Origin of the sequence: Dermacoccus sp. CCH2-D9 (genome assembly GCF_001556795.1) — a bacterium.
GTDB classification, from domain to species: Bacteria; Actinomycetota; Actinomycetes; order Actinomycetales; family Dermatophilaceae; genus Dermacoccus; species Dermacoccus nishinomiyaensis.
The window spans coordinates 1-57671 of record NZ_LSJT01000094.1; the positions used below are offsets into that span (position 1 = coordinate 1).

Consider the following 57671-nt stretch of genomic DNA (forward strand, 5'->3'; position numbering starts at 1 on the left):
GTCATCGAGTGCCAACGGCACGAACGGCGCATCCTCGAGCGCAACGAGCGCCGGCGCCTCGAGCACCACGGCCCCCTCCCCGACCAGCCCGGCGCCGTCGTCGTCCGGCGCGTTCAGAGTCGAGATCACCTCCGTGACGTACGCCAACGGTGCGTACGACGCGGTCGTCACGACGCGCCCCGGCGCCACGTTCTTTCTGGCCCCGACCTCCCCGGGCGCCAACGGCATGTCACCGTCAGCATCGGCGGGGGGCGTCTGCACTGCGGGAACCAAGGGCGTCCAGGGCATGCTGACGACGTACTCGCTGCACTGCCCGGGCGAGCAGAATGCTGCGACGCTCCTCATCGTGCGCGTCGCGGGCGGCGGCTCGGGAGCCAGCGTCGCCACCCCCCTGGCTGTCGGCACGACGCCGTGAAGCGCGCCCGTCGCGCGATCGCGGTCGCGACGCTCCTCGCGCTCACCGGCTGCTCCGCGCAGGCCATCACCCCGGCGTCCCCGTCGTCGAGTCGCATGACGCGGCCCTCCGTCGTCCCCACCATCGATCTGCCCGAGGGCACGGGCCCGACGGATCCGGATGTCCCCGCCGAAGGTTCGACCGATGCGCCCGAATTCGTCCCGACACAGATCTGGGTTCGTTCGGCGACCTACACCCGGGGCTCGTACGCCCTGACGCTCGCGACTGCGCCCGAGGCCGACTTCGTTCTTCAGAACACGCGAGCCGCGGGCGGTGGGCAGCTCATCCCAGGAGGTGACGCTGATCCCCAGTGCAGCAAGACCTCGGAGAAACCCCTGTCTGCACCGATCAAGGGTGCCCTGAAGAACGTCACCCACCTCGTGACCCTGACGTGCCACGTCACCGGCGCGCTGAAGCGTCCTGCCATCTCCGGCCTCTGGGGCGACGCCACGCACACGGGCGCGACCTCGGCGATCTTCGCGCTCGGCGATGCCAAGGCCCAGGGCAGTCCGCAGACAGATCCGGACGCGCCGATCCAGGCCGACCAGCCCGTCGACACGCAGGTCGTGTCCGCCCACTACCAGGGCGAGAACGTGACGGTGACGGCGTGGGCCACCGAATATGCCGCACTCACGCTCGCCGTCGCTGAGGCCCAGGACACGAATGAGTTCCCTGAGTGCACGACGGCCTTGTCGCCCGAACATCGCCCGGGTGTGAAGACGCCGACACAGCAACGGCTGTTCACGATCACCTGCTCGAACGTCAAGCGCCCGACGACGTGGGGGCTCGACGTCGCTCAGGCCACGGGAGAACTGGGTCAAGAGGCGGTCTTCACGAGCACGACCGTGCAGCTGCCGTGGAAGGCAGCGCCATCTGGTGCGCGGTCAGCATCCGCGTCGGTTTCATCGACGTCGGCGACGGCATCGACCTCGGCGAAATAGCTTCGCCGAGCCTCAGACGAGCGCTGCCACCTGCGGCAGGATCGCGCGGAAAGCTCGCCCGCGATGGCTGATGGCAGCCTTCTCGTCCGCGGTGAGTTCGGCCATGGTCCGGCCGTCGGGCAGTTCGAAGATCGGGTCGTAGCCGAACCCGTTCGTACCGCGCTGATGGCGCGTCAGGCGCCCTTCGACATGGCCGAACTCCACCTGCGTCGACTCGTCGGGAACCGCGAGCGCCACGCAGCACATGAAGCGCGCGGTGAGCTCGTCCGCGGGCACGTCGCCGGTCTGGGCGAGCAGCAGGTCGATGTTCGCCTGATCCGCGCCATGCGTGCCCGACCAGCGTGCCGAGAACACGCCCGGACAGCCACCGAGGACGTCGACGGCAAGCCCCGAGTCGTCGGCGAGCGCCGGCAGACCTGTCGCGCGCGCAACGTCATCGGCCTTGAGGCGCGCGTTCTCCTCGAACGTCACACCCGTCTCGACGGTGTCGGCCAGGTCGGCGAACTCGCCGACGCTCACGACGTCGATGGGCAGCTGCGCTGCGTCGAGCAGGTGCTGGAAATCCGCGATCTTGCCGGCGTTGCGGGTCGCGAGCACGACGCGGGTACGTGCCTCGGCGGGGCGAGCGTCGCTCACTGCAGGCGCTCGCGAGCGTCGGCGGCGAGAGCGTCGCGCTGCTTCGTCGTCAGGTCGGCGATGCCGTCGGCGGCGAGGTCGAGCAGGGCGTTGAGCTCGTCACGGCTGAACGGCGCACCCTCGGCGGTGCCCTGCACCTCGACGATGCCGCCCGAACCCGTCATGACGACGTTCATGTCGGTCTCCGCCGTCGAGTCCTCGGGGTAGTCGAGGTCGAGCACCGGCTGACCGGCGACGATGCCGACGCTGATCGCGGCGACCGAATCCGTCAGCGGCTTCGCCTTCTTCGCGATGAGACCGCGCGCCTGAGCGTCGGCGATGGCATCCGCGAGCGCTACGTACGCGCCGGTGATCGACGCGGTGCGCGTGCCGCCGTCGGCCTGCAGGACGTCGCAGTCGATGACGATCGTGTTCTCCCCCAGCGCCTTCGTGTCGATGACGGCGCGCAGGCTACGCCCGATGAGGCGGCTGATCTCGTGGGTGCGGCCACCGACCTTGCCCTTGCGCGCTTCGCGGTCGCTGCGGGTGTTCGTCGAGCGCGGCAGCATCTCGTACTCGCTCGTCACCCAGCCGGTGCCCTGGCCCTTGAGCCAGCGCGGCACGCCCTCGGTGAACGACGCAGCGCACAGCACGCGCGTGCGACCGAACTCGACGAGGCAGCTGCCCTCGGCATGATCGAGCCAGTTGCGGGTGATGCGCACCTCGCGCAACTGATCGGGGGTGCGGCCGTCGTGGCGGGGGGTGGGCGTGGCTGCGTCAGTCATGGCGTCAGCCTATCGAGTGCGGCGAGGCCTGCTGAGCGGCACCGCAGCCTGGAGATGCCGCTCGCGCTCGCCTGACGGCCGTGGACCCGCCATCCTGTGGGGGCTCACACGCTAGGAGCGCCAGGTGAACGCCGGCTAGTGCGTGCCGGCACCGGCTCGCCGGGCATCACACGAAGGTCTGACGAATCTCGTGGCGTGCCCCGTCGACGACGACGTGCGCGAGGGATCCGTTGATGAGGACGTTGCCGGGTGGCACGTGACCGAAGTCGACATCGGCGACGATCGGCACGTTGAGGCTCCCCAGCGCATCGAGGATCGCGTCGTCCTGCGTCAGACCGGCTCGTTCCGGCGCACCGGTCCGGCCGATGAGCACCGCTGATGCCCCCTCGAACCACCCCGCGAGGCGCAGCCCGTGGAGCATGCGCGCAGCATCGAGCGAGGGTGCCTCGCAGTTCTCGAGGTAGACGATGACGCCGTCATCCTCGTGGTCGCGAGCGAAGCGGCGCACGTCGCCGTACGGGGTGCCCGCGAGAAGGCACACGACGTCGAGGCATCCGCCGATGAGCCGTCCGGAGACGTCGACGCGCGGCTCCCCCGCGAGTACACGCCACGACGTCGGCTCGCTCAGATCCATGCGGTCGGCGCAGGGGTGACGCTCCCAGTCGTCGAACCCACCGCGCCGACGCACGCGCGGGTCCTCCTGGATGAAGGACGCCCTGGCCGGCATCGTGGCGGCGTCGAGCCAGTGCACGGTGCCCTGCGGGAGCCCGTACGGCGCGTCCATGAGGTTCTGTCCATGCATCGTTGCGACGCCGGAGCGCAGCGTCAGCGGGAGCAGCAGCGTCGAGATGTCGCTCCACCCGACGACCCAGGTAGGGTCCGCTCGCAGCGCGTCGTGGTCGAGCAGGTCGACGAGGTCGATGGCCAGCTCCCCGCCCCACGGCGGGACGACGGCGCGCACCGCTTGGTCGCGGACGAACGCGTTGAACTCATCGGCCCGTGCACGCGCGGAGCCGCTCGTGATGCCGTCACCGATCAGGCACTCGCCGAGGACCACCTCGAAACCGCGGCCACGCAGCCAGTCAGTGACGAAAGTCAGCCGTGCCTCGTGTTCGGGTCGAACCGGCGCCGACGGGGCGGTCACCGCAACCGTGTCACCGGGACGCAGCGGGCGGGGGTAGCGAATCTCGGTCGACATGCCGTCATCCTGGCATTCGACCGTGAGCAAGCGCACGCGAATTTGCTCCGCCCCCGGTGCGCGCCCCCGTCAGCCGGTGTCGTTCTGACGGCGCGACACTGCGCCACCCGAGGATGGCGCGTAACTCACAGGTAGGCATGCAGCAAACCCCTACCTGTGAGTCATCCGCCATCCTGGCGCGACGGCACGCCGTCCGTCGACGGCGCGCGACGCCCGTCAGAGCTCGTAGGTCTCCCCCGCGACGGCGACCTCGACGTCGCCCTCCCACACGGTGCGAGCATCCCGCAGGCAGTCCTCGACGGGCGTCCACGTCGGGATGTGGGTGAGCATGAGCCGCTTCGCCCCCGCGTCCTTGGCCGTCTGCGCGGCGCGCGAGCCGCTGAGGTGGACGCCGCGCATCTCGTCGTCGCGACCGTCGACGAAGGCCGAGTCGGTGAGGACGAGGTCGGCGTCCCGCTCGAGCTCGACGAGTCCCGGGCAGGCGTCCGTGTCACCCGTGTACGCGAGCACGGCGCCATCGGCCTCGACGCGGAGCCCGTACGCCTCGACGGGGTGGTTGACGAGGTGCGGCGTGATGCGCAGCGGGCCGATCTCGAACGTCTGACGGTCGACGAGGTCGACGAAGTCAAAGGCTGTGCCCAGGTCTTCGGGCTTGCCGACGGCGTAGGCGCGCGTCAGGCGCTCGCGTGCGCCCGCGGGTGCGTGCACCGGCAACTTGGCGTCGAAACGACCGAGCGGGTCGTAGTTGCGCACGACGTAATAGCTGCACAGATCGAGGCAGTGGTCCGGATGCAGGTGGCTGATGACGACGGCGTCGATCTCGTCGACCTCGCGGTAGCGCTGCAGCGCGCCGAGCGAGCCGTTGCCGAAGTCGAGCAGCACCGAGGTGCGCCTGCCGTCGGCCTCCGCCTCGACGAGGTAGCAGGAGGCGGGCGATTCAGGGCCCGGGTAGGAGCCTGAGCAACCGATGATGGTCAGTTTCACAGCGCCGCCTCACGCGTCACCGCGGTCACCTCGGGGCCGAGGAAGCGCCGCGCGAGGGTCTCGAACGCGGCCGGGTCGCCCGTCGTCATCCACTGGTGCTGCGTCGCGCCGAGCTCGGGATCGCGCAGCTGACCGATGTCGGCGAGCACGCGGTAGACGTCCTTCGCCGTCTCCTCCGCCGACGACACGAGCGTCACCGTCGAGCCCACGACGTAGCTGATGACGCCGGTCAGCAGCGGGTAGTGCGTGCAGCCGAGGATGAGCGTGTCGACGCCTTCGTCGACGAGGCCGTCGAGGTACTTGTGCGCGACCGTCAGCAGCTCCGGGCCGGAGGTGATGCCGGCCTCGACGAACTCCACGAACCGCGGGCACGGGACGCTCGAGATCTTGACCTGCGGCGCTGCGGCGAAGCTGTCGGTGTAGGCACCACTCTGGTGCGTCGCCTCCGTCGAGATGACGCCGACGCGGTTGTTGCGCGTCGCCGCGGCGGCGCGGCGCGTCGCCGGGCGGATGACCTCGACGACGGGCACGTCGTAGCGCTCGCGCGCGTCGTGCAGGACGGCTGCGGACGCCGAGTTGCACGCGATGACGAGGGCCTTGACCCCCTGCTCGACGAGCGAATCCAGGCATTCGATGGCGTACTGCCGCACCTCGGCGATGGGTCGCGGGCCGTAGGGCGCGCGGGCGGTGTCGCCGAGGTAGATGATCTTCTCGTGCGGCAGCTGGTCGAGCACGGCGCGCGCCACGGTCAAACCGCCGTAGCCGGAGTCGAAGATGCCGATCGGTGCGTCAGTCACGCTTTTCAGGGTAAGTCGTGACGTGTAGTGCTACTCACCGGTTGCGACCTGACGAGGTGTGAGGCTGCCCATATCGCATCGCTTCGGCCGCCCGGAATGGGCGCCGTCAGGCGTCGTCCTCGTCAGCGACGTAGGTGTTGGCGAGCACGCCGATCTCGGGGATCTCGACCTCGACGCGCTGCCCGGCCCGCACCTGGCCGACGCCCTCGGGGGTGCCGGTGAGGATGACGTCACCCGGCAGCAGCGTGAACGCCTGCGACGCGTGCGAGATGAGCTGCGCGACGTCGTGGATCATGTCGGACGTCGGCCCGTCCTGCTTCACCTCGCCGTCGACGCGTGTCGTCACGCGTGTGGCGGACGGGTCGAGCTCGGTCTCGATCCACGGCCCGAGCGGGCAGAACGTGTCGAAGCCCTTGGCGCGCGACCACTGGCCGTCACTCTTCTGAAGGTCGCGGGCGGTGACGTCGTTCGCGATCGTGTAGCCGAAGACGACCTTCATCGCTTCCTCGACGCTCACCTTCTTGCACATGCGCCCGATGACGACGGCGAGTTCGCCCTCGAAGTCGACGCGTTCGCTGATCGACGGCATGACGACGGGGTCGTTCGGGCCGACGACTGCGGTGTTCGGGATGAGGAACATGAGCGGTTCCTTCGGCGCCTCGCCGCCCATCTCGCGCGCGTGTTCGGCGTAGTTCTTGCCGATGGCGACGATCTTGGAGCGCGGGATGACGGGCGCGAGCAGACGCACGTCGTCGACCTGGTGGACGGCACCCGTCAGCTCGATCTTCGTGTAGAGCGGGTCGCCCGTGATCTCGGCGATCTTCTCGCCCGCCCCGTCGACCAGACCGAACATCGGGTCATCACCCGTCGTGAACCTCGCGATACGCATGTGCCCATCCTATTTCGTCGTCGCCGGCCAGCTGACGGGGTGTGTCGGCAGCAGGCGGTGGATCGCAGCGCCGTGGGTCGAGTTCTAGGATCGACGGGTGATGGAGCAGGTCGCGGTGATGACGCCGGCGCAGTGGCGCGAGGGGGTCGCCGCCCACGAGGCACGCGTGGCCCCGCACGTCGAACCGCATCTCGGTCGTCGCAAGGAGCACCGCAAGCATCCCGTCGAGGATTTCCTCTTCGTCTACTACTCCTACTCCCCCGGCAAGCTGCGGCGCTGGCACCCGGGCGCAGGCGTCGCGTTGCTCGTCGACGAGCGCGGTCGCACGCCCATCACCGACGACCGGTTCACCCGCCGCATCACGACGGCCGAAGGGGATGCCGATGTCCTTGACGTCGACGAGTTCGTCGACGCACGCGACCGCACCATCGCGTTCGTCAGGTCGCTGCTCACCGCGACGCTCGATCGCGCCCCGCACCTGGGGTGCTTCGGGATGCACGAGTGGGCGATGGTCTACAAGCTCGCGCCGGGCGAGCAGCGCCACGAGCAGTTGCCGCTGCGCCTGAGCCAGGCCGCGACGGACGACGTCGTCGAGGCCGCCGACATCCGCTGCACGCATTTCGACGCCTACCGCTTCTTCACGCCCGACGCCGTCGAACTGAATCGCGAGCGCCCGACGCGCGAGCGTCAGGTCGAGTTCGAACAGCCTGCGTGCCTGCACGCAGGGATGGATGTCTACAAGTGGGCGCACAAACTCGCGCCTCTCGTCCCGAGTGACCTCGTGCTCGACGCGTTCGAACTCGCCAAGGAGATCCGCACCCTCGACATGGAGGCCAGCCCCTACGACGTGCGCGGTTTCGGCTACGGCGTCGTCCCCGTCGAGACGCCGCGTGGCCGCGCCGAGTACGTTCGTCGTCAGCGCGAGTTCGCCGAAAGTTCGCAGGAGTTGCGACGACGCCTGCTCGACGTGCTGGAATGTGCCGCCCCCCGCGCCCTGACACATCTGCGACTGACGTCCACTTCTGGAACCGTTCTCAACCTGGTCGATGAATCGCGAATATGGACGAAAGTCGCAGAGGGGGACGAGATGCGCCGACGTGAACAGGATCAGCCGCTGAGGATCAGGGGTGGCAATCGAGGGTGAGGTGTCGTTCGAGGTAGCGGGCGACGCCGTCGGCATCGTGGGGGCCACAGGTGTCGTCGGCGATCGCGAGCACCTCGTCGTGAGCGTTCTCGACGGCGACGCCGCGCCCGGCCCATGTCAGCATCGGGATGTCGTTGGGCATGTCGCCGAAGGCCCACACGTCGTTCGCGTCGATGCCCCGCTCCGCGCACCAGGCCTCGAGGCGGGCCGCTTTCGTCACGCCCGGGGCGCTGATCTCCGCAAGCCCTGCCGCTCCTGAGTAGGCCAGCACTCCACGCCCACCGAGGCACTCCGTCAACGCCTCGACGAACGCATCGCCGCGCCATGCCTCGTCGCGTAGCAGAATCTTGCCGACGACGACGTCGGGCGGCAGCGCGGTCAGCTCACAGTCACGGACGGCGGCGTCGTGCGCCGGCATGCCGGCGTGGGCGTCCGGGTAGGCGGCGCTTCGGAACATGCCACGCTCGGTCTCGACGGCCGCTCCCGCATCCGGGAAGCGTCGCCGCAGGTGCTCGACGACGGCGAGTGCCTCATCCGCGGTGAATCCATCGGCCTCGATGACGCGCCGTGTCGCGAAGTCGTAGACGAACGCCCCGTTCGCGCAGATCGCCAGGGTGTGGACGCCGACATCGTCGGCTGTCGACTCCGGCGATCCGGCAGCACCCACGAGTTCCGCGAGGTGATCGAGCCAGCGCGGTGGACGCGCGGTGACGACGATCGTCTCGATGCCGCGCGCACCGAGCCCCGACCACACCGCGCGCGTGTGATCGCTGACGCGCCCGTCGGTGTCGAGCAGGGTGCCGTCGAGATCACTCGCGACGAGACGCGGGATCGGCCCGGCACCCGTCGCGCGGGATGCCGGGCCGTCACGCCGAGCAGTCGTCATGGGCGCGGCCCGCCGTCAGATGAGGCGCGTCATCCAGCCGCGCGTGTCCTCCGCGGTGCCCTTCTGGATCGCGAGGAGTGCCTCGCGGATCTTCGTCGCGTACGGGCCGGCCTCGCCCTCGGGTCCGGACGTCACCTCACCGTCCGTCCACACGAGACGCCCCACGGGCGTGACGACGGCGGCCGTGCCACACGCGAAGATCTCGCTGATCGTGCCGTCGTTGCAGCCCTCGATCCACTCCTCGATCGTCACGCGACGTTCGACGGGCGTGAGGCCAAGGTCCTTCGCGAGTTCGAGGATCGAGTCGCGCGTGACGCCCTCGAGGATCGTGCCGGTGAGCTGCGGCGTGACGAGCTCGCCGTCCTTGGTCACGAAGAAGACGTTCATGCCGCCGAGCTCCTCGACGTACTTGCCCTCGACCGAGTCGAGGAAGACGCTCTGGTCGCAGCCGCGCTCGTTCGCCTCGATCTGTGCGGCGAGCGAGCTCGCGTAGTTGCCGCCGCACTTCGCGGCGCCCGTGCCACCGACGCCGGCACGCGAGTAGTCGCGCGACAACCACAGCGACACCGGCTTCACGCCGCCCTTGAAGTACGCACCCGCGGGCGAGGCGATGACGCAGTAGGTCACCTCGCGGCTCGGACGCACCCCGAGGAACGCCTCGGACGCGAACATGAACGGGCGCAGGTAGAGGCTCGCCTCGCCGGCGTCGAACGCGGGCACCCACGACTCGTCAGCCTTGACGAGCGCCTTCAGCGACTCGACGAAGTCGTTCTCGTCCATCTCGGGCAGCGCGAGACGCTTCGCCGAACGGTTGAAGCGCGCCGCGTTCTTCTCGGGGCGGAACGTCCAGACCGAACCGTCCTCGTGACGGTAGGCCTTCATGCCCTCGAAGATCTCCTGCGCGTAGTGCAGGACGGCCGCCGCCGGGTCGAGCTGGAACGGGCCGTACGCCTTGACCTCGCCGTCACCCCACCCGGAGCCCTCGCGCCAGATCGAGACGACCATGTGGTCGCTGAACTTCTGTCCGAAACCGGGGTTGCTCAGGATCTCGGCGCGCTCCGCGTTAGCGCGCGGGGCGGGGTTCGGCGTCATCGGGAACGTCAGGGCCATGGTCTTCTCCAAGTTGGCAAAAAGTGGGATGCGTCACTGTGTGGCCCCAGGTTAACGCCGAAGCAGCACGGCGGGCGTCATCGGGTCCGGGGCGAGCGCGGAGCGTCGACGATGTTGCCCGGGTTTCGCGGCAACCTCGCCGCGAAACCCGGGCAGCATCGGGAAGATGTCAGAGGCGGGCGGCGATCGCGTCACCGATCTGCGACGTCGAGCGGGTGGCGTCACCGCGTGACGCGACATCCTCGGCGACGGCCTTTTCGACACGGCGTGCCTCGTCGCCGCGCCCGAGGTGTTCGAGCAGCAGCGCGGTCGACAGGATCGTCGCGGTCGGGTCGGCCTTGCCCTGGCCGGCGATGTCGGGGGCCGAGCCGTGCACGGGCTCGAACATGCTCGGCGCATTTCCTTCGGGGTTGATGTTGCCCGATGCGGCGAGCCCGATGCCGCCGGTCACGGCCGCGGCAAGGTCGGTGACGACGTCGCCGAACAGGTTGTCGGTGACGATGACGTCGAAGCGCGAGGGATCGGTGACGAGGTAGATCATCGCCGCGTCGATGTGCGCGTAGTCGTGCGTGACGTCGGGGTATTCGGCACCGACCTCCTCGACGGTGCGGCGCCACAGGTGGCCCGCATACGAGAGCACGTTGTGCTTGTGCAGCAGCGTCAGCTTCTTGCGATCACGCCTGTTCGCGCGCTCGAACGCGTCGCGGACGGTGCGCTCGATGCCGAAGCGGCTGTTGACGCTCACCTCGGTCGCCATCTCGTGCGGCGTGCCGACACGCAGCGCACCACCGTTGCCGGTGTACGGGCCCTCGGTGCCTTCACGGACGACGACGAAGTCGATGCCGCCGCGCGCAATGTCCTCACGAAGCGGCGTCGAGACACCCGGCATCAGCTTGCTGGGGCGCAGGTTGATGTAGTGGTCGAGCTCGAACCGGATGCGCAGCAGCAGCTCGCGCTCCAGCAGGCCGCTCGGCGCGCTGGGGTCACCGATCGCCCCGAGCAGGATCGCCTCGTGGCCGCGGATCTCCTCGAGCGCCGAGTCGGGCAGCGTCTCCCCCGTCGCGTGCCAACGCTTGGCGCCGAGGTCGTACTGCGTCGTACTCACCCCGCCGTCGGTCACGGCGTCGAGAACCTTGAGGCCTTCGGTGACGACCTCGGGGCCGATTCCGTCGCCTGCGATGACTGCGAGATCGATGTTGCTCATGCCCCGCAGATTAGCTGCTCGTCTTGCCATGCGAAACGCAGGTCTCGCGATGCGAACCGCGCAGGGCGCAGCCGTCAGGCGCTCGCCACCAAGGCGATCCCTGCGAGCACGACAAGCGCGCCGACGAGCTTGCGCGCCACCCCGCGCTCCTTGAACATCCACGCCCCGAGCAGCGCACCGACGACGATGCTGCTCTCCCGTGCCGGTGCGACGAGGGCCACGGGCGTCGACTGCATCGCGACGAGGACGAGGACGTACGCGAGCGGCGACAGCACGGCGATGACGGCGGCCTCCCGCCACCAGCGCCGACAGATGGCGGCGACCTCGGCGCCCGCCCGGCGCGAGCGTTCGAGCCCCGGCGTCAGCAGGACCGTCTGCCACGCGGTGCCGAGGGCGAAATAGACGACCGGGTCGAGGCTCAGGTGCGTGACGCTCACGTCGTCCCACAGCGTGTACCCCGCGATCGCCGCGCCCGTCAGCGCGCCCCACTTTAATCCGTCCGCGGCGCTGTGATGACGCTCGCCACCCCGCGCGCTCGCTACGACGACGATGCCCGCGATGATGACGAGCCCGCCGAGCAGCGCGGCCGGCCCGGGCTGTTCGCCCCCGAACGCGACAGCGACAAGCATCGTCAGCAACGGTCCGACGCCGCGCGCGAGGGGGTAGACGACGCCGAGGTCGGCCCGGTCGTAGGCGGTCTGCAACCACAGTTGGTAGACGATGTGGATGACGCCGGAGACGATCGGCGCCCACAGCAGCGATCACGTCAGCGGCCACCCCTGGGAGGCGAGGACGGCCAACCCGATCGGCAGCCACACGATCGCCGACAGCACGTCGTAGAACCAGACGAAGACGTATCCGTCCCCAACGACGCGTTTCGCGGCGATGTTCCACACGGCGTGCAGGAGTGCTGCGGTCAGCACGAGAGCGAGGCTCGTAGCGCTCATGAAGTCCTTGCCATCACGCAGGTCCGCGCCGGAGCGGACATGCGAGGAGCCGACGAAGGCGCCCGCCGGGGCGAACCGATCGGTTCGGCGCGGCGGGCGTCGCCGGGGAGGGAAGTGGTCAGTCCACCTTGCGCGCGGCGCCCTTGTCGGCGCTCTGCGCGAAGCGCGCGAAGATCTTGAGTGCCGCCGAGACGGGGCGGTGACGGTCGACGGGCTCCCAGCCGCGCTCGTCCTGCTCGGCGCGACGGCGCACGAGTTCGGCGTCGTCGACGAGCAGGTTGACGCGACGGTTGGGGATGTCGAACTCGATGACGTCACCGTTCTTCACGAGACCGATGGCGCCACCGGCCGCAGCCTCCGGCGACACGTGCCCGACGGACAGACCCGAGGAGCCCCCGGAGAAACGACCGTCGGTGATGAGGGCGCACTTCGGGCCGAGCCCGACGCCCTTGAGGTAGCTCGTCGGGTACAGCATCTCCTGCATGCCGGGGCCGCCCTTGGGGCCCTCGTAGCGCACGACGACGACGTCGCCGGCGTCGATCTCGCCCTTGAGGATCATCTCGACGGCCTGCTCCTGGCTCTCGGCCACCTTGGCCGGGCCGGAGAAGTTCCACTGGTGCTCGGGCACGCCGGCCGTCTTGACGATGCACCCGTCGGGGGCGAGGTTGCCGCTGAGCACCGCCAGCCCACCCTCGCTCGTGTAGGCGTGCTCGACGGAGTGGATGCAGCCGTTCTCCGGGTCGGTGTCAAGGCTCTTCCAGCGGTTCGTCGAGCTGAACGCCTCCGTCGTGCGCACCCCGCCCGGCGCGGCGTGGAACAGTTCGGTGGCCTTCTCGGTGGCTGAACCCGAGCGGATGTCCCAGTCCGCGAGCCACTGCTCGAGCGATGGGCTGTGCACCGAACGGACGTCGCGGTTGAGCATGCCACCGCGATCCAGCTCACCGAGGATGGCGGGGATGCCACCGGCGCGATGCACGTCCTCCATGTAGAACTGGTTGCTGTTCGGCGCGACCTTGACGAGGCACGGCGTGACGCGCGAGAGCTCGTCGATGTCCTCCTGGTCGAAGTCGACACCCGCCTCCTGCGCCGCGGCCAGCAGGTGCAGGATCGTGTTCGTCGAACCACCCATCGCGATGTCGAGACGCATGGCGTTCTCGAACGCCGGCTTCGCGGCGATCGCGCGCGGAAGCACCGAGTCGTCGTCGCCGTCGTAGTAGGTGCGGCACAGGTCGACGACGAGTCGGCCCGCGTCGAGGAAGAGTTCCTTGCGCGCGGCGGCCGTCGCCAGCGTCGAACCGTTGCCCGGCAGCGACAGACCGAGCGCCTCCGTCAGGCAGTTCATCGAGTTCGCCGTGAACATGCCCGAGCACGAGCCGCACGTCGGGCATGCGCTCTGCTCGATCTTCGTGATCTCCTCGTCTGAGACCGTGTCGTCGACCGACTTGATCATCGCGTCGATGAGGTCGAGACGCGTCTCAGCCGTGCCGTCCTCCCCGATGACGGCCTTGCCGGCCTCCATCGGCCCGCCGGAGACGAACACCGTCGGGATGTTGAGACGCAGCGCGGCGAGCAGCATGCCCGGCGTGATCTTGTCGCAGTTGCTGATGCAGACGAGCGCGTCGGCCTGATGCGCGTTGACCATGTACTCGACGGAGTCGGCGATCACCTCGCGGCTCGGCAGCGAGTACAGCATGCCCGAGTGACCCATCGCGATGCCGTCGTCGACGGCGATCGTGTTGAACTCACGCCCGACGCCGCCGGCCTCCTCGATGGCGCCAGCGACGAGCTGACCCATGTCCTTGAGGTGGACGTGACCCGGCACGAACTGCGTGAAGCTGTTCGCGATCGCGACGATCGGTTTACCGAAGTCGCCCTCCCCCATGCCGGTCGCGCGCCACAGGGCACGCGCACCCGCCATGTTGCGTCCGTGAGTCGTCGTGCGTGAGCGAAGTTCAGGCATGCGTTCAGTCTCCCAATTTCGAGCAAGCGGTGCGAGAGGCGTTCAGAGAATGACCGAACCCGGCCACCTCGAAGGGTGTCCGGGCCCGGCTCAGCAGCGGCTAAGGCTTCAGGATCAACGGCCATCTTCTTTCGGCCGCTTCGTCAACGCTCGCTCCGGCAGGATCCTCACTACGTTCCGGTCCTACCGCCGCTCGCGCGATCCTCAGCGGCCAGCCGAACCCTCGACATAGTCCGAATCCGTGTCCGAGTCCTTCAGCCACGACATGAGGCCACGCAGTTCCTTGCCCGTCTTCTCGATCGGGTGCGAGGCGCCCTTCTCGCGCAGCTTCTTGAACTCCGGCGCGCCAGCGTCCTGGTCGTCGATGAAGCGCTTGGCGAAGTTGCCGTTCTGGATGTCGGTGAGAACGGCCTTCATGTTCTCCTTGACGCGCTCGTCGATGACCCGCGGGCCCGAGACGTAGTCGCCGAACTCGGCCGTGTCGGAGATCGACCAACGCTGCTTCGCGAGGCCACCTTCGACCATGAGGTCGACGATGAGCTTCAGTTCGTGCAGGCACTCGAAGTACGCGACCTCCGGCTGGTAGCCGGCCTCCGTCAGCGTCTCGAAGCCGTACATGACGAGCTGGCTCGCGCCACCGCACAGGACGGCCTGCTCACCGAACAGGTCCGTCTCGGTCTCCTCGGTGAACGTCGTCTTGATGCCGCCGGCACGCAGGCCGCCGATGGCCTTCGCGTACGCCTTCGCGAGATCCCAGGCCGAACCCGAGGCGTCCTGCTCGACGGCGACGATGACGGGCACGCCGCGACCGTCGACGTACTCACGACGCACGAGATGGCCGGGGCCCTTCGGCGCGACCATGACGACGTCGGCGTCCGACTCGGGCGTGATGTAGCCGAAGCGGATGTTGAAGCCGTGGCCGAACAGCAGCGTCGTGCCGGGCTTGAGGTTGGGCTTGATGTCGTTCGCGTAGACCGTGCGCTGCACCTGGTCGGGCGTGAGGATGACGACCACGTCGGCTTCCTTCACCGCGTCGGCGACCGAGAGAACCGTGAGGCCCTCGTTCTCGGCCTTCTGCTTCGACTTGCTGCCCTCGGCGAGGCCGATGCGCACGTCGACGCCCGAGTCGCGCAGGTTGAGCGCGTGGGCGTGGCCCTGCGAGCCATAGCCGATGACGGCAACCTTCTTGCCCTGGATGATCGACAGGTCGGCGTCGTCGTCGTAGAACATGTCAGCCACGGGAGAAACTCCTCTTCATCACGTCCGCCGCATCGAAGCGGCGGCCTGTTCGGTTCGATTCTGCCCGAGCACTCACTCGGGCGGAAAGTTCAGTTCTTCTTCTTGTCGCGCGCCGAGATGGCCTTGGAGCCGCGACCCAGACCGACGACGCCGGACTGCACGAGCTCGCGGATCCCGAACGGCTCGAGCGTCGTGAGCAGCGCCTCGAGCTTCGTGAGCGTGCCCGTCGCCTCGATGACGACCGACTCGTTGGTCACGTCGATGATGTTGGCGCGGAACATCGTCACGAGATCGATGATCTGCGAGCGCGTCGCGGCGTCAGCCTTCACCTTGAACAGCACGAGCTGACGTTCGATGGCGCTCGCGTGGTCGAGTTCGACGACCTTGAGCACCTCGACGAGCTTGTTGAGCTGCTTGACGACCTGCTCGAGCGCGACGTCGTCGGCGTCGACCGTGACCGTCATGCGCGAGACGTGCGGATCCTCCGTCTCCCCCACGGCGAGGGAGTGGATGTTGAACCCGCGTCGCGAGATCAGCCCGGAGATGCGCGCGAGCACACCCGACTTGTTCTCGACGAGCACGGACAGGATGTGGCGGTTCGTCGTCATCGCTGCTGCTCCTTCGTCTGCGCGGCGTCGGCTGTGGCAGCGCCATCCTCGCGGGCCGCTTCGACCGCCTCGTCCTCGTCCGGGATGTTGACGTCGTCGGCGTCGTCCTCGTCGCGATCCCAGACGGGCGTGATGTCGCGCGCCATCGTGATGAGGTCGTTGCTCACGCCGGCGGGCACCATCGGCCACACCATCGCGTCGCGCTCCACGACGAAGTCGATGACGACGGGACGGTCGTTGATCTCGAGCGCCTGCTTGATCGTCGCGTCGACGTCCTCGGGCCGCTCGCAGCGCAGGCCCACGCAGCCGTAGGCGTCGGCGAGCTTGACGAAGTCGGGGATGCGGCTGCCGCCGTGCGAGGTGTGCAGGTCGGTGTTCGAGTAGCGCTCGTTGTAGAACAGCGTCTGCCACTGGCGCACCATGCCGAGGCTCGAGTTGTTGATGACGGCGACCTTGATCGGGATGTCGTTGATGACGCAGGTCGCGAGTTCCTGGTTCGTCATCTGGAAGCAGCCGTCGCCGTCGATCGCCCAGACGGTGCGCTCCGGCTCGGCGGCCTTCGCACCCATCGCGGCGGGCACCGAGTAGCCCATCGTGCCGAGGCCGCCGGAGTTGATCCACGCGTTCGGACGGTCGTACGTCACGAACTGGGCCGCCCACATCTGGTGCTGGCCGACGCCGGCGACGTACGTGCCCTCGGCCCCGGTGAGCGCCGAGATGCGTTCGATGACGTACTGCGGCGCGAGCTTGTCGTCCTCCGGCGTCGCGTAGCCGAGCGGGAACTGCTCCTTCCACGACGCCGTCGTCTCACGCCACGTCGCGTAGCGCGAGGTGTCGACGTCGTCGAGCGCACGCGCCAGCTCGAGCAGCACCTCGCGCGCGTCGCCCACGATCGGGACGTCGGCGTATCGGTTCTTGCTGATCTCGGCCGGGTCGATGTCGGCGTGGATGACCTTGGCCTCGGGCGCGAAGCTGTCGAGCGCACCGGTGACGCGGTCGTCGAAGCGGGCGCCGATCGTGATGAGCAGGTCGGCGCGCTGCAGCGCCGTCACGGCGGGGACGCTGCCGTGCATGCCCGGCATGCCGAGATGCAGCTCGTGGCTGTCGGGGAAGGCGCCGCGCGCCATGAGCGTCGTCACGACGGGGATCTGCGTCTGCTCGGCGAGCGCCTTCAGCTCCTTGCTCGCCTCGGCGCGGATGACGCCGCCGCCGATGTAGAGCACCGGGCGCTCCGCTGCGCGGATCATCTCGGCGGCCGCCTTGATCTGCTTGGCGTGCGGCGTCATGACGGGGCGGTAACCGGGCAGTTCGAAGCGCGGCGGCCACGAGAATGTCGTCTTCGACACGAGCGCGTCCTTCGTGATGTCGACGAGGACCGGGCCCGGGCGGCCGCTGCGCGCCACGTGGAACGCCTCGGCGATGGCGCGCGGGATGTCGGCCGGGTCCGTCACGAGGTAGTTGTGCTTCGTGATCGGCATCGTGATGCCGCGGATGTCCGCTTCCTGGAACGCGTCCGTACCGATGGTCTTGGAGCTGACCTGGCCGGTGATGGCGACGATCGGCACGGAGTCCATGTACGCGTCGGCCAGGGGCGTGACGAGGTTCGTCGCGCCGGGGCCGGAGGTCGCCATGCAGACGCCGACCTTGCCGGTGGCGGCGGCATAACCCTGCGCCGCGTGACCGGCGCCCTGCTCGTGGCGGACGAGGATGTGGCGGACGGAGACCGAGTCGAGCAGCGGGTCGTAGGCCGGCAGGATCGCACCGCCGGGCAGGCCGAAGACGGTCTCGACGCCCTGCGCCTCGAGCGCGAGGACGAGGCTCTGCGCGCCGGTGACGCTCACCTGCTCGCCTGCGCGCTTCGCCGCGACGTCACCCGGGGTGGGTGCGCGATCGGTCGTCGCCGTATCGCTCATCAGTACTCACCACTTTCACCTGGAGGTCGTGCACGAGGGTCTGGCATCAAAAAATCCCCCAGCCTGTGCGGCGATGAGGGATCAGCGTGCGTCGTGTCGGTCGAACCGATCAGAACGCACGCTGCGTGAGTACGAGAACCTGTGCCATGTCACATAGTTTTGTCGCGGGGTTACTCATGGGTCAACATCGTGAGACGCGCATCTCACGATGCGGTCAGCGAAGGGCGGCGTTCGGTGTCCGCGTCAGCCCGCCGTCCCGGGGCGAGCGGTGGTGAGGCTCGCGCCGCCGGGCAGGAACGAGGTCCACGCTCCGGTGGTCTCGAGCACGGCAGCCGAGGCCGGCACGAATCCGCGCGTGACGACATCGATGTCCGCGCCCTCGCCGGCACACAGGTCATGGGCAAGCTGCGGCAAACCCGGCGCGTGGCCGACGACGATCGCGCTCGTCGCCTCGGGCGCCGTCGCGTCGAGTTCGTGGACGACGGCCAGCAGCGTCTGCGTGTCGGCTTCGCAGACGGCGGGCTCCATCGTGATGATGACGCCATGGCCCGTCTCGTCCTGGATGGCGGCCCACGTCTCGCGGGTGCGCAGCGCCGGCGAGCACACGACGACATCGCCGAGCAGCCCCTCGTTCTTGAGCCACCGGCCGACGGCGCGGGCCTCGCTCACGCCACCGTCACTGAGGTGGCGCGCTTCGTCACCGTCAGGGCCGGCCGGTTCGGCGGTGGCGTGACGAAGGAGTACGAGACGTCGGGTGGTTTCACTCACCTGCTCATCTTCGTCGCCGCGTACGCCTCACGCCAAACGCGGCCACGCGGCCCGCATGAGGCCGCGACGCTCTGGCCGCCATCGTCGCTCGGCGTGGCCATCGACGATCGCATCGGCGTCGGCCGTTCGGCCTTCAGTCGGAGGTCCGTGCCGGACCGATCTCAGGCGGGGCTCGCCCAGACGACGAAGTTGTTGGTGTGGTGCTGCGCGTTGGCCCAGCCGCTCGAGGAGTCGCAAGTGACGAGTGCGAGGACCGGGGCGGCGCTCGCGCCCCACACGCGCGAGTCGTTCTGCAGCGCGTTCTTGTCGACGCTGGCCTTCGAGGTGATGACGAAGTCCTTGTGCGTGCCGTCGGCGTAGGAGATCGTGACCCGGCCACCGACCGGGGCGCTCGACAGCTTGTAGAACACGTCGGGCCCGTTGTAGGTGACGTGGCCCGCGAGCACACTGATGCCCGGCTTGCCCGGGGTCACACGCCCGTATCCGGTGAACTGCTGGATGACGCCGCTCGGCGGGTTCAGCACGCCCCCGTTGAGCCCGCCGGGCACGATGCTGTGATCGAGCCCGATGCTCGGGATCGAGATGTTGACCGCGGCGGACCTCGGAACCGCGACGCTCGCGCCACCGCTTCCTCCGCCGGGTTTGGAGACGCCGCTCGATGCGCTCGCACGCGGCGTGGCCGAGCCGCTGGGACGACCGGCTGACGATGGGCCGCTGGTCTGAGGGGCCGGGGCAGCCGACGACGACGCGGCCGACGTGCTCGACGCTGCCGTGCCCGACGGCGAGGGCGCGGAGCTGGACGACGTGACCGAGACGGACGACGGCGATGTCGACGATGCTGAGACGGAGACGGACTTGTCCGAGCTTCCCCCACCGCTACCACACGCACTCAGACAGAGCGCGACCGAGACCGCGCCGACACACTTCCCCAAGGTGTTCTTCATGGCGTCAGTCTAGGTCGCCCTGGACGCGGTGACGCCGGGATCCGTCGAGGACCCCGGCGTCACCGTGCATCGCGAGACGCTCGTCAGCGGCGCGCGCGACGCGCCACGACGAGCCCGCCACCCGCGAGGGCGAGGGCGCCCAGGCCGGCCGCGGCAGCGGTGGTGTCGTTCTGGTTCGTGACGACGCGGTCCGTCTCGACCTTCGGGCCCTGACCCGTGGTGGTCGGGGCCGACGTGGTGGGAGCCGGCTTCGTCGGCGCGGGCTTGGTCGGAGCCGGCTTGGTCGGCGCGGGCTTGGTCGGGGCCGGCTTCGTCGGGGCCGGCTTCGTCGGCACCGGCTGCGCGGTGGGCTTGCCTGCGGCGGACCAGTCTGTGAACGGAAGGACAGTGGGCAGGCCGGCACAGCTCGACGGAACGCGACCCGAGACGCTGAAGGAGGAACCGGTCGAGGCAGCGTGTGCCGTCACCGTGATCGGCTTGCCTGCGTAACCCCCGACGGCGTAGACGGTACGGCTCGCCGTGTAGGGCGAGACGTTCTTCGTCACGAGCGGCTTGAAGCCCGAAGCCGTGAACGTGACCTGCGACTCCGTCTTGTTCAGCGTGCGGTAGCCGAATGCGAAGTTCGGCTTGCCCTTGTCGCACCAGTAGGTCATCGACGTGTACTGCAGGTTACCGCTGATGTGCGTCTCAGCCGCCTGCGATGCGCCTGCACCTGTGAAGGCGAGCGCGCCGACGCCGACCGCTGCGAGACCAGCAAACTTCTTCATGATGGCACCTTTCGAGATTTCCTTTGGACTCGGCGGTGCGTCATGCTCTGCGCGGCCCCCGCAGGGATCGCGGTGAACGCTGACCCCTCCCCGCCTGTGATTCAGCTAAGCACAGGCTGGGAGGATTGTCAGTGGTACTGCGCAGTAATGCAGGTGAATCATCCGGAAACGGGTTTCGTCCACACGACGAAGTTGTTGAGGTGGTGCTGGCCGACGAGCTTGGATTCGGCGTCGCACGTGATGAGCACGAGGCTGGGTGTGCTCGAGGAGCCCCACACGCTCCGGTCGGTGCGTAGGGCCTGCTTGTCGACCGACTTCTCCCGCACCACGACGAACTTCTTCGACGAACCATCGGCGAACCCGACGCTGAGCTGATCGCCGACCTTGACCTTCTCGAGGTTGGCGAACACGTCGGGGCCGTCATAGGTGACGTGCCCGGCGATGACCGAGATGCCGTTCTGGCCCGGGCTGACGGTGGCGTTGTACCACTGCGTCACGCCGGGGGGCGGCGAGATCTCGCCGTCGTCCGTGAGACCCATGCCCGTGAGCTTGCGGTCGAAATCAATCGACGGGATCGTCAGCTTCACCGGCACGCTGCCGCCGCCCTTCGACGCCTTCGCGGTCGGCGCGACGGACGTCGTGGGCACTGACGCCGTGTGGTCCGACGACGAGCCGCCCGAGCCACCCGATGAGCACGCCGTGGCGCCGAACAGCGCGGCGCCGGCTACCGTCAGAAATCCTCGACGATCCATGGGCGTCCCTTCGTCCGTCACATGCCCGCTCGCGCTCAGGCCTGTCCGAGCTGGGTCAGGATGATCGTACGGGCCTTGGCCGCGTCTGCCTGGCCCTTCATCTCCTTCATCACCTGGCCGATGAGTGCGCCCGCGGCCTGCACCTTGCCGTCACGCACCTTCTGCGCGACGTCCGGGTTGGCGTCGATGACCTTGGCGACTGCGGCCTCGAGCGCGCCGTCGTCCTGCACGAGTTCGAGGCCGCGGGCATCGGCCACCTGGGTCGGCTGGCCCTCGCCGGCGAGCACGCCCTCGAGCGTCTGACGGGCCATCGAGTCGTTGAGGCGCCCCGACGTCACGAGTCCGTCGAGCTCGGCGATCGTCGCCGGCGTCACGTTGCGCTCAGTGGCGAACTCGACGAACGGCTGGCCGGCCTTGTTGGCCAGGCGGGCGATCTCGCCCGTCCACCACTTGCGGGCACCGGCCGGCGTCGCGCCGGCAGCGATCGTCTCCTCGATCGTCTCGACGGCGCCGGCGTTGTAGACGTCGCGCATCTCGAGGTCCGAGAAACCCCACTCGCCCTGCAGACGCTTGCGGCGCTCCGCGGGCGGTTCGGGCAGCGTCGCGCGCAGCTCATCGACCCATTCGCGGCTCGGCGCGACGGGGACGAGGTCGGGCTCGGGGAAGTAGCGGTAGTCGTCGGCGTCCGATTTCGGGCGCCCGGACGTCGTGACGCCCGTGTCCTCATGCCAGTGGCGCGTCTCCTGCAGGATGGAGCCACCGTCGTCGAGGATGGCAGCCTGGCGGGTGATCTCGTAGCGCACCGCGCGCTCGACGGAACGCAGCGAGTTGACGTTCTTCGTCTCCGTCCGGGTGCCGAACGCGTCGGCGCCCTTGCGCATGAGCGAGACGTTGGCGTCGCAGCGCATCGATCCCTGCTCCATGCGGGCGTCGGAGACGTCGAGGGCGCGCATCAGCTCACGGATCGCGGCGACGTACGCCTTTGCGATCTCGGGCGCGCGCTCCCCCGCTCCGACGAGCGGCTTCGTCACGATCTCGATGAGCGGGATGCCCGCGCGGTTGTAGTCGAGCAGCGAGTGGTCGGCGCCCTGGATGCGACCGGTCGCACCACCGACGTGCAGCGACTTGCCCGTGTCCTCCTCCATGTGCGCGCGCTCGATCTCGACGCGCCACGGGGTGCCGTCCTCGAGCTCCACGTCGAGGTAGCCGTCGAACGCGATCGGCTCGTCGTACTGCGACGTCTGGAAGTTCTTCGGCATGTCCGGGTAGAAGTAGTTCTTCCGGGCGAAGCGGCACCACTCGGCGATCTCGCAGTTGAGCGCGAGACCGATGCGGATGGCCGACTCGACGCCCTTGGCGTTCACGACAGGCAGCGCGCCCGGCAGACCGAGGCAGACGGGGCACGTCTGCGTGTTGGGCTCGGCGCCGAACTCGGTGGCGCAGCCGCAGAACATCTTCGTGTTCGTGTTCAGCTCGACGTGCACCTCGAACCCCATGACGGGGTCGTACGTCGCGAGGGCCTCGTCGTAGTCGAGGACGGCGTCCATCAGTTGTTCTCCTTCAGTGCCGGAGCCTTCGCGAGCAGCGGCCCGCGCCAGGTCTTCTCGAGTGCCTTCTCCAGCGCGGCCCCGACCTCGTACATGCGCTCGTCCTTCGTCGCGGGTGCGAGGATCTGGAAGCCGACGGGAAGCCCGTCGTCCGACAGACCGGCGGGCAGCGACATGCCGGGCAGACCGGCGAGGTTGGCGGGGATCGTCGCGACGTCGTTGAGGTACATCGCCATCGGGTCCTCGAGCTTCTCGCCGAGCTTGAACGCCGTCGTCGGGCACGTCGGGCTGACGAGGACGTCGGCCGTCTCGAACGCCTTGGCGAAGTCGCGTGCGATGAGCGTGCGCACCTTCTGCGCCTGGCCGTAGTAGGCGTCGTAGTAACCGCTCGAGAGGGCATACGTACCGAGGATGATGCGTCGCTTCACCTCGCTGCCGAAGCCCGCGTCACGGCTGGCGGCCATGACCTGCTCGGCCGACGGAGCCTCGACGCCCTCGGGCGAGACGCGCAGGCCGTAGCGCATGGCGTCGAACTTCGCGAGGTTGGAGCTGACCTCCGACGGCATGACGAGGTAGTAGGCGGCGAGCGCCTGTTCGAAGCTCGGGCACGAGACGGTCACGACCTCGGCGCCGGCGTCGACGAGGGCCGTAACGGCCTCGTCGAAGCGCGCCTTGACACCGCTCTGGTAGCCCTCACCGTCGAGCTGCTCGATGATGCCGATCTTCATGCCGGAGACGTCGCCGCGCTTCGCCGCCTCGACGACGGGCGGGACGGGGGCGTCGATCGACGTCGAGTCCATCCCGTCGTGCCCGCCCATGACGTCGTGCAGCAGCGCGGCGTCGAGGACGGAACGGGTGCACGGGCCGGCCTGGTCGAGCGAGCTCGCCATGGCGATGAGGCCGTAACGGCTGATGCCGCCGTACGTCGGCTTCGTGCCGACGGTGCCGGTGACGGACGCGGGCTGACGGATCGAGCCGCCCGTGTCGGTGCCGACCGCAAGGGGCGCCTCGAAAGCCGCGACGGCGGCGGCCGAACCGCCACCGGAGCCGCCCGGGATGCGCTCGAGATCCCACGGGTTGTGCGTCGGACCGTAGGCGCTGTGCTCGGTCGAGGAACCCATCGCGAACTCGTCCATGTTCGTCTTGCCGAGGATCGGCATGCCGGCAGCGCGCAGCTTCGTGACGATCGTCGCGTCGTACGGCGGGATCCAGCCCTCGAGCATCTTCGAACCGGCCGTCGTCGGCTGGCCCTTCGTCGTCACGACGTCCTTTACGGCGACGGGGACACCGGCGAGGGGGTGCAGCGTCTTGCCGGCGGCGCGGTCGGCGTCGACCTGCGCGGCCGTGGCGAGCGCCTCCTCGGCGTTGACGTGGAGGAAGGCGTGGACGTCACCGTCGACCGCCGCGATGCGGTCGAGGTGGGCCTGCGTCAGCTCGACGGAGGTGAGGCTGCCGTCGGCGAGCTTGCTCGCCATCTCGGCGGCGCTGAGGCGGATGATGTCGGTCACGGTCGAACCCTTGCTCGTCTCGTCGGTCGTGTCAGCACTCATGGATCAGTCCTCGCTGAGGATGCGCGGCACCGCGAAGCGCTGCTGCTCGCTCGCCGGGGCCATCGCGAGCGCCTCCTCGGCGCTCAACGACGCTCGCACCTCGTCAGCACGCGTCACGTTCGTCAGGGGCAGCGGGTGCGACATCGGCGGGATGTCATCGGCCGCGACCTCGCTGACGCTGGCCACGAAGCCGACGATCGAGTCGAGCTGGCCGGCGAACGTCTCCAGTTCGTCGTCCGAGAGCTGGATGCGGGCCAGGCCGGCGACGTGCGCCACCTCATCGCGGGAGAGAGAAGACATGGGCGTCATCCTATGTGGTGTGTGGATCGGCGTGCTCGGGTGGGCACTCAGCCCACGAGCGCCTTCTTGACCAGGGCCGGGTCGGGGTTGGTGTGGGGACGGCCGTCGATGACGACGGTGGGCACGACCTCGTTGCCGTCATTGACCATCGCGACGAACTCGCGAGCCTCCTCGTCCTCCCAGATGTTGCGCCACGTCGCGCGCGTGCCGTCGGCGCCCAGCGCGCGCTCGAGGCGGGTGCAGAACGGGCAACCCGGCCGCCAGTAGATCGTCACGTCACTCATCGTCAGGTTCCTTCGTCGTGGTGTCGGCCGGTGCGGTTCCACCGTCCGTGGTTTCATCGTCCGTGGCGGCGGGCTCCGGATCGACCGGAGCGTGAGCTTCTTCGAGCGCGTCGTCGACGGCAAGCTCGGACACTTCGTCACCCGCTGCGCCTTCGTCGTCGCCCACTCCGTCACCGAGAGCGGCCGCGCCGCCCTCGAGCAGGCGCGTGAACTGGGCCTCGTCGAGGATGCGCAGACCCAGATCCTCGGCCTTCGTCGCCTTCGACCCCGCGTTCTCGCCGAGCACGACGTAGTCGGTCTTCTTGCTCACGCTGCCGGATGCCTTGCCGCCGCGCGCGATGATCGCCTCCTTGACGCCGTCACGCGTGAAGTTCTCGAGCGAACCGGTCGCGACGATCGTCAGACCGGCAAGGGTCTGCTCGATCGACTCGTCGCGTTCATCCTCCATGCGCACGCCGCTCGCGGCCCACCCGGCGACGATGTTCTCGTGCCAGTCGACGGCGAACCACTCCTTGATCGAATGGGCGATGACGGCGCCGACGCCGTCGGTCGCGGCGAGCGTCGCCTCGTCGGCGTCACGGATTGCGTCGATCGAACCGAACTGGGTCGCGAGCGCGCGCGCCGCCGTCGGGCCGACGTGTCGGATCGACAGGGCGACGATGACGCGCCACAACGGTTGCGTCTTGGCGACCTCGAGGTTGGCGAGCAGTTTCTCCCCCGTCGCCGAGACGATGCGACCGTCGCGCACCTTGGCCTCCGGGTCGCTCTTCTTCGCGACGCGCGTGTAGAGGGGCACCCGGGCGAGGTCGTCGTAGGTGAGGTCGAACAGGGTGGATTCGTCCGTCAGCACCCCCGATTCGAGCAGCGAGATGGCGCCCTCCCAGCCGAGGGCCTCGATGTCGAAGGCGCCACGGCTCGCGAGCGAGAACAGGCGTTCACGCAACTGGGAGGGACAGGTGCGGCCGTTCGGGCAGCGGATGTCCTTGTTGCCCTCACGTTCGTAGGCGAGCTCAGTGCCGCAGGCCGGGCAGTGCGTCGGCATGACGAACTCCCGCTCGTCGCCCGTGCGCGCCTCGACGACGGGCCCGACGATCTCTGGGATGACGTCGCCCGCCTTGCGCAGCACGACGGTGTCGCCGATCAGCACGCCCTTGCGCTTGACCTCGAACGCGTTGTGCAGCGTCGCCATCGACACCGTCGAACCGGCGACCTTGACGGGCTGCATCATGCCGAACGGGGTGACGCGGCCGGTGCGTCCGACGTTGACCTCGATGTCGAGCAGCTTCGTGTTGACCTCTTCGGGCGGGTACTTGTAGGCGATGGCCCAGCGGGGCGCGCGTGACGTCGCGCCGAGGGCGCGCTGCACCGCGATCTCGTCGACCTTGACGACGACGCCGTCGATCTCGTGCGTGACGGAGTGCCGGTGCTCCCCGTAGTGGGCGACGAACTTCTGCACCTCGTCCATCGTGTCGAGGACCTTGGCGTAGGGCGACGTCGGCAGCCCCCAGTCGGCGAGCAGTTCATAGGCCTCGCTCTGGCGGGTGATGTCGAACCCGGTGCGCGCACCGATGCCGTGGACCAGCATCCGCAGCGGCCGCTTGGCCGTCTTCGCCGGGTCCTTCTGTCGCAGCGAGCCCGCCGCCGCGTTGCGCGGGTTGGCGAACGGCGACTTGCCTTCTTCGACGAGTGAGGCGTTGAGCGCCTCGAACTCCTTGACCGGGAAGAACACCTCACCGCGGATCTCGGCGAGCTGAGGTAGGTCGTCGCCGTGCAGTTCGAGCGGGATGCCCTGGATCGTGCGGACGTTGAGCGTGACGTCCTCGCCCGTGCGCCCGTCGCCGCGCGTCACGCCGCGCACGAGCTTGCCGTTCTCGTAGAGCAGGTTGATGGCGAGCCCGTCGATCTTCAGCTCGCACAGGTAGTGGAAGCTCGTGTTGGCCTCGCGCACGACGCGGTCGCCCCATTCCGCGAGTTCCTCCGGGCTGAACGCGTTGTCGAGGCTCAGCATGCGCTCGACGTGGTCGACGGCCGTGAACTCCGTCGAGTACGTGCCCCCCACTCGCTGCGTCGGCGACTCCGGCGAACGCAGCTCGGGGTAGCTCTCCTCGACGCCCTGCAGTTCGCGCAACAACTCGTCGTACTCGCCATCGCTGATCGTGGGCGCATCCTTCACGTAGTACGCGAACTGGTGGCCGTCGATCTGCTCGGTCAGTTCCGCAGCGCGGTGGCGCACCGCGTCGGGTACGTCGGTGCGCAGCGTGTCCGCCTTCGCCTGGCGGCCCTTCCTGGGCGTCGTCTCGCTCACGTGCTCCATCCTGCACCACCGGCACGACAACCCCGGAATTCCGCGGCTGAGGCCACGCGAGGCCGGTGTGCTGCTTGCGTCAGGTTCGACGCTCTCGTCGGCAGGACGAGCTATGGCACCAGATGCGTCGACGACGTCAGCCGACGCTTTCTCGCAGCATCCTGGCCGCTTCGATCGCGAGGCGCTGAATGCGAAGGGCGTCCTTGGGCGGCAGCGTCGCCAGACCACACGCGGGGGTGACGACGAGGCGGTCGAACTCCGCAGCCCCGAATCCGATGCGGTTCCACATCGCGAGGAACCGTTCGACGTGGGCGCGCGGGTGACGCTCGGTCGACGTGGTTGGCACGAGCCCGGCCCACAGCGTCATCCCGCCGTCGATCGCCTCACCCAGGGCGTCGAACTGGGGCTCGGCGACGAGCGACGTGTCGAGCGCGACACCGTCGAGGCCCGCGCGACGCAGGAGCGCGATCGGCGCGTCGGGCGCGCAGCAGTGCGCCGTCACGCTCGCCCCGCTCGCCCGCACAGCGTCAACGACGTCGCGCAGAACGTCACCGGCGCGTCCCTCGTCGACGGGGTGCAGCCGGCGCATGCCGGAGAGCGAGCGAATCGAGCCGGCGAGCACGGCGGGCAGGCTCGGTTCGTCGAGCTGGACGACGACGTCGGCGCCGGGCACGAGACGTCGCAGGTGCTCGACGTGGCCGACGACGCCCGCGGCCAGCGACTGTGCCAGATCTCGCGACGCCCCGGCGTCGCTGACGACGCGTTCCCCGCGGGGCAACCACAGCGACGCGGCCAGCGTCCACGGGCCGCACACCTGCGTCTTGAGCGGTCCGACATAGCCGTCGTAGGCCTCGGCGACCTCGTCGAGATCCTGTTGCAAGAGCCCTTGAGCGCGGCGCAGGTCGCGCCCGCGAGCCGAGCCCGGGGGCGTGAGGCGCCAGCCACTGGGCTGCAGGTCGACCGGCATCTCGACGAGCAGGTCGCCAGCTCGGCCGATCATGTCGGCGCCCGGCCCACGCGTGGGTTGCTCCGGCACGTACGGGATGCCGAAGCCGTCGGGAACATCCCCGACGAGCAGGTCGCGCACCTGCCGCACGGCATCGCGCGACCCGACGTCGGGCAGCGAACCGACGCCGCTCGTGCGAGGCCCGAGAAGATCCGCCACGGCCTACTCACTCGCCCCGACGCTCGGGGAACCGTCAGACCTTGTCGTCGAATCGCCCACCGTAACAACAGAACTCGACTGACGCGGCGCACGTGACGTCGCGGTGATCGTCGCCGACCCGACGACGCGCGTACCCTCGTACAGCACGACCGACTGCCCCGGCGCCACGCCGCGTGTGCGCGCGTCGAGCCGCACGACGACGCGGTCACCGTCAGCGGTCACGGTCGCAGGAAACTCCTCGCCGTGCGCCCGAAGTTGCGCGCCGAGCCGCACCTCACCGACGGGCGGCGGGCCGGGCCAGCGGGCGTGCGAGCCCTCGATGACGTCGACGCCGAGCAGATCGGCCGTTCCGACGACGACGGTGTTCGTTTTCGGCTGGACGTCGACGACGTACCGCTTCGCGTGGTCGTCGCGCGGCACCTTGAGTCCGAGCCCGCGACGCTGACCGACGGTGTACGCGTACGCGCCCTCGTGCCGGCCGACGACCTCACCGTCGGTGTCGACGATGTCGCCGGGCTTCTCACCGAGCCGCTTCGTCAGCCACGCCTTGGTGTCGCCGTCGGCGATGAAGCAGATGTCGTGGCTGTCGGGCTTGTTCGCCACGTAGAAGCCCTTGTGCGCGGCCTCCTCACGAATCTGCGGCTTCGTCGTGTCGCCGAGCGGGAAGAACGAGTGCGCGAGCTGCTCGGCGTCGAGGACCCCGAGGACGTACGACTGGTCCTTCGCCATGTCGACGGCCCGATGCAGCTCCTTGCCGTTCGGGCCCTCGACGATCTGCGCGTAGTGACCGGTCGCGACAGCGTCGAAACCGAGCGTGAGCGCCTTGTCGAGCAGCGCCGCGAACTTGATCTTCTCGTTGCAGCGCAGACAAGGGTTGGGGGTACGTCCGGCTTCGTACTCGGCGACGAAATCCTCGACGACATCGGCCTTGAACCGCTCGGCCATGTCCCACACGTAGAACGGGATGCCGAGGCGATCAGCGACGCGGCGGGCGTCACCGGCGTCCTCGATCGTGCAGCAGCCGCGAGCGCTCTCGCGCAGCGTGGCAGCGGACAGGGACAACGCGAGGTGGACCCCGACGACGTCGTGGCCCGCCTCGAGCATGCGCGAGGCGGCCACGGCGGAATCGACTCCACCGCTCATCGCGGCGACGACGCGCATCACGACACCTTCCTGGTAGCTTCCTGGGCTCTGCGGGCGCGTTCGGCGACGGCCGGCAGCGCCTCCAGGAAGGCGTCAACGTCGGCCTGCGTCGAGGTATGCCCGAGGGTGAGGCGCAATGCGCCGCGCGCTCGTTCCTCGGGGATGCCCATGGCGAGCAGGACGTGGCTGGGACGCGGCACGCCGGCCTGGCACGCCGAGCCCGTCGAGCACTCGACGCCCGCGGCGTCGAGCAGGTAGAGCATCGAGTCGCCGTCACAACCGGGAACACGCAGGTGGGCGTTGCCGGGGAGCCGTGACGTGCCGTCGCCGCGCGTCCAGGCGCCGCTGATCTCGATACCGAGGTCGAGCGCGAGGGCGCCGTCGATGAGGGCGTCACGCAGGCCGACGAGACGCGCGGCCTCATCTTCGCGTGCGGCACAGGCGAGTTCGACGGCGACGGCCAAGCCCCGGATGCCGGCGACGTCGAGCGTTCCGCTGCGCACCTGACGCTCCTGGCCGCCGCCGTGGGTCAGCGGGTCGAGCTTCGCGTCGCGGGCGAGCAGCAGCGCTCCGACGCCTTGCGGCCCGCCGAGCTTGTGGCCGGTGAGCGCGAGCATCGTCGTGTTCGATGCGGCGAAGTCGACGTCGACGTGGCCGATCGCCTGCACCGCGTCGGTGTGGAACGGGATCGCGAACTCCGCGCAGATGGCACCGATCTCGGCGATGGGCTGCACGGTGCCGACCTCGTTGTTCGCCCACATGACGCTGACGAGCGCGACGGTCCGCGGCCCACCGTCAGCCTCGATCGCGGCACGGACGGCTGCTGCCGTGATGACACCGTCGCTCGTGGGTTCGACCCAGGTGACGGCCGCACCCTCGTGCGCGACGAGCGCCTCGACGGCGTCGAGGACGGCGTGGTGCTCGATGCCACTGACGACGAGCCGGCGCCGCGCGTCATCGATGCGGCGCGTCGCGCGGTAGGTGCCCTTGATGGCCATGTTGTCGCTCTCGGTGCCGCCGGAGGTGAAGATGACCTCCGACGGACGCGCCCCCAGAGCCGCTGCGATCCGCTCGCGCGACTCCTCGACGACGCCGCGCGCATTGCGGCCACTCGTATGCAGGCTGGACGCATTGCCCACGATTGCCATCTGTTTCGCCATCGCGTCGATCACCTCGGGGTGGATCGGCGAGGTGGCAGCATGGTCGAGATACACGCGATTCGGCACCCGCCAAGCTTAGTCCCGCCCGCCGACAGCGCCATGTCGCGCCCGATGAGCCTGGTGAACGCCTGGCGCGCAGGCCCGGTGTGGTCCCTGGAAATTCGGATGCATGCGGCGGACCTCACGGGTCACACTGACGGCGATGACCACCTCACCTGAATCCTCAGTCGGCCTCCACGACGCCATCACGACCGCTGCCCTGCGCGACGTCCACCCCCGATTGCGCGACTGGTACGACGAACCGACGCTGGCCACGAACATGCGGGCCCACCTCGCCGAAGGTGCCGAGTGGGTCGGAGACGAGGAGTTCGGCGCCGCCTACCGCGACGGCGTCGCCGTCATCGACGTGCCCGATGCCGTCGACTGGGCCAATCGCCTCCTCACCCTGCCCTGCGGTGGCTGGGCCGTCACCGGGATCCGGTTTCGAGGTCGCGACCTCACCAAGCCGTTCGTGGAGATCGCGGCGCACGACGTCGGCGACGCGTCGTCGGGCGATCACTGGCACGCCATGGCCGACGAGATCGCGCGGGCCTACGCCCCGTTCGCGCCCGGGAGGCTCCAGGTCTTCACGTCGTCGCCGGACTCGGCGCGCGTTTCCCTTGAAGCCTTCGGGTTTCAGACAGAGGTGGACACCTACCTCGTGGCCGGTCTCATTCGCGAGTTGCGAGAGCGTCCTCGGAGCACGAGGTTCGACGACGTGACCCTCGCGCCCATCTCGGCATCGGGCGCGTGGCGGCTCGCGGAGCGGGTCCACGACGATCTGGCGGAACAGAACCCCGAGACGCGTCTGTGGTCCACGCCCCAGACCCCGGAGGAATTCGACGAACACGCCGCGGCGGGAACGCTCTTCGGCATCCACCTCGCCGGCCGACTCGTCGGGATCATCGCCGCCTTTCGCTGGAACGCCCATGGCATGACGGGATTCACCGTCGCCGAGAACGTCATCGACGCGCCGCACCGCGGCCAAAAGCTCGCCCCCGCTGCGATGCAGCACCTCTTCGAGATGCTGCCGGCCGCCGACGGCGACGTCTTGTGGGGCACGATCCACCCCGACAACCAACCCTCGCTGCGCAATGCCCTCGGCGTCGGTCGGGAGATCGTCGGCGCTCACCTGTGGGTCACGCCCGCAGGCTGGCCCGGGTGGTGACGCCGCGCCGTCATCACTCCGCGCTCTCGGCACCGGGTCCCGGGATGGCGCGCACCTCCGCCGAGAACGCCCCCACGGCGGCCGCGAGCAGTAGCAGGACGGCCACGCCCCAGGCGAGCGCCGCGAAACCGGCCGAGCCGAGCACGAGACCGGCCAAGGCCTGTGCGCCCGCGCTGAACACGAGGGAGGCGAGGCCTGCCGCCGTCAGCACGCGTCCACGCAGTTCGTCGGGGATGAGACCGAGCAGGTAGGGCTGCCCCGCCACCGCGACGGTGGGTACGGGCACGAAGAGCAGGAGGGTGAGGCCCACCATCCACGCAAAGCTGTGCGCGACGGCGAGGACGGCGACGAGCACCGCCATCGTGAGCATCGCGGCCGTGATGAGCGCACGAGCCGACCACCGGCCGATGACCCGCTGGGCGAGCATTCCGCCGAGCACGAGGCCAATTCCTGCGACGCCGTCCACCACACCCACACGCCAGGCGCCCTGCCCCGTTGCCTGCAGGTGCAGGTTGAGCCCGATGGCGAGTGAGATGACCGCGCAGTTCCCGATGAGCCCGAGTAGCAGGAGCGTCTGGGCCGCGCGCGAACGACGCAGCCACCCGAACCCTGCGAACAGCGCGGCATGCAGAGGCTCGGTGGGCCGCTCGCGGTCGAGTGTGCCGAGGCGGCGCGGCAAGCGCGTCGTGAATGCCCACTCCATTGCCGAGAGCACCACGTTGGACATGAACGGCACTACCGGCGCGATGCCGTAGAGCACACCACCGAGGGGCGGGCCGAGGGTGGCGATCACCGCGTCCCTCGTCTGCATGCGCGCGACGGCCTCTCCTAATTCATCCTCCTCGACGAGGTCAGGCAGAACGGTGTGGCGCACCGAGCCCAGTGCCCCACTGCACGCGCCTTGGATGACGGCCAGCGCTGCGAGCAGCCCGAGACTCAGCACGTCGGTGACGATGAAGGCAGCGAGCACGCCGTAGAGGAGCACCTCTACCCCGGCGTCGAGGAGGAGCAGGCTGCGACGGTCAAGGCGATCCGAGATCAGCCCGCCCGGTAGCACGGTGACGATCTGAGTGGCGGTGCGCAATGCACCCACCAGCGCCGCGGCCCTGACGTCGTGCGTCACGGAGTAGGCGAGGAGCGTCCAGCCAAGCATCGCCAAAGACGTGCCCAGCTGCGACACGGTCTCGCCCGCGAACCACAGGGAAAAAGCAGACCGACCTTTGGTAATCGTCATAGAACAGCTTCCCCGAGGACACTTTTGCAGACATCGATCGACAGTCTTCTCAGCGACAGGTCGAGGGCGCCAAGCCCATGCTCAGCCCCCCATACTCCGCGAGCCGTTTGCGCAGGGGAGGACGTTTCCAAATCCAAGCGGCGGCCCAGCTGCGCGCGGTTGGCGGCGAGCCACGCCTGCGCGCTCGACGCATCGAGAGTTCTCAGCAAACCCGCCAAGCCGGCGTGCCACCCGAGACTGTGACTGTAAACGGGTCGAGAAAGACGATTTCGGAACATATCCAGACCGTGACTTACGCGGCGCCCGCGCGAGGCAGACCCCGGCAAGGCGAGTCAACGCTCGACGCCCCCGGTGGTCGCACGTGTCGACGATCAGGCGCCTCGCGTTCTGGAAGGTGCAGCGACGACCAGCGAGTACTCCTTCCGCGACGAAGGTGGATCATGTCCCAACAGCGATCAGCAACCCACCGGATGATGCCGCACCGGCGGCCCAGGACGGACCAAGCGGCTCGCGGGCAACGGTTGGCATGACGAAGGCGCCCGGCCTCCCTGTTGGGAAGCCGGGCGCCTTCGACGCGCGAGAGGTGCGTCAGGTCAGTTCTTGGCCTTCGCGACGGCCTCGGTGGCCTGCGGCAGCACGTTGAACAGGTCGCCGACGACGCCGAAGTCGACGAGCTCGAAGATCGGCGCCTCCTCGTCCTTGTTGACGGCGACGATCGTCTTGGACGTCTGCATACCGGCGCGGTGCTGGATGGCACCGGAGATGCCGGCGGCGACGTACAGCTGCGGCGAGACCTGCTTGCCCGTCTGGCCGACCTGGTTGGTGTGCGGGTACCAGCCGGCGTCGACGGCGGCGCGCGAGGCACCGACAGCCGCACCGAGCGAGTCGGCGAACGCCTCGACGGGCGAGAAGTCACCGTTCGTGCCGCGACCACCGGAGACGACGATGCGCGCCTCGCTGAGCTCGGGACGACCCGACTTCTGCTTCTCCTTGCGGTCGGTGATCTGGGCGCTCTTCGCCGCGTCCGAGACGGACACGGTGACGGCGACCGGAGCAGCCTGCGACTGCGACGCCTGCGGCGTCGCCGAGTTCGGCTTCACCGTGATGATCGACATCGGCGTCGTGGCCTGTGCCTTGAGCGTCCAGGAACCGGCGAACACGGACTGCGTCGTCACCGGCGCACCACCGTCGCCGGCCTCGACGTTGACGGCGTCCGTCGTCAGACCCGAGTTGGTCTTGACGGCGAGGCGCGCCGCGGCCTCGTTGTTCGTGCCCGACGAGGGCAACAGGACGGCAGCCGGCGAGGCCTGCTCGACGACGGCGGCGAGCGCCTCGGCGAGCGGGGCCGGGTGACCGTCGACCTCGGCGGAGTCGATGACGTAGACCTTCTCGGCGCCGAACTGCGCGAGACGCGGGCGGGCGGCGTCGACGTTCGAACCGACGAAGACGGCGGACGGCGTGCCGAGGCGGCGCGCAAGCGTCAGCAGCTCAGCGGTGACCTTGCGGACCTGGCCATCGACGTGGTCGACCAGGACGAGAACTTCAGCCATGGTGTGTTTCTCCTCAGTCAGAAAATGTCGGTGGCGATCAGATGAGCTTGGCGCCGGAGAGGAACTCGACGAGCTTCGTGCCGCCGTCGCCCTCGTCGGTGACGATCTCGCCCTGCTCGCGCGGGGGGCGCTTCGTCGTGTCGAGCACCTTGGTGGCCGCGGCGTCGAGACCGACCTGGCCGGCGTCGACACCGAGGTCGGCGAGGCTCATCTCCTCGACCGGCTTCTTCTTGGCCGCCATGATGCCCTTGAAGGACGGGTAGCGCGGCTCGTTGATCTGGTCGGTCACCGACACGACGGCCGGCAGCGACGCGACGACCGTCTCGGAGGCGACGTCGGAGTCACGACGACCCGTCGCCTGGGCGCCGGAGACTTCGAGGGTCGAGACCTGCGTGAGCTGCGGCAGGCCGAGGCGCTCGGCGACCATAGCCGGAATGACACTCATGCCGCCGTCGGTCGAGGCGAGACCGAACATCACGATGTCGGGCTGGCCGACCTTCTTGACGGCCTCGGCGATGACGAGCGACGTCGCGAGGGCGTCGGAACCGGCGATGGCGTCGTCGCTGATGTGGATGCCCTTGTCGGCCCCCATCTGCAGCGCCTTCTTGACCGCTTCGGCTGCGTCGGCGGGGCCGACGGTCAGCGCCGTCACCTCGCCGCCTTCGGACTCGACGATCTTGAGTGCTTCTTCGACCGCATACTCGTCGAGCTCCGACAGGAGGCCGTCGACGTTCTCGCGGTCGGTGGTGTTGTCCTCGGAGAAGCCGCGCTCGCCCTGGGCGTCGGGCACGTGCTTGACACAGACGACGATGTTCATGCGTCTACCGTCCTTTTTCGTAGGAGCTTGTCCGTCCGAGACTACGTTACCCGTCGGTAACGTCGGCGTCGAGCCCTCGCACGGATCGTGAATGTGAGGAAGTGGATCAGCCGTGCGTCAGCTTGACGACGAGCAGACCGATCAACGTCAGCGCGACGATGATCCAGGGCAGCAGACGGTTGACGAGAGTCGAGGCGGCACCCGTCTCCCCCTGCGTGAAGTCGGCCTTGCGGCCGAGGAGCGTGTCGACGATCGCGGCCGCGATCGCGATGACGAGGCCGACGACGAACCAGATCGTGGGGTTCGCGCCCCACACCTTGTCGACGTCGCGCACCATGCCGGTCCAGCCCAGCAGGGCGAAGAACATGCCGACGAGCCCGGCCAGGGCCAGCACGATGGCGCGCGTGCGCGCCTGGCCCGCCTCGCGGGCGGTCAAGGGCGATGACACGGGGTAGTCCTTTCCGTAGGCGACGGGATCTCCGAAGATCTCGCGCGCCGTCTTGTTCTGGCGGATGCAGGCGTCGTCGACGTCGCCGAGGGCGTCGTCACGCTGCGCGGGGGTCGCGCCCCGATCGGCGAGAGCCGCGAGGAACGCCTCCTGCCAATCGGGTTCGACCTTCCACTGCTTGATCATGCTCAGCGGCCCTCGAACTGCGCCTTGCCCGGCCCCTGCTCGACGAACGAACGCATGCCGATCTCGCGGTCCTTCGTGGCGAACAGGCCGGTGAACAGCTGCGACTCGATGGCGAGCCCCGTCGCGAGGTCGCCGTCGAGGCCACGGTTGATGGCCTCCTTCGCGGCGCGCAGGGCGACACGCGGGCCGTTGACGAACGGCTTGACCTTCGCGAGCGCCGCCTCGTACGTCGTGCCGGGCTCGACGAGTTCGTCGACGAGACCGATCTCCAGCGCCTCGTCAGCCTTGACGAAGCGACCGGAGAAGACGATGTCCTTCGCCTTCGACGGCCCGACGAGACGAGCGAGCCGCTGCGTGCCGCCCGCACCCGGGATGACGCCGAGCAGAATCTCGGGCTGGCCGAGCGTCGCGTCGTTCGCGGCGATGCGGAAGTCCGCCGTCATGGCGAGTTCGCAGCCGCCGCCGAGGGCGTACCCCTCGATGGCGGCGACCGTCGGGAACGGCAGCTCGGCGAGCGCGCGGAACGCGTTCTGCAGCTTCGTGCCACGTTCGACCATGTCGACGTAGTCGAGCTGCTGCATCTCCTTGATGTCGGCGCCAGCCGCGAACACCTTGTCTCCACCGGTGATGATGGCGGCGCGCACGTCGGCGTCGTCGAGCAGGTCGGCCGCGACACGCGCGAGCGAATCCTGGATCTCCGCGTCGAGCGGGTTCATCTTGGGTCGATCGATGCGGATGGTGGCGACACCGTCCGTCACATCCAGCTTGACCCACTGGCCGTAGGCGACCTGCTCAGCCATGGCTCAGGCCTGCCCGCCGGCGGGCGCGTCACCCTCGCCGGGCTGCGCGAACGCGGGGACGCCGCCCTCGGCCGCGTGCGGGCCGTCGGAGCTGGCGCTCTGGTGCCACAACTGCGTCGCCTGCAGGATCATCTGCGTCGTCGACGGCAGCACCATCTCGAGGTCGAGATCCGGCGTCACGAGGTGCTCACCGGAGACGACGACCATGTCGCGCGCGATGCCGACCTTGACGATGTTGAGGCTGAGGGTGACGTCGTTGGCCGCGTTGAGGCGCTTGGTCAGGTCGGACGTGATGTCGTCCGTGATCTGCCACTGACCGAACAGGCGAATCAGAGCGATCTCACCCTCCATGACGCGCACGAAGAGGTTCTGGTCCTCGACGGAGTACATGATGTCGCCGTCGGAGTCGATCTGCGGGTTGAAACCGAAACCGCCGAGGATGCCGACGATCTTGTCCGTGAGGGAGGCCGCGCCGGAGGTGTCGCCGGCGCCCGTGCCGGGCGCCGGAGCGGGCTGGCCGAAGTTGGGCAGAGCTGTGGGATCAGTCATGTGGCCAACCTACCGACTCTTATCCTGGTTCGCATGGCCGACCCGCAACGAGTCTTCGTCCGCACCCCTCGTCCGGGCGTCACGCTCGAGCGGGACGGCGCGATCTTCTGCGTCGTCGCGGCCCACGCGAGCGCAGTCGAACTGTGCCTGTTCGGCACGCAGGATGCCCCGGCGGGCGAGTCGCGCGTTTCGATGATGCGCCTCGACGGCGGCCATTGGGCGGCGTTCGTTCCGGCGGCCGGCCCCGGGACGACGTACGGGTACCGCGCGCACGGAGCGTGGGCGCCCGCGGCGGGCCTGCGTCACAACCCCGCGAAGCTGCTGCTCGACCCGTATGCGGGCGCCGTCAGCGCCGAGATGACGTGGCGGCCCGAAGTGTTTGGGCACGTCGTCGACGACGCGTTCGCGGGCGACGCCCGGGTGCGGGATGACCGCGATTCCGCGCCGTTCGTGCCGCGCGGCGTCGTCGTGAGCCACGATTTCGACTGGGGCGGCGACGCCCGCCCCCAGGTGCGTGACGCCGACCGCGTCATCTACGAGGCGCACGTCAAGGGTCTGACGGTGCAGCATCCCGACGTCCCCGAAGAACTGCGCGGCACCTACGCGGGGCTCGCGCACGCGTCGATGACGACGTACCTGCGCGATCTCGGCGTGACGAGCGTCGAACTGCTGCCGGTGCATGCGTTCGTCGACGAACCGCACCTGGTGAAGCTCGGGCTCAGCAACTACTGGGGTTACAACACGCTCGGTTTCTTCGCGCCGCACGCGGCGTATGCCCATGCCAGTGATGCGCAGGGGGTCGTCGACGAGGTCAAGTCGATGGTGAGGTCGCTGCACGCGGCGGGGCTCGAGGTCATCCTCGACGTCGTCTACAACCACACGTGCGAGCAGGGCGGCCACGAGGGCGCGATGTTGTCACTGCGCGGGCTCGACAATGCGACCGCCTACCGTCTCGGCGAGCACGGCGAGGACATCGACGTGACCGGCTGCGGCAACACCCTCGACGTGCGCGAACCCGCCGTCATGCGGCTCGTGCTCGATTCCCTGCGGCACTGGGTGAGCGAGTATCACGTCGACGGTTTTCGCTTCGACCTCGCCGTCGCACTCGGGCGGGCCCCCGGTGATGACTTCGACCCCCGGGCGGCGCTGCTCATGGCGATGCAGGCAGACCCGGTGCTGTCGCAGGTGACGCTGATCGCCGAGCCGTGGGACATCGGCCTCCACGGGTGGCGAACAGGGCAGTTTCCCGCCGGCTTCGCCGAGTGGAACGACCGGTTCCGCAACACGGTGCGTGACTTCTGGCTCGCCGACCTTGCGGCGGCATCACGAGGCGACGGTGGCGGCGGGCAGCACCCCGGCGGCGGGGTGGCGGATCTCGCGACGCGTTTGACCGGGTCGCAGGACCTGGTCGGCGGCCCGCTGCGCCGGCCGCAGGCGTCGATCAACTACGTCACGGCGCACGACGGTTTCACGCTCGCCGACCTGACGGCCTATGAGACGAAGCACAACGAGGCCAACGGGGAAGACAACCGCGACGGCACGAGTGACAACCGGTCGTGGAATCACGGTGTCGAGGGTTGGCCGGGTGACGCGGTCGACGAGTCGGGTGGTGAGCCGACGTCAGACGCCGCCGGGAGCGGCTCGGGTGGTGCGGGCGATGTGGCAGCGGATCTCGCAGCCCGACGACTGCGCTCGATGCGCAACATGCTCGGCACGTTGCTGCTGTCGGCCGGCGTGCCGATGCTGACCGCAGGCGACGAGTTCGCTCGAACGCAGCATGGCAACAACAACGCCTATTGCCAGGATTCGCCGATCGGCTGGGTCGACTGGAATCACTCCCCCGCCCAGCGTGATCTGCTCGCGACGACGCGGCACCTGCTCGCTCTGCGGCGCCGCTTCGGCGTGCTGCGCCATCCCGATTTCTATCCCGGTTCCCGCGCCGTGGCGGGTGAGCCTGACGTGCGCTGGTTCTCCGCGGCCGGGGTCGGGCTGAGTGACGCCGAGTGGACGTCCCCCTCGACGCGGACGCTGCAGGCCTTGTTCGACGCCAGCAGCACTGACGACGAGTCGGTGCTGCTCGTCCTGCACGGGGCGCTCGACGCTGCATCGGTGACGTTGCCGCCGTCACCGCACGGGGGCGGCTGGAGCGTCGTGTGGGATTCGGCGCAGCCGGCGCCGCTGTCAGGGGGCCGGTTCGTCGCGAGCGGTGACACGTGCGCCGTCGACGGCCCGTCGATGCTCGTGCTCACGCCGTCGCGCGGCTGAGCTCCCGGAAAGGGTCGAGGAGAAACGCGCTCCAAGAAGCGCGAATCTCCACAACCCCTACCTGTCGTCACGACGACGCCAGCCACAGCCGCTGCACGACGCAACGAGCAACAAGTGATTCGGCTGCGGGCGCTCGTCCGTCACGGAACGCGACCGCGGACGCAGCGTGACCGGGATGGCGCAGGTTCAGCGGGTGGCGTTGCGGCGCAGCCACCACAGGCCGACGATCGGCAGGATGAGCGGGACGAAGCCGTAGCCCTGGCCGAAGTGCGACCACACCGTCTTGTCGTGGAAGGCGCTGGGCTGCAGGACACTCCACAATCCGACGATGAGAACTCCGGCGAGTTCGAAGGTGATCGTCGTCCGTGCGAGGCGCACGGACGCGTGGTTGCCGCGCGCGAGCGCCACCGTCGCGACGATGTAGATGATGGCGGCAAGCGCCGACAGCAGGTACGGCACGGGCGCCTTGTCGAACGACTGCGCGATCTGCATGATCGAGCGCCCCGTCGCGGCGAGCGCGAACAACCCGTAGACGGCGACGAGCATGCGCCCCGGCCCGGTGTTGACGCGCCCGCGCGAACCCGACTCGTCGTACGTCGGCGGCGTCGACTCCGCCGCGCCGGGGGTGACGGGCGACGCGCCGTCAGGAAGTGCGTTCGTGGTCTTGCGAGGGGCTTCAGGCATCAGGCGTGTCCGTTCCACAGTTGCACGAGGCGGCCGATCATGACGGCGAGGCCGACGGCGCCGACGAGGAGCACCGCTGTACCCCAGCGCGATTCGCGTTCGGCGATGGCCCAGAACCCGGCGACGGGCAGCACGAAGATCAGACCGACGAGATAGGCGATGAAGACGCCGACGTTCATGTGCGGATCCGCCGAACCCGACGTCGCGATGCCGACGATCAACTGGATGACGAGAAGCACCTCGATGGCGATCGTCAGGTAGAACATCGGGTTGTCGATCGGGCGTGCGCGGACGGTGGCGACGAGGGCCAGCAGGGCGAGGACGCACGTCGTCACGAGCAGTGCGACGGTCAGCGGCAGAAACACCCGAACATCGTAGTCCCGCCGATGAGTACCAGCCCTACGACGCAGTCGCCGTCACCTCGCCGCGCGTGTCACTGTCCACGAAATCGCCGCCGGGAGGCGGTTGTCGGTGGCATTGGGTAGCGTGACGGACGTGACAGTTTCTCAGCCAGGTGAGATGCCCCCGTTCCCCGACTCAGAGCCCCTGACGTCAGATCTCACTGCCACGTCGGCCAGTGACGACGACCTGGGCGCACCCGCCGCGTCCACCCCGGCGAGTTCCTCGCCCGAGACCGGCCGCTACACGCCCGACACCGAGGAGAAGCGTCCCGAACCGGACGCGCACGCACCCACCGTCGCGCGCGCGGATGACGCACCGCGCGGCATCGGCCGCATCCCCGTCACCGACGTCATGCCGATCGTCGACTGCGGCAACCTGCCGACGAAGTCGGTCGTCGACGAGCCGTTCACGGTGCGCGCGACCGTGTTCCGCGAGGGCCACGACGCCGTCAACGCCTCCCTCGTCATGACGTCGCCGCACGGCGTCGAGCGCATCGTCACGATGGCGTGCGTGAACCCGGGGCTCGACCTGTGGACGGGCGAGGCCGAAGCCGACCACGAGGGCGTCTGGCACTTCCGTGTCGAGGGCTGGAGCGACCCGTACGGGACGTGGGATCACGACGCGACGATCAAGGTCGCCGCGGGGGTCGACGTCGAGGTCATGTTCGAAGAGGGCGCCCGTGTGCTCGAGCGCGCGTGTGCGACCAACACCTACGACGATGCTGACGAGCGTGTCCTGCGCGACGCCGTCACGACCCTGCGCGACACCTCGCGCAGCGACGACGAGCGTCTCGCGGCCGGCACGTCCGCCGAGGTCAAGGACGTGCTCGAGCGGCTGCCGCTGCGCGACTTCGTCTCCCCCAGCCGCGACTACCCCTGGCTCGTCGAGCGCAAGCTGGCGCTGACGGGCGCGTGGTACGAGTTCTTCCCCCGCTCCGAGGGCGCTCACTTCGACGAGGAGACGCAGAAGTGGGTCTCGGGCACGCTGCGCACCGCCGCCGAGCGTCTGCCCGCCGTCGCCGACATGGGTTTCGACGTCGTCTACCTCACCCCGATCCACCCGATCGGCGAGGTCAACCGCAAGGGCCCGAACAACACGTTGACGGCTGGCCCGGAGGATCCTGGTTCGCCGTACGCCATCGGGTCGAAGGACGGCGGTCACGACGCCATCGAGCCGTCGCTCGGTGACTTCGACGACCTCGACGCGTTCGTCGCCCGCGCGAACGAACTGGGCCTCGAGGTGGCGCTCGACATCGCGCTGCAGTGCGCGCCCGACCACCCCTGGGTCACCTCGCACCCGGAGTGGTTCACCACGCGCAGCGACGGCACGATCGCCTACGCGGAGAACCCCCCGAAGAAGTACCAGGACATCTATCCGCTCAACTTCGACAACGACCCGGCCGGCATCTACGCCGAGGTGCGTCGCGTCATCCAGGTGTGGATCGACCACGGCATCACGATCTTCCGCGTCGACAACCCGCACACGAAGCCCGTCGAGTTCTGGCAGTGGCTGATCGCCGACGTCGCGAAGGACCACCCCGAGGTGATCTGGCTCGCGGAGGCCTTCACGAAGCCCGCGATGATGCACAACCTCGGCCGCATCGGCTTCCAGCAGAGCTACACGTACTACGCCTGGCGCCACCAGCCGTGGGAGATCCGCGAGTACCTCGACGAACTCATCGGCGACACGGCGAGTTACATGCGTCCGAGCTTCTGGCCGACGACGCACGACATCCTCACGCCGTACATGCAGTACGGCGGCCCGGCGGCCTGGAAGCTGCGCGCGGCGCTGGCTGCCACGCTCGTGCCGACCTACGGCATCTACGCCGGGTACGAGCTCATGGAGTCGGTGGCGCGCCCCGGCGCCCAGGAGCAGAACGACAACGAGAAGTACCAGTTCAAGGACCGTCGCTGGGCCGACTACGCCCCCGGCGGGCCCAAGGAGGGCCAGTCGATCGACTGGTACCTGCGCCGGCTCAACGAGATCCGTCGCGCCCACCCGGCGCTCGAGCACCTGCGCAACCTGCGCTGGCACGGCGTCGACGACGAGAACTTCATCGTCTTCTCCAAGAGCCGCGACATCGGTGACGGCGCCAACGGCGGCCAGGACACGGTCATCGTCATTGCCAACACAGACCCGCACGCGACGCGCGAGACCTGGGTGCACCTCGACATGGGCGCGCTCGGACTACGCGGGGACGAAGGGTTCGTCGCGCACGACCTGCTGAGCGACGCCACCTGGCACTGGGGCGAGCACAACTTCGTCCGGCTCGGGCCGGACGCCGAAAACGTCCACATCATCCACGTGAGGAAGTTCTGAGCATGCAAGGTCTTGGTCTGCACCAGCCGGGTCTGAAGCACGACCCGCAGTGGTTCCGTAAGGCCGTGTTCTACGAAGTCCTCGTGCGCGGTTTCAGCGACTCGACGGGCAACGGATCCGGCGACTTCTCGGGCCTCATGGCCCGACTCGACTACCTGCAGTGGCTTGGCGTCGACTGCCTGTGGCTGCCGCCGTTCTACGCCTCGCCGCTGCGCGACGGTGGATACGACATCGCCGACTACAAGCAGGTGCTGCCCGATTTCGGCACGCTGCCCGAGTTCCAGGAGCTCGTCGCGCAGGCGCATGCGCGCGGCATCCGCGTCATCACCGACTTCGTCATGAACCACACGAGCGACCAGCACGCGTGGTTCCAGGCGAGCCGAGAGGACCCGGAAGGCCCGTACGGCGACTACTACGTCTGGTCCGACACGGACGAGAAGTACGAGGACGCGCGCATCATCTTCGTCGACACCGAGGAGTCGAACTGGACCTTCGACCCGGTGCGTCGTCAGTTCTTCTGGCACCGCTTCTTCTCCCACCAGCCGGACCTCAACTTCGAGAACCCGGCCGTGCAGGAGGAGATGTTCGACATCGTTCGGTACTGGATGGACATGGGCATCGACGGCTTCCGCCTCGACGCCGTGCCGTACCTGTTCGAGGAGGAGGGGCACAACGGCGAGAACCACCCGAAGACGCACGAGTTCCTCGTCGAACTGCGCCGGATGGTCGACGAGGAGTACCCCGGCCGCGTCCTGCTCGCCGAGGCCAACCAGATGCCGCACGAGGTCGTCGACTACTTCGGCACCGAGGAAGAACCGGAATGCCACATGTGCTTCCACTTCCCCGTCATGCCGCGCATCTACTACTCGCTGCGCGAGGAGAAGGCGACGCCCATCATCGACGTCCTCGCCGAAACGCCCCCGATCCCCAAGGGCACCCAGTGGGGCACCTTCCTGCGCAACCACGACGAGCTGACGCTCGAGATGGTGACGCCGGAGGAGCGCGCCGCGATGTACGGCTGGTACTCCCCCGATCCGCGCATGCGCGCCAACGTCGGTATCCGTCGTCGCCTCGCGCCGCTGCTCGACAACAGTCGCGCCGAGATCGAGCTGATCAACGCCCTGCTGCTGTCGCTGCCCGGCTCGCCGTGCCTGTACTACGGCGACGAGATCGGCATGGGCGACAACATCTGGCTCGACGACCGTGACGCTGTGCGCACGCCGATGCAGTGGACGCCGGATCGCAACGCCGGTTTTTCGACGGCCGACCCGGGCAAGTTGTACCTGCCGGTCATCCAGAGCCTCGTGTACCACCACAACAACGTCAACGTCGAGGCGCAGATGGCCTCGAGCGCGTCGTTGCTGCACTGGACGCGCGGCATGCTCTCGGTGCGTTCGCGCTACCCCGCGTTCGGCATGGGCGACTTCGTCGTCGCCCCGGCCGACAACGACGCCGTCCTCGCGTTCACGCGCTCGATGTCGGACGAGGACGCGAAGGCCGAGAACACGACGACGAAGCACCTGCTGTGCATCAACAACCTGAGCTCGCGCCCGCAGGGCGCCCGGGTGCAGGTCGCTGCCAAGTTCGCCGGCGCGAAGCTCACCGACATCTTCGGCGGTCAGGGCTTCGGTCAGATCGGTGAGGACGGCACGGTCACCGTCATGCTCGGTTCGCGCGGCTTCTACTGGCTGGCGATCGAGTCCGACGTCAGCGCCGACGACGCGCTGCCCGCCGCGACCGGTACCCCGGAGGCCAACGCCTCCGAGGTGCTCGACGAGTTCAAGGACGACACCACCTCGGACGCTGAGGGAAAGGACCTCTGATGGTCGCCGAGATCCACTCCGGCGCCACGTTGTCACCCGGCAAGCTCGAACTGCTCACGCCGTGGGTGGCGACGCAGCGCTGGTTCCAGGCCAAGGGCCGTGAGCCGCACCTGCGCAAGGTGAGTGCCTTCCGCTTCGAGGACCCGGCAGGTGAGGTCGGCCTCGAGGTGTTGTTCCTGCGCGATCTCGACGCCGAGCACGAGACCACCTACCAGGTGCCCGTCACCTACCGTGGTGAGCGCGCGCCGGAGCTGGAGCACGCCTTCATCGGCACGATCGAGCACTCCGCGCTCGGCACGCGCTACGTCTACGACGGCCCGCACGACCCGGTGTTCGCCGCCGTCCTGCTCGCGACGATGGCGTCGGGCGGAACGCAGGCCGAGCGCAGCGACGGTGTCGTCGAGATGAGCGTCGCAGGCCGGCCCGGTCCGCAGAGCGCCGATCTCGCCGCGATGCGCAGCGCCACGGTGCTGCGTGGCGAGCAGTCGAACACGTCGATCATCTACACCCTCGACGACGGCGAGCAGCTCATCGCCAAGCTGTTCCGTGTGCTCAACGTCGGCGCCAACCCCGACATCGAGGTGACGGGGGCCCTGACGAGCGCGGGCAACACGCACGTGCCGGCGCTGCTGGCATCTCTCAGTGGTTCGTACACGGAGGGGCGTCACTCTCGCGAGCAGCTCGTCGCGGACCTCGCGTTCGCGCAGGAGTTCCTGCCCGACGTGCGGGACGCCTGGCGTGAGGCCCTCGACGCGGCTCGCGAGAACCGTGACTTCACCGACGGCGCCCGCGAACTCGGTCGTACGACGGCGCAGGTGCACCGCACCCTCGCCGAGGTGCTGCCGAGCGTCGAGGCCGACACCGACCGTGTCGATGCCCTCGTCGACGAGATGCACGAGCGAGCGGCAGCGGCCCTCAACGACGCGCCGCAGCTCGCGGAGCGCGCCACGCAGATCGCCCACCGCATCGACGCCGGGCGCAGCGCGCAGTGGCCGCGCTTCCAGCGCATCCACGGCGACTACCACCTCGGCCAGGTGCTCGACGTACGCGGGCGTGGGTGGGTCCTGCTCGACTTCGAGGGCGAGCCACTGCGTCCGCTCGAGGAGCGCTCGGCACCGGACGTCGCCGTGCGCGACGTCGCGGGCATGCTGCGTTCGTTCGACTACGCCGGTGGCACGATCGAGAACGAGATCGCCGGCGCCGACGGCGACCGCCGCGCGTGGGTCAGCGCCGCTCAGGACGCCTTCCTCGCGGGTTACGAGAGCGAACTCGGCGCCGTCGACCGCGACCTGCTCGACCTGTTCGTGCTCGACAAGGCGCTCTACGAGTGCTCGTACGAGGCCCGCAACCGCCCCGACTGGCTGAGCATCCCCGCCGACGCCGTCGGCCGCATCCTCACCACCTCCACCGACTCGTCCGCGACCCACGGCGAGGCGCCCACGATGACGCCCGCCGACGAGGACGACGCCGCGCCCACCGGCGCCGCGGGAAGGAGCACCATGACCTCCGATGACAGCACGACGCCCACTCCTGCCTCGATGCGCCCGTCCGACACGAACGGCGCTCCCCTCGTCTCGACGCAGGATGCCGACGCTTCCGGCGCCGCTCCGCTCGTAGCGCCGCAGGGCGCACCCGCGACGGGTGACACGACCGTCGCGGCTGCGGGAGACAAGCCCGAGGCGGCCGCGAGCGACGCGGGTTCTGGCGGTGGCCTGAGCGCCGCCGGTGAGACGAGCAACGCTTCGACCACCGACGCGAGCGCCCTCGGCGCCGCCTCGCCCGCCGTCACGCCGTCGCGCGTCGAGGTGAGCGAACTCGACGCCGTCGTCGCCGGTGAGCACCGTGACCCGCACCGTGTGCTCGGCGCGCATGTCGAGAACGGCGTCATCACGTTCCGCGTCGTGCGCCCGATGGCGCGTGGCGTCGTCATCGACATGGGCGAGACTGTGCTCGAGCTCACGCACGAGCACGACGGCATCTGGGCCGGCGCGATTGCGGGTGAGTACATGCCCGACTACCGCGTCATCACGACGTATGACGACCGCAGCGAGCACCGCGGCGACGACCCGTACCGCTTCATGCCGACCCTCGGCGAGATCGACCTCCACCTCATCGGCGAGGGGCGCCACGAAGAGCTGTGGAACGTCCTCGGCGCCCACGTGCGCACCTACCCGAGCATCAAGGGTGACGTCACGGGCACCGCGTTCGCCGTCTGGGCGCCCAATGCCAAGGCCGTGCGCGTCGTCGGCGACTTCAACCACTGGGACGGTGTCGGCCACGGCATGCGCACGCTCGGGGAGTCGGGCGTGTGGGAGCTGTTCGTCCCCGACGTGCGCGAGGGCACCGCGTACAAGTTCGAGATCCTGTGCAGCGACGGCGTGCGTCGCGCGAAGGCCGACCCGATGGCGCGCCTCGCGGAGACGGCGCCCGCGACGGCGTCGAAGGTGACGAGCTCGCACTACGAGTGGAACGACGACGCGTGGATGACGAAGCGCGCCGAGACGAACGCGCACCACGGCCCGATGTCGACGTACGAGGTGCACCTCGGTTCGTGGCGTCAGGGGCTCAGCTACCGCGAGATGGCCGAGCACCTCGTCAACTACGTCAAGGATCTGGGCTTCACGCACGTCGAGTTCATGCCCGTGATGGAGCACCCGTACCCGCCGAGCTGGGGCTATCACGTCACGAGCTACTACGCGCCGAACAGCCGCTTCGGCGACCCGGACGACTTCAAGTTCCTCGTCGACCGCCTCCATCAGGAGGGCATCGGCGTCATCCTCGACTGGGTTCCCGGCCACTTCGCCACCGACGAGTGGGCGCTCGCCCGTTTCGACGGCCAGGCGCTCTACGAGCACCCGGACCCGCGCAAGGGCTGGCACCCCGAGTGGGGTTCGAACATCTTCGACTACGGCCGCCCGCAGGTGCGCAACTTCCTCGTCGCCAACGCGCTGTACTGGCTCGAGGAGTTCCACGCCGACGGTCTGCGCGTCGACGGTGTCGCCTCGATGCTGTACCTCAACTACGCCCGCAAGGACGGCGAATGGGTGCCGAACAAGTTCGGCGGCCAGGAGAACCTCGAAGCCGTGCAGCTGCTGCAGGAGACGAACGCGACGGCGTACAAGCGCACGCCGGGTGCCGTCATCATCGCCGAGGAGTCGACGTCGTGGCCGGGCATCACCCGCTCGACGGACACCGGCGGCCTGGGCTTCGGGCTCAAGTGGAACATGGGCTGGATGCACGACTCGCTCGACTACGTCGCACGTGAGCCGATCTACCGTCAGCATCATCACCACGACCTGACGTTCGCGCTCGTCTACGCGTTCAGCGAGCAGTTCGTGCTGCCCGTCAGCCACGACGAGGTCGTTCACGGCAAGGGCAGCCTGCTGCGCAAGATGCCCGGTGATCGCTGGCAGCAGCTCGCCAACGTGCGCGCCTACCTCGCGTACATGTGGGCCCACCCCGGCAAGCAGCTGCTCTTCATGGGTTCGGAGTTCGCGCAGGAGGCCGAGTGGGCCGACGGTCGCAGCCTCGATTGGTGGTTGCTCGACCAGCCCGCGCACTACGGCGTGCACGCGATGATGAAGGACCTCAACCGCGCCTACCGCGAGCGCCCGGCCCTGTGGGCTCTCGACCACTCGGAGGAGGGCTTCTCGTGGATCAACGCCGACGACGCGGGCCGCAACGCCTACACGTGGCTGCGATTCGCGCCCGCCGAAGCTGACGGGTACCGCCCCGTCGTCGCGATCGCCGCGAACTTCGCCGGCAACCCGCACCACGGCGTCCGCGTGGGCCTTCCCCACCTTGGTACGTGGAACGAGATCGTCAACACCGACGCCGAGGCGTACGGCGGCTCGGGCGTCGGTAACCTGGGTTCGGTCGAGGCCGAGGAGATCCCCTGGGACGGTCAGCCGTACTCGGCCGAGATCACGATGCCGCCGCTCGGTGTCGTGTGGTTCGAGCCGGCGACGCGCCCCGACATGACGCAGGTGGCTGCGCACACCGCTACCGAGCAGGCCGGTGGCGCCGATTCATCGTCCACCGCAACGGCACGACAGGAGAACACGATGAGCGACCAGAACGCAGCGACGAGTTCGTCCGACAAGCAGCCGTCCGAGGCCCTCATCGCGGGCGCGCCGCTCGAGGACGCCGCAGGCAACCCGGGCGCACTCGATCAGCCGCTCGACGGTTCGCGAGGCGGCGCGCAGGCCGAGGACGCTCAGGGAGCGGCCGGCGACCAGCAGGCGCGCTCGCGCACCGGCATCCCGGCGACGCACCCCGTCGACCACGCGGACGAGGGTGGTTTCGACGTCGAGCAGACCGAGTCGAAGGCGCACGAGCGTGCCTTCACGCCGGCCGGCGAGGACGAGACGGGTGACGAGCCCGTCGAGCACCTCAAGGGCATCACCGGCACGCCCGGTGGCGGCCTCGACGAGGACGTCGAGGGTGGCCGCTGGGGCGCCGACGACGAGGCTCGCGACGCCGCCGACCAGACGCGTCAGCGCGACTGACGACCCGCTCGATCGAGCGCATGAGGCCGGCCGTACCCGCCAGGGGTGCCGCCGGCCTCGTCACGTCTGCCCCGCCTCGCTCGAGGCATCGGTTCGGGCGTTTACGTCGCCGCTCAAAGAGGGCAGGATGAAGGTATGAGCAACCGCGCGGGCCAGTTGGCCGAACCTCGTGACCTGATCGACGTCCCCCACCTCGTCACGGCGTACTACACGCTGACGCCCGACCCTGAGAACGTCGACCAGCAGGTGGCGTTCGGCACGTCGGGGCACCGCGGTTCGAGCCTCAAGACCGCGTTCAACGAGGCGCACATCCTCGCCACGACGCAGGCGATCGTCGACTACCGCCGCTCGCAGGGCTTCGACGGGCCGTTGTTCCTCGGCCGCGACACCCACGCCTTGTCCGAGCCCGCATGGGCGAGCGCCATCGAGGTGCTAGTCGCCAATGACGTCACCGTCCTTATCGACGAGCGTGACGGTTACACGCCGACGCCCGCCGTCAGCCACGCCATACTGCGCGCGAACAAGGGCAAGGATCTGACGAACGGCTCGGGTCTCGCGGACGGCATCGTCGTCACGCCCTCGCACAACCCGCCCGCCGACGGCGGGTTCAAGTACAACCCGCCGCACGGTGGCCCGGCCGACTCGGACGCGACGAAGGTCATCGCCGCCGCGGCGAACGAGCACATCCGTGACGGGCTCAAGCGCGTCAAGCGCGTGCCGCTGACGCAGGCGATGGGCAAGGTCCAGCGCTACGACTTCCTCGGTACGTACGTCGACGACCTTACGAACGTCGTCGATCTCGACGCGATCAAGCGCGCCGGCGTGCGCATCGGCGCCGACCCGCTCGGCGGCGCGGCCGTCGCGTACTGGGGTGAGATCGCGGAGCGTCACGCGCTCGACCTCACCGTCGTCAACCCGCTCGTCGACCCGACGTGGCGCTTCATGACGCTCGACTGGGACGAGAAGATCCGCATGGACTGCTCCTCCCCCAACGCGATGGCGTCGCTCATCGGCGAGCGCGACAAGTACGACATCGCGACGGGCAACGACGCCGATTCGGACCGTCACGGCATCGTCACGCCCGACGCGGGGCTCATGAACCCCAACCACTTCCTGTCGGTCGCGATCCAGTACCTCTACGGTGGCGCGCGCCCTCAGTGGCGCCAGGACGGGTTCATCGGCAAGACGCTCGTCAGCAGTTCGATGATCGACCGCGTCGCCGACGACCTCGGCCGCACGCTCGTCGAGGTGCCCGTCGGGTTCAAGTGGTTCGTGCCGGGCCTGCTCGACGGTTCGGGCCCGTTCGGCGGTGAGGAGTCGGCGGGCGCGTCGTTCTGCCGCTTCGACGGCTCCGTCTGGACGACGGACAAGGACGGCATCCTGCTCGCGCTGCTCGCCTCGGAGATCAAGGCGACGAAGGGCAAGTCGCCGTCGCAGCTCTATGGCGAGCTGACGGCGAAGCACGGCGAACCCGCCTACGCGCGCGTCGACGCCCCCGCCACGCGCGAGGAGAAGGCCAAGCTCGGTGCACTGACGCCCGAGGCCGTCACGGCGGACACGCTGGCCGGCGAGCCCATCATCGCCAAGCTCACGGAAGCGCCCGGGAACGGCGCGAAAATCGGCGGCCTCAAGGTCGTCACTGATTCGGCCTGGTTCGCCGCGCGCCCGTCGGGGACCGAGGACGTCTACAAGATCTACGCCGAGTCGTTCCAGGGCCCCGAGCACCTTGCACAGGTGCAGGCTGAGGCGAAGGACGTCGTCGCGGCAGCCCTGGGCAACTGAGGCTCCGTTCCGTCACAACACGAACGAAGGGCTCGCTCTAGGTGGAGCGAGCCCTTCGCGTCCGTCACCCACCGCCGACAGCAGGGCGGCTACGTGCCTGCGTGCAAGTGCACCCGGGGCACTTGCACGCAAGGGGTCAGTGCGTCGTTGCCAGACGTCGCCCGGCCCGCCGGGGCTGTCAGTACAGCGCCGACATCAGCGCCGTGCGTGCCTTCTTGACGCGCGGGTCGGTGGCGCCGACGACGTCGAACAGCCCGATGAGGTGCTCGCGCGCGGCGTTGCGCTCGTCGCCGGAGGTCGCCTTGACGACGTCGACGAGACGCGCGAACGCGTCTTCGACGTGGCCACCGAGGACATCGAGGTCGGCGACCTGCGTCTGCGCGGTGACGTCGGCCGGGTTCTTCGCGGCGGCGTCACGTGCAGCCTGGAGGTCGACGCCTTGCGTGCGCTGCATGAGCTTGACCTGGCCGAGGGCGAGACGCGCCTCCTCGTCCTTCGGGTTCTCCGTCAGTGCCTGCTCGAACGCGGCGATGGCGCCGTCGTAGTCGCCCTTGTCGATCGACTCGTACGCGAGCTGGTGCAGCGGCGGCAGCTCGGGCTCGGCCTGCTCGCCGCCCTCAGCGCCGGCCTGGCCCGTTGCGTTCGGGTCGTAGTTCGCCACGCGGCCCGCAAGACCGTTCTGCACAGCGATCTGGACGATCTGGTCGACGAGCTCGCGCGTCTGCGCGTCTTCGACGACAGGCGGAATCGGGATCGGCTGGCCCTGGACGAAGGCCGCCGCGAGAATCTGCCCCGGCTGGCCCTGCTGCGCGGCCTGCTGCGAAAGCTGAGCGAAGACCTGACCGATCTCGGGCGCGGTGTCGAGGTCGGCGACGCCCATGAGGACGCGCCCTTCTTGCGCGCGCACCGCGCGCGCGAGCGAAGCGACGGGCGCCAGGGACGCCGGCTGCGAACCCGCCCAGATCGCGATGATGACGGGGTGCTGCACCGACTGCTGCACGAGGCCCTGGAAGTTCTCGGCTGTCACGTCGACGACAAGACCGTCGTGACGGAACGTCTCGGCGATGACGGCGTCGTCGGCGCCCTGCGGCATGGGGGGCTGCCCGGGATTCGCAGCGCTCGGCGCGTTTGCCGGCGCCGCAGCGCCGGCGCTGCCGGTCGGTGCGCCAGCGGCCGATGCGGGGCGCCCGGCAGGAGCGCCGCCCTGCGGCTTCTTGAGCGAGGACAGGTCAACGGCACCGCGCAGCGACGCGGCGTTCAACGGCTGATTCGACATGCCCTCATTGTTGCAGGGCGCACCGGGGCGGGCGACGCATGATCGCGCACAGCGAACACCTGGCCACACGTGGCGAGGCGCGTCCCTCGGGTCGGACCGTCACTCCGCGGCGGGTCCTCGCGCCCGGGCCGTCAGCCCCGCGGGCGCACCATCCGCAGGTCGTACGAACCCGAGGTGTCGTCCTTGCCGACGCCGTCGAGTTGGAACCCGTGCTTGCGGTAGAAAGCCTGCGCACGCTCGTTGCCGTCGACGACCCAGAGGTAGGCCTCTTGGTCGCCGAGTTCGCGTGTCATGAGTTCGTGCGCGAGGCCCGTGCCGTGGTGCGCCGTGTCGAGATTGAGCACCTGCAGTTCGACGTCCGCGGGCGCGTCGTCGTCGCGGGCCTTGCCGATGCAGATCCACCCGACGAGCGCACCGCTCGAGCGGTCGAATGCCCCGACGACCCGAGGCGCCTCGGCGGAGGTCAACCACGCGCGCCAGCGCTTCGCACCGTCGACGGGATCGAGCCCGTCGAGCTTCTCCTGCGGGATGAGCCCGGTGTAGGTGTCGCGCCAGATCGTGACGTGGAGCTGGGCGAGCTCGTCGGCGTCATCGCTTGTCAGGCCACGGATCTCGTAGCGCTCGTCGATGGTCATGTCGACGTCCTCTCTCGTGGTCATTATCCGCGCCCGGCGAGGCCCGGGCGTCAGTTCGACTCGGCGAGCCGGGCTTCGACGCGCTCGACCTTCGCGTCGAGCTGGCCGGTGTAGCCCGGGCGGATGTCGGCCTTCAGCACGAGCGAGACGCGCGGGGACGCGACTTGGACGGCCTCGCAGGCGCGCTTGATGACGTCCATGCACTCGTCCCACTCCCCCTCGAGGGTCGTGAACATCGAGTCGGTTCGGTTCGAGATGCCCGACTGACGCACGACGCGGATGGCTGCGGCCACCGCCTCGCTGACGGAACCGTCCGGGTCGTCGGTCGTCGACGGTGCGACGGAGAAAGCGACGAGCATGATGATCTCCTCGAAGGTGATGGGAACGATGCAGTCAGGTTCGCACGTCGGCCACCCCGCGCGGCGTGCGACGAGCGTCGCGTCTTGGGCCCGGCAGGATCAGCTCGCGCAGGCGTCCGGGTCGCAGGTCCCCGTCACGACGGCCTCGAGCCAGTGGTGAACGAGCGTCACGGCCCCCGCGCCCTCACCCGACGCCGCGGCGACGCGCTTCATCGACCCGGCGCGGATGTCGCCTGCGGCGAACACGCCAGGCACGCTCGTCGCGAGCGCTTCCGGGGGCAGCCCGTCACGCCAGAACTCCTGCGGCACGTCACGACCGGTGAGCACGAAACCCTTGGCGTCACGCGCCACGGTGCCGTCGAGCCAGTCGACGCACGGGTGCGCGCCGAGCAGGAGGAACAGCCCGCAGGCGGGAACCGTCAGCTCCTGGTCCTTCTCGTTGAAGCGGATCGTCACGTGCTGCAGCCGATCGGTGCCGCTCGCCCCGACGATCTCCGCATTCGTCTTGACGACGATTCGCGGGTTCGCCTCGATCTCGCGGATGAGGTAATCCGACATCGTCTCCGCGAGCCCGTCGCGACGCACGACGATGCTGACGGAGCGCGCGAAGCGTGAGAGGTGGATGGCGGCCTGGCCCGCCGAGTTGCCGCCGCCGACGACGAGGACGTGCCCGCCTTCGCACTCGCGGGCAGCCGACGACGCCGCGCCGTAGTACACGCCGCGTCCGACGAAGCCTTCGACCTCCTCGACGCCCAGGCGACGGTAGGCCACGCCCGTCGAGATGAGAACGGCGCGGGCGCAGACCGGCCCATCGTCGGTCTCGAGCACGTGCGGTTCGCCGCGATAGCCGGGCGTGAAACCGGTGACCTCGGTGGCCGAGTAGATGCCCGCGCCGAACCGAGTGGCCTGGAACCGTGCGCGCTGCGCGAGGCGCATGCCCGAGATGCCGCGGGGAAAGCCCAGATAGTTGCGGATCATCGCGCTCGTGCCGGCCTGCCCGCCCACGGCGTCGGCCTCGATGACGGCTGTGCTCAGCCCCTCGCTCGCGCCGTACACCGCGGCAGCGAGACCGGCTGGGCCCGCACCGACGATCGCAAGGTCGACGACGTGGCCCTCACCCAACTCGTCGACGGTGGCGCCGAAGGCGCGCCCGAGCACACGGACGTCCGGGTTGGCGTGTACCTCGCGCTCGGCGATGCGCACGAGCGGATAGGCGATCTCGATGCCCTGCGAACGCGCCATCTCGAGCGTCTTGGCTGCGTGCGGAGCCTCCGGCGGCCAGACCCCCGTCGGGATGCCCTGGCGATCGAGGAAGTCGCGCAGCACCCCGACGTTGGGGTCGCCTGGGGGCGCCACGATGTTGACGAGCTCGATCTCGGGGCCACCCGCCGACCACCCCCAGTCCGAGAGCAGCTCGGTGACGGCGGTGTGAAACTCCTCGTCGCGCGGGCCGCTCGGCAGCAGGAGCGCGGCCTCGATCTGGCCGCTGATCTGCGCAACGCGCTGCTCCTCGACCGCCCACGGTTCGCTGCGCAGGCGCACCATGACCCGCTTGGCCGCCGGCATGACGGCATGCAGGCACTGCAGCGTGACGAGGCCCGTCGCGTCGCCCACCTGCGTCGTCGCGGCGAACATCGCGACCGGGAGGCCGCGCGCGTTGAGGCCCTGCGCCATCGTCATCGATTCGCTGAGCGTCGTGGCGAGTTGCAGGTCGTAGTCGGCAGCGTAGCGGTGGTCGAATTCTTCCCGCATCTCTTCGGCGTGCTCAGCGGCCGCGATGAGCATGATGACGGGCGTAGGAGGCTTCATGCTCCGAGTGTAGGCACCGGCGCCGACAACCCCGATATTCCGCGGAATCAGAGCTGATACCGGCCGTCGCCGCACGTCAGAACTCGCTCTGGCGACGCCTCGCCGCCATGGGCTCTCGCGCGGTTTCGGGACGCGCATCGAGCCCCTCACCCTCAACCCGCGACGGCCTGCGCCGCGGCGTAGGGGTCCAGAACCCCTCGAGCGACAGCCTCAGCGAGATCCTCGAGCTTCACCTCGGCGTTGGGGCGTTCCCAGCGCTCACGCAGTCGCCGCACCGCGAGCTCTTCGATCTCGCCCGCGGCCCGACGTCGGCGGCGCAGGCTCAGCTCGTCGTGCTCGCTCAGCCACGCTCGGTGGGTCGCGATGGCGTCGATGACGTCCGTCGCCCCTTCGCCGCGTTCTGCGACCGTCGTGACGATCGGTGGGCGCCACTGCCCCGGCTCCCCCGTCTGGCCGAGCGAGATCATGGCGCGCAGGTCGCGCACGGTCGCCGCCGCGCCGTCGTGATCGGCCTTGTTGACGACGAAGACGTCAGCGATCTCGAGGACCCCGGCCTTCGCGGCCTGGATGGAATCTCCGGCCCCGGGCGCGAGCAGGACGATCGTCGTGTCGGCGAGCGAGGCGATGTGCACCTCCGACTGGCCGACGCCCACCGTCTCGACGAGCACGATGTCGAAGCCGGCAGCGTCGAGCAGCCGCAGTGCAGCGGGCGCCGCCGCCGACAGCCCGCCGAGGTGGCCGCGGGTCGCCATCGAGCGGACGAACACCCCGGAATCACCCGAGTGACCGACCATGCGGATGCGGTCGCCGAGCAGCGCGCCACCGGAGAACGGCGACGAGGGGTCGACCGCGAGCACCGCGACGCTGAGGCCCTGCGCGCGATAGGCCGCGACGAGTGCGTCCGTCGACGTCGACTTGCCGACGCCGGGCGGCCCCGTCAGACCGATGATCTGGGCGTGGCCCGTGAACTGGGCGATGGCTACACCCAGTTCCGGCAGCGCCGGGTGGTCGTTCTCGATGGCCGTGAGCAACCGCGCGAGGGCGCGCCGGTCACCGCCACGCATCCGCGTGACGAGTGGGTCGACGACGATCTCACGCGGCATGCTCGGGCCGTGTCCTGGTCAGCGCTCAGGCGTCGACGCGCACGATGAGCGCGTCACCCTGGCCGCCACCGCCGCACAGTGCGGCAGCACCGACGCCACCACCGCGGCGTTTGAGTTCGTGGGCGAGGGTCAGCACGAGACGCGCGCCCGACATGCCGATCGGGTGGCCAATCGCGATGGCGCCGCCGTTGGGGTTGACCTTCTCCGCGTCGAGGCCGAGTTCCTTCGTCGAGGCCAGGCCGACGGCGGCGAACGCCTCGTTGATCTCGACGACGTCGAGGTCGGCCGGCGTGAGGCCCTCCTTCTCGCAGGCCTTCGCGATTGCGCGCGCCGGCTGGCTCTGCAGCGTCGAGTCGGGGCCGGCGACGACGCCGTGCGCGCCGACCTCGGCGATCCAGGTCAGGCCCAGCTCCTGGGCCTTCGTCTTGCTCATGACGACGAGCGCCGCGGCACCGTCGCTGATCTGGGAGGCGGAGCCTGCCGTGATCGTGCCGTCCTTGCTGAAGGCGGGGCGCAGCTTGCCGAGCGACTCGGTCGTCGTGTCGGCGCGGATACCCTCGTCGTTCTTGAACACGACTGGCTCGCCCTTGCGCTGCGGGATCTCGACGGGGATGACCTCGTCGTCGAAGAGGCCCTTCTCCCAGGCCGCGGCGGCCTTCTGGTGAGAGGCGGCCGAGAACGAGTCCTGCTCTTCGCGGCTGAACTCGACGTCGCCGGCGTTGGCCTGCTCGGTGAGGTTGCCCATCGCCTGGTCGGTGAACGCGTCCCACAGTCCGTCGAAGGCCATGTGGTCGCGCATCGTCACGTCGCCGTACTTGTAGCCCTCGCGCGACTTCTCGAGCAGGTGCGGCGCGTTCGTCATCGACTCCTGGCCGCCCGCGACGACGACGTCGAACTCGCCCGCGCGGATCAGCTGGGCCGCGAGCGCCACGGCGTCGAGCCCGGACAGGCAGACCTTGTTGATCGTCAGCGCCGGCACGTCCATCGGGATGCCGCCCTTGACGGCGGCCTGGCGCGCGGGGATCTGGCCGGCGCCGGCCGTCAGCACCTGGCCCATGATGACGTAGTCGACCTGGTCGCCCTTGACGCCGGCCTTCTCGAGCGCACCCTTGATGGCGAGGCCACCGAGGTCGGCACCTGAGAAGCCCTTGAGCGAGCCGAGCAGGCGACCCATCGGGGTGCGCGCTCCGGCGACGATGACGGCGGTGGTGTCGGTCATGGTTCCTCCAGTGAGCGGGCGGGCGTGGGTCACGGTGCCGCACGGCCGCCGGTTCGTGTCGATCGCCCGAGTTAATCGTCGTTAACCCGGCTTCCTCGTCCAAGCAAACCATAGAGTGAGGTCATGACCGGCGAAATCACGCACTTGTTCGAGGCCATCGACCACGTCGGCATCGCCGTGCCCGACCTCGATACCGCCATCCGTTTCTACGAGTCGACGTACGGCATGACGTGCGCGCACACCGAGACGAACGACGAGCAGGGCGTGCGTGAGGCGATGATGACGGTCGGCCCGGCCGATGCCCCGCACAGCCACATCCAGCTGCTCGCGCCGCTGT

At 69.2% G+C, this 57671-nt stretch carries 52 protein-coding genes (1 of these 52 running past the window's edge); 11 read left to right on the forward strand and 41 right to left on the reverse strand.

The annotated features are described in order from the left end of the window. Positions 1–133: 133 nt before the first annotated feature. Positions 134–415, forward strand: coding sequence for a hypothetical protein (locus tag AX669_RS07905; RefSeq protein ID WP_006945861.1), 282 nt, complete (start codon positions 134–136; stop codon positions 413–415). Next, positions 412–1395 (forward strand): hypothetical protein, encoded by a 984-nt coding sequence (locus AX669_RS07910; RefSeq protein ID WP_062257686.1) that lies wholly within the window; start codon positions 412–414, stop codon positions 1393–1395. The genes AX669_RS07905 and AX669_RS07910 overlap by 4 nt, the downstream gene beginning before the upstream one ends. A 12-nt stretch (positions 1396–1407) precedes the next feature. Here the strand turns inward: AX669_RS07910 and rdgB are convergent, their stop codons facing one another. From rdgB to AX669_RS07940, 6 genes are all read right to left on the reverse strand, one after another. Beyond that, positions 1408–2031, reverse strand: coding sequence for an RdgB/HAM1 family non-canonical purine NTP pyrophosphatase (gene rdgB / locus AX669_RS07915; RefSeq protein WP_062257688.1), 624 nt, complete (start codon positions 2029–2031; stop codon positions 1408–1410). Continuing rightward, positions 2028–2795, reverse strand: a complete 768-nt coding sequence (rph, locus tag AX669_RS07920) for a ribonuclease PH (protein WP_006945987.1) — start codon at positions 2793–2795, stop codon at positions 2028–2030. The genes rdgB and rph overlap by 4 nt, the downstream gene beginning before the upstream one ends. Before the next feature lie 166 nt (positions 2796–2961). Next, positions 2962–3993 carry a S66 peptidase family protein gene (locus tag AX669_RS07925; RefSeq protein WP_062257754.1) on the reverse strand — a complete coding sequence of 344 codons (1032 nt, stop codon included), beginning with the start codon at positions 3991–3993 and terminating at the stop codon, positions 2962–2964. A gap of 216 nt (positions 3994–4209) precedes the next feature. Continuing rightward, positions 4210–4977: an MBL fold metallo-hydrolase gene (locus AX669_RS07930; protein ID WP_062257689.1), complete on the reverse strand. Its 768-nt coding sequence runs from the start codon at positions 4975–4977 to the stop codon at positions 4210–4212. Beyond that, positions 4974–5774: a glutamate racemase gene (gene murI / locus AX669_RS07935; protein WP_062257691.1), complete on the reverse strand. Its 801-nt coding sequence runs from the start codon at positions 5772–5774 to the stop codon at positions 4974–4976. The genes AX669_RS07930 and murI overlap by 4 nt, the downstream gene beginning before the upstream one ends. 106 nt (positions 5775–5880) lie before the next feature. Next, on the reverse strand, positions 5881–6663 hold the full coding sequence (locus tag AX669_RS07940; RefSeq protein ID WP_038567485.1) for a fumarylacetoacetate hydrolase family protein: 783 nt from the start codon (positions 6661–6663) through the stop codon (positions 5881–5883). A gap of 100 nt (positions 6664–6763) precedes the next feature. Between AX669_RS07940 and AX669_RS07945 the strand changes: the two genes are divergently transcribed. Further along, on the forward strand, positions 6764–7807 hold the full coding sequence (locus AX669_RS07945) for a 3-methyladenine DNA glycosylase (RefSeq protein ID WP_369815074.1): 1044 nt from the start codon (positions 6764–6766) through the stop codon (positions 7805–7807). Here AX669_RS07945 and AX669_RS07950 read toward each other — a convergent pair. The 11 genes from AX669_RS07950 to AX669_RS13665 form a co-directional block, all read right to left on the reverse strand. After that, entirely contained in the window at positions 7785–8693 is a 909-nt protein-coding gene (locus tag AX669_RS07950) for an HAD family hydrolase (RefSeq protein ID WP_062257693.1), read from the reverse strand. The two genes, AX669_RS07945 and AX669_RS07950, sit on opposite strands and share 23 nt — an antisense overlap. Before the next feature lie 15 nt (positions 8694–8708). Beyond that, positions 8709–9803 carry a branched-chain amino acid aminotransferase gene (locus AX669_RS07955; RefSeq protein ID WP_062257695.1) on the reverse strand — a complete coding sequence of 365 codons (1095 nt, stop codon included), beginning with the start codon at positions 9801–9803 and terminating at the stop codon, positions 8709–8711. A 169-nt stretch (positions 9804–9972) separates the two neighbouring features. After that, positions 9973–11007: a 3-isopropylmalate dehydrogenase gene (locus AX669_RS07960; protein WP_082740725.1), complete on the reverse strand. Its 1035-nt coding sequence runs from the start codon at positions 11005–11007 to the stop codon at positions 9973–9975. Positions 11008–11081: 74 nt separating this feature from the next. Beyond that, positions 11082–11711 (reverse strand): EamA family transporter, encoded by a 630-nt coding sequence (locus tag AX669_RS07965; RefSeq protein ID WP_369815072.1) that lies wholly within the window; start codon positions 11709–11711, stop codon positions 11082–11084. Positions 11712–11768: 57 nt separating this feature from the next. Then, positions 11769–11954 (reverse strand): hypothetical protein, encoded by a 186-nt coding sequence (locus AX669_RS14220; RefSeq protein WP_369815073.1) that lies wholly within the window; start codon positions 11952–11954, stop codon positions 11769–11771. A gap of 118 nt (positions 11955–12072) precedes the next feature. After that, positions 12073–13914: a dihydroxy-acid dehydratase gene (ilvD, locus tag AX669_RS07970; protein WP_006945871.1), complete on the reverse strand. Its 1842-nt coding sequence runs from the start codon at positions 13912–13914 to the stop codon at positions 12073–12075. Between the two features lie 204 nt (positions 13915–14118). Further along, entirely contained in the window at positions 14119–15153 is a 1035-nt protein-coding gene (ilvC, locus tag AX669_RS07975; protein ID WP_006945953.1) for a ketol-acid reductoisomerase, read from the reverse strand. 89 nt (positions 15154–15242) lie between these two features. Further along, positions 15243–15761: an acetolactate synthase small subunit gene (gene ilvN, locus AX669_RS07980; RefSeq protein ID WP_006946034.1), complete on the reverse strand. Its 519-nt coding sequence runs from the start codon at positions 15759–15761 to the stop codon at positions 15243–15245. After that, entirely contained in the window at positions 15758–17674 is a 1917-nt protein-coding gene (locus AX669_RS07985; RefSeq protein ID WP_062257699.1) for an acetolactate synthase large subunit, read from the reverse strand. The genes ilvN and AX669_RS07985 overlap by 4 nt, the downstream gene beginning before the upstream one ends. A 243-nt stretch (positions 17675–17917) precedes the next feature. Then, positions 17918–18442, reverse strand: coding sequence for a histidine phosphatase family protein (locus AX669_RS07990; protein WP_062257701.1), 525 nt, complete (start codon positions 18440–18442; stop codon positions 17918–17920). Between the two features lie 161 nt (positions 18443–18603). Further along, positions 18604–19026 carry a class F sortase gene (locus AX669_RS13665; RefSeq protein WP_255356535.1) on the reverse strand — a complete coding sequence of 141 codons (423 nt, stop codon included), beginning with the start codon at positions 19024–19026 and terminating at the stop codon, positions 18604–18606. Between the two features lie 172 nt (positions 19027–19198). On the opposite strand from AX669_RS13665, the gene AX669_RS13670 reads away from it, so the two are divergent. Further along, positions 19199–19399 carry a hypothetical protein gene (locus tag AX669_RS13670; protein WP_050786539.1) on the forward strand — a complete coding sequence of 67 codons (201 nt, stop codon included), beginning with the start codon at positions 19199–19201 and terminating at the stop codon, positions 19397–19399. 70 nt (positions 19400–19469) lie between these two features. Here the strand turns inward: AX669_RS13670 and AX669_RS13675 are convergent, their stop codons facing one another. The 10 genes from AX669_RS13675 to AX669_RS08050 form a co-directional block, all read right to left on the reverse strand. Continuing rightward, positions 19470–20153 (reverse strand): hypothetical protein, encoded by a 684-nt coding sequence (locus AX669_RS13675; RefSeq protein WP_062257703.1) that lies wholly within the window; start codon positions 20151–20153, stop codon positions 19470–19472. A gap of 158 nt (positions 20154–20311) precedes the next feature. Continuing rightward, positions 20312–20905 (reverse strand): class F sortase, encoded by a 594-nt coding sequence (locus AX669_RS08010; protein ID WP_062257705.1) that lies wholly within the window; start codon positions 20903–20905, stop codon positions 20312–20314. Positions 20906–20940: 35 nt separating this feature from the next. After that, positions 20941–22452: an Asp-tRNA(Asn)/Glu-tRNA(Gln) amidotransferase subunit GatB gene (gatB, locus tag AX669_RS08015; protein WP_062257708.1), complete on the reverse strand. Its 1512-nt coding sequence runs from the start codon at positions 22450–22452 to the stop codon at positions 20941–20943. Continuing rightward, positions 22452–24002: an Asp-tRNA(Asn)/Glu-tRNA(Gln) amidotransferase subunit GatA gene (gene gatA / locus AX669_RS08020; RefSeq protein WP_062257710.1), complete on the reverse strand. Its 1551-nt coding sequence runs from the start codon at positions 24000–24002 to the stop codon at positions 22452–22454. The genes gatB and gatA overlap by 1 nt, the downstream gene beginning before the upstream one ends. 3 nt (positions 24003–24005) lie before the next feature. Further along, positions 24006–24302, reverse strand: a complete 297-nt coding sequence (gatC, locus tag AX669_RS08025) for an Asp-tRNA(Asn)/Glu-tRNA(Gln) amidotransferase subunit GatC (protein WP_006946031.1) — start codon at positions 24300–24302, stop codon at positions 24006–24008. 47 nt (positions 24303–24349) lie between these two features. Beyond that, complete coding sequence (locus AX669_RS08030) at positions 24350–24586, reverse strand: glutaredoxin domain-containing protein (RefSeq protein WP_006945997.1); 237 nt, start codon at positions 24584–24586, stop codon at positions 24350–24352. Beyond that, the gene (gene ligA, locus AX669_RS08035; RefSeq protein WP_062257756.1) at positions 24579–26891 is read right to left on the reverse strand and encodes an NAD-dependent DNA ligase LigA; all 2313 of its coding nucleotides are present in this window, start codon (positions 26889–26891) and stop codon (positions 24579–24581) included. Before ligA ends, AX669_RS08030 begins: the two co-directional genes overlap by 8 nt. 136 nt (positions 26892–27027) lie before the next feature. Continuing rightward, positions 27028–28056 carry a methionine synthase gene (locus AX669_RS08040; protein ID WP_062257712.1) on the reverse strand — a complete coding sequence of 343 codons (1029 nt, stop codon included), beginning with the start codon at positions 28054–28056 and terminating at the stop codon, positions 27028–27030. A gap of 3 nt (positions 28057–28059) precedes the next feature. Beyond that, positions 28060–29217, reverse strand: a complete 1158-nt coding sequence (gene mnmA, locus AX669_RS08045) for a tRNA 2-thiouridine(34) synthase MnmA (RefSeq protein WP_062257714.1) — start codon at positions 29215–29217, stop codon at positions 28060–28062. Further along, positions 29217–30359 (reverse strand): cysteine desulfurase family protein, encoded by a 1143-nt coding sequence (locus AX669_RS08050; RefSeq protein ID WP_231729506.1) that lies wholly within the window; start codon positions 30357–30359, stop codon positions 29217–29219. Before AX669_RS08050 ends, mnmA begins: the two co-directional genes overlap by 1 nt. Before the next feature lie 406 nt (positions 30360–30765). Between AX669_RS08050 and AX669_RS08055 the strand changes: the two genes are divergently transcribed. Then, a complete protein-coding gene (locus tag AX669_RS08055) occupies positions 30766–31566 on the forward strand; it encodes a GNAT family N-acetyltransferase (RefSeq protein WP_156444960.1) in 801 nt (266 codons plus the stop codon). Between the two features lie 13 nt (positions 31567–31579). Here AX669_RS08055 and AX669_RS08060 read toward each other — a convergent pair whose 3' ends face one another. The 6 genes from AX669_RS08060 to AX669_RS08085 form a co-directional block, all read right to left on the reverse strand. Next, positions 31580–32800 (reverse strand): MFS transporter, encoded by a 1221-nt coding sequence (locus AX669_RS08060; protein ID WP_038567438.1) that lies wholly within the window; start codon positions 32798–32800, stop codon positions 31580–31582. A gap of 593 nt (positions 32801–33393) precedes the next feature. Further along, on the reverse strand, positions 33394–34350 hold the full coding sequence (locus tag AX669_RS08065) for an electron transfer flavoprotein subunit alpha/FixB family protein (RefSeq protein ID WP_062257723.1): 957 nt from the start codon (positions 34348–34350) through the stop codon (positions 33394–33396). 37 nt (positions 34351–34387) lie between these two features. Then, positions 34388–35167, reverse strand: coding sequence for an electron transfer flavoprotein subunit beta/FixA family protein (locus AX669_RS08070; protein WP_062257725.1), 780 nt, complete (start codon positions 35165–35167; stop codon positions 34388–34390). 106 nt (positions 35168–35273) lie between these two features. Further along, a complete protein-coding gene (locus AX669_RS08075) occupies positions 35274–35801 on the reverse strand; it encodes a hypothetical protein (RefSeq protein WP_062257727.1) in 528 nt (175 codons plus the stop codon). A 2-nt stretch (positions 35802–35803) separates the two neighbouring features. Next, entirely contained in the window at positions 35804–36601 is a 798-nt protein-coding gene (locus AX669_RS08080; RefSeq protein WP_006946011.1) for an enoyl-CoA hydratase/isomerase family protein, read from the reverse strand. Positions 36602–36604: 3 nt separating this feature from the next. Further along, positions 36605–37150, reverse strand: coding sequence for a hypothetical protein (locus tag AX669_RS08085; protein ID WP_006945928.1), 546 nt, complete (start codon positions 37148–37150; stop codon positions 36605–36607). Between the two features lie 33 nt (positions 37151–37183). On the opposite strand from AX669_RS08085, the gene glgX reads away from it, so the two are divergent. Then, positions 37184–39415, forward strand: a complete 2232-nt coding sequence (glgX, locus tag AX669_RS08090) for a glycogen debranching protein GlgX (protein WP_062257729.1) — start codon at positions 37184–37186, stop codon at positions 39413–39415. Between the two features lie 186 nt (positions 39416–39601). Here the strand turns inward: glgX and AX669_RS08095 are convergent, their stop codons facing one another. Continuing rightward, positions 39602–40099, reverse strand: a complete 498-nt coding sequence (locus AX669_RS08095; protein ID WP_062257731.1) for a hypothetical protein — start codon at positions 40097–40099, stop codon at positions 39602–39604. Continuing rightward, positions 40099–40464 (reverse strand): hypothetical protein, encoded by a 366-nt coding sequence (locus AX669_RS08100; RefSeq protein ID WP_062257733.1) that lies wholly within the window; start codon positions 40462–40464, stop codon positions 40099–40101. Before AX669_RS08100 ends, AX669_RS08095 begins: the two co-directional genes overlap by 1 nt. A gap of 154 nt (positions 40465–40618) precedes the next feature. Between AX669_RS08100 and AX669_RS08105 the strand changes: the two genes are divergently transcribed. The 4 genes from AX669_RS08105 to pgm all read left to right on the forward strand — a co-directional run bounded on the left by AX669_RS08105 (position 40619) and on the right by pgm (position 50933). Beyond that, positions 40619–42820 (forward strand): alpha-1,4-glucan--maltose-1-phosphate maltosyltransferase, encoded by a 2202-nt coding sequence (locus AX669_RS08105; protein ID WP_255356536.1) that lies wholly within the window; start codon positions 40619–40621, stop codon positions 42818–42820. Positions 42821–42822: 2 nt separating this feature from the next. Then, positions 42823–44643, forward strand: coding sequence for a maltose alpha-D-glucosyltransferase (gene treS, locus AX669_RS08110; RefSeq protein ID WP_006945942.1), 1821 nt, complete (start codon positions 42823–42825; stop codon positions 44641–44643). Next, positions 44643–49151 carry a 1,4-alpha-glucan branching protein GlgB gene (glgB, locus tag AX669_RS08115; RefSeq protein WP_062257737.1) on the forward strand — a complete coding sequence of 1503 codons (4509 nt, stop codon included), beginning with the start codon at positions 44643–44645 and terminating at the stop codon, positions 49149–49151. Before treS ends, glgB begins: the two co-directional genes overlap by 1 nt. Before the next feature lie 135 nt (positions 49152–49286). Next, positions 49287–50933: a phosphoglucomutase (alpha-D-glucose-1,6-bisphosphate-dependent) gene (pgm, locus tag AX669_RS08120; protein WP_062257739.1), complete on the forward strand. Its 1647-nt coding sequence runs from the start codon at positions 49287–49289 to the stop codon at positions 50931–50933. 178 nt (positions 50934–51111) lie between these two features. Here the strand turns inward: pgm and AX669_RS08125 are convergent, their stop codons facing one another. The 6 genes from AX669_RS08125 to AX669_RS08150 all read right to left on the reverse strand — a co-directional run bounded on the left by AX669_RS08125 (position 51112) and on the right by AX669_RS08150 (position 57334). Then, the gene (locus tag AX669_RS08125) at positions 51112–52209 is read right to left on the reverse strand and encodes a co-chaperone YbbN (protein WP_062257741.1); all 1098 of its coding nucleotides are present in this window, start codon (positions 52207–52209) and stop codon (positions 51112–51114) included. Between the two features lie 131 nt (positions 52210–52340). Continuing rightward, the gene (locus AX669_RS08130; protein ID WP_160126191.1) at positions 52341–52844 is read right to left on the reverse strand and encodes a GNAT family N-acetyltransferase; all 504 of its coding nucleotides are present in this window, start codon (positions 52842–52844) and stop codon (positions 52341–52343) included. Positions 52845–52894: 50 nt separating this feature from the next. Further along, on the reverse strand, positions 52895–53203 hold the full coding sequence (locus tag AX669_RS08135; RefSeq protein WP_062257745.1) for a thiamine-binding protein: 309 nt from the start codon (positions 53201–53203) through the stop codon (positions 52895–52897). Between the two features lie 99 nt (positions 53204–53302). Continuing rightward, positions 53303–55012, reverse strand: coding sequence for an FAD-dependent oxidoreductase (locus AX669_RS08140; RefSeq protein ID WP_006946003.1), 1710 nt, complete (start codon positions 55010–55012; stop codon positions 53303–53305). Between the two features lie 152 nt (positions 55013–55164). Then, positions 55165–56115 carry a methylmalonyl Co-A mutase-associated GTPase MeaB gene (gene meaB / locus AX669_RS08145; RefSeq protein ID WP_062257747.1) on the reverse strand — a complete coding sequence of 317 codons (951 nt, stop codon included), beginning with the start codon at positions 56113–56115 and terminating at the stop codon, positions 55165–55167. 25 nt (positions 56116–56140) lie between these two features. Next, on the reverse strand, positions 56141–57334 hold the full coding sequence (locus tag AX669_RS08150) for an acetyl-CoA C-acetyltransferase (RefSeq protein ID WP_062257749.1): 1194 nt from the start codon (positions 57332–57334) through the stop codon (positions 56141–56143). 123 nt (positions 57335–57457) lie between these two features. Here AX669_RS08150 and mce point away from each other — a divergent pair, with 123 nt between their 5' ends. Continuing rightward, positions 57458–57671: the 5' portion of a methylmalonyl-CoA epimerase gene (gene mce / locus AX669_RS08155; protein ID WP_062257751.1), read on the forward strand. The gene runs 236 nt beyond the window's last position; 214 of the gene's 450 nt are visible here — the first part of the coding sequence; the start codon lies at positions 57458–57460; the stop codon falls past the right edge of the window.

Bases quoted from the DNA above. Each gene is read 5' to 3' on its own strand.
- rph (WP_006945987.1), bottom strand. From the start codon at position 2,795: ATGACTGACGCAGCCACGCCCACCCCCCGCCACGACGGCCGCACCCCC.
- AX669_RS07925 (WP_062257754.1), bottom strand. From the start codon at position 3,993: ATGTCGACCGAGATTCGCTACCCCCGCCCGCTGCGTCCCGGTGACACG.
- AX669_RS07940 (WP_038567485.1), bottom strand. From the start codon at position 6,663: ATGCGTATCGCGAGGTTCACGACGGGTGATGACCCGATGTTCGGTCTG.
- AX669_RS07945 (WP_369815074.1), top strand. From the start codon at position 6,764: ATGGAGCAGGTCGCGGTGATGACGCCGGCGCAGTGGCGCGAGGGGGTC.
- AX669_RS07950 (WP_062257693.1), bottom strand. From the start codon at position 8,693: ATGACGACTGCTCGGCGTGACGGCCCGGCATCCCGCGCGACGGGTGCC.
- AX669_RS07955 (WP_062257695.1), bottom strand. From the start codon at position 9,803: ATGGCCCTGACGTTCCCGATGACGCCGAACCCCGCCCCGCGCGCTAAC.
- AX669_RS07960 (WP_082740725.1), bottom strand. From the start codon at position 11,007: ATGAGCAACATCGATCTCGCAGTCATCGCAGGCGACGGAATCGGCCCC.
- AX669_RS14220 (WP_369815073.1), bottom strand. From the start codon at position 11,954: ATGAGCGCTACGAGCCTCGCTCTCGTGCTGACCGCAGCACTCCTGCAC.
- ilvD (WP_006945871.1), bottom strand. From the start codon at position 13,914: ATGCCTGAACTTCGCTCACGCACGACGACTCACGGACGCAACATGGCG.
- ilvN (WP_006946034.1), bottom strand. From the start codon at position 15,761: ATGACGACGAACCGCCACATCCTGTCCGTGCTCGTCGAGAACAAGTCG.
- AX669_RS07985 (WP_062257699.1), bottom strand. From the start codon at position 17,674: ATGAGCGATACGGCGACGACCGATCGCGCACCCACCCCGGGTGACGTC.
- AX669_RS13675 (WP_062257703.1), bottom strand. From the start codon at position 20,153: ATGAAGAAGTTTGCTGGTCTCGCAGCGGTCGGCGTCGGCGCGCTCGCC.
- AX669_RS08010 (WP_062257705.1), bottom strand. From the start codon at position 20,905: ATGGATCGTCGAGGATTTCTGACGGTAGCCGGCGCCGCGCTGTTCGGC.
- gatB (WP_062257708.1), bottom strand. From the start codon at position 22,452: ATGGACGCCGTCCTCGACTACGACGAGGCCCTCGCGACGTACGACCCC.
- gatA (WP_062257710.1), bottom strand. From the start codon at position 24,002: ATGAGTGCTGACACGACCGACGAGACGAGCAAGGGTTCGACCGTGACC.
- gatC (WP_006946031.1), bottom strand. From the start codon at position 24,302: ATGTCTTCTCTCTCCCGCGATGAGGTGGCGCACGTCGCCGGCCTGGCC.
- AX669_RS08030 (WP_006945997.1), bottom strand. From the start codon at position 24,586: ATGAGTGACGTGACGATCTACTGGCGGCCGGGTTGCCCGTTCTGCACC.
- mnmA (WP_062257714.1), bottom strand. From the start codon at position 29,217: ATGCGCGTCGTCGCCGCGATGAGCGGTGGAGTCGATTCCGCCGTGGCC.
- AX669_RS08050 (WP_231729506.1), bottom strand. From the start codon at position 30,359: ATGGCGAAACAGATGGCAATCGTGGGCAATGCGTCCAGCCTGCATACG.
- AX669_RS08060 (WP_038567438.1), bottom strand. From the start codon at position 32,800: ATGACGATTACCAAAGGTCGGTCTGCTTTTTCCCTGTGGTTCGCGGGC.
- AX669_RS08065 (WP_062257723.1), bottom strand. From the start codon at position 34,350: ATGGCTGAAGTTCTCGTCCTGGTCGACCACGTCGATGGCCAGGTCCGC.
- AX669_RS08070 (WP_062257725.1), bottom strand. From the start codon at position 35,167: ATGAACATCGTCGTCTGTGTCAAGCACGTGCCCGACGCCCAGGGCGAG.
- AX669_RS08075 (WP_062257727.1), bottom strand. From the start codon at position 35,801: ATGATCAAGCAGTGGAAGGTCGAACCCGATTGGCAGGAGGCGTTCCTC.
- AX669_RS08080 (WP_006946011.1), bottom strand. From the start codon at position 36,601: ATGGCTGAGCAGGTCGCCTACGGCCAGTGGGTCAAGCTGGATGTGACG.
- AX669_RS08085 (WP_006945928.1), bottom strand. From the start codon at position 37,150: ATGACTGATCCCACAGCTCTGCCCAACTTCGGCCAGCCCGCTCCGGCG.
- glgX (WP_062257729.1), top strand. From the start codon at position 37,184: ATGGCCGACCCGCAACGAGTCTTCGTCCGCACCCCTCGTCCGGGCGTC.
- AX669_RS08095 (WP_062257731.1), bottom strand. From the start codon at position 40,099: ATGCCTGAAGCCCCTCGCAAGACCACGAACGCACTTCCTGACGGCGCG.
- AX669_RS08105 (WP_255356536.1), top strand. From the start codon at position 40,619: ATGCCCCCGTTCCCCGACTCAGAGCCCCTGACGTCAGATCTCACTGCC.
- treS (WP_006945942.1), top strand. From the start codon at position 42,823: ATGCAAGGTCTTGGTCTGCACCAGCCGGGTCTGAAGCACGACCCGCAG.
- glgB (WP_062257737.1), top strand. From the start codon at position 44,643: ATGGTCGCCGAGATCCACTCCGGCGCCACGTTGTCACCCGGCAAGCTC.
- pgm (WP_062257739.1), top strand. From the start codon at position 49,287: ATGAGCAACCGCGCGGGCCAGTTGGCCGAACCTCGTGACCTGATCGAC.
- AX669_RS08125 (WP_062257741.1), bottom strand. From the start codon at position 52,209: ATGTCGAATCAGCCGTTGAACGCCGCGTCGCTGCGCGGTGCCGTTGAC.
- AX669_RS08130 (WP_160126191.1), bottom strand. From the start codon at position 52,844: ATGACCATCGACGAGCGCTACGAGATCCGTGGCCTGACAAGCGATGAC.
- AX669_RS08135 (WP_062257745.1), bottom strand. From the start codon at position 53,203: ATGCTCGTCGCTTTCTCCGTCGCACCGTCGACGACCGACGACCCGGAC.
- AX669_RS08140 (WP_006946003.1), bottom strand. From the start codon at position 55,012: ATGAAGCCTCCTACGCCCGTCATCATGCTCATCGCGGCCGCTGAGCAC.
- meaB (WP_062257747.1), bottom strand. From the start codon at position 56,115: ATGCCGCGTGAGATCGTCGTCGACCCACTCGTCACGCGGATGCGTGGC.
- AX669_RS08150 (WP_062257749.1), bottom strand. From the start codon at position 57,334: ATGACCGACACCACCGCCGTCATCGTCGCCGGAGCGCGCACCCCGATG.